Source organism: Lutibacter sp. HS1-25, assembly GCF_004121075.1.
GTDB lineage: Bacteria > Bacteroidota > Bacteroidia > Flavobacteriales > Flavobacteriaceae > Lutibacter.
Map to the genome: position 1 here is coordinate 1 of NZ_RHLN01000014.1, position 57,671 is coordinate 57,671.

General features: G+C 30.9%; 53 protein-coding genes (1 of these 53 running past the window's edge). 19 read left to right on the forward strand and 34 right to left on the reverse strand.

What is annotated here, in order from left to right; genetic code table 11:
• The coding region (locus EC396_RS06840) for a transposase (protein ID WP_205757924.1) at positions 1–492 on the forward strand (492 nt) is incomplete at its 5' end.
• Between the two features lie 125 nt (positions 493–617).
• Here the strand turns inward: EC396_RS06840 and cysK are convergent.
• From cysK to EC396_RS06860, 4 genes are all read right to left on the reverse strand, one after another.
• Entirely contained in the window at positions 618–1,532 is a 915-nt protein-coding gene (gene cysK, locus EC396_RS06845; protein WP_129365965.1) for a cysteine synthase A, read from the reverse strand.
• Positions 1,533–1,581: 49 nt separating this feature from the next.
• Positions 1,582–2,298 (reverse strand): VIT family protein, encoded by a 717-nt coding sequence (locus EC396_RS06850; protein ID WP_129365966.1) that lies wholly within the window; start codon positions 2,296–2,298, stop codon positions 1,582–1,584.
• Between the two features lie 177 nt (positions 2,299–2,475).
• Complete coding sequence (locus EC396_RS06855; protein WP_129365967.1) at positions 2,476–3,378, reverse strand: SUMF1/EgtB/PvdO family nonheme iron enzyme; 903 nt, start codon at positions 3,376–3,378, stop codon at positions 2,476–2,478.
• Positions 3,379–3,390: 12 nt separating this feature from the next.
• The gene (locus tag EC396_RS06860; RefSeq protein WP_129365968.1) at positions 3,391–4,032 is read right to left on the reverse strand and encodes a protein-L-isoaspartate(D-aspartate) O-methyltransferase; all 642 of its coding nucleotides are present in this window, start codon (positions 4,030–4,032) and stop codon (positions 3,391–3,393) included.
• Between the two features lie 85 nt (positions 4,033–4,117).
• On the opposite strand from EC396_RS06860, the gene EC396_RS06865 reads away from it, so the two are divergent.
• From EC396_RS06865 to EC396_RS06875, 3 genes are read left to right on the forward strand one after another with little or no spacing between them, the layout of a single operon-like run.
• The gene (locus EC396_RS06865; protein ID WP_129365969.1) at positions 4,118–5,077 is read left to right on the forward strand and encodes a Gfo/Idh/MocA family protein; all 960 of its coding nucleotides are present in this window, start codon (positions 4,118–4,120) and stop codon (positions 5,075–5,077) included.
• 15 nt (positions 5,078–5,092) lie between these two features.
• Positions 5,093–5,728, forward strand: coding sequence for a sterol desaturase family protein (locus EC396_RS06870; protein WP_129365970.1), 636 nt, complete (start codon positions 5,093–5,095; stop codon positions 5,726–5,728).
• A gap of 18 nt (positions 5,729–5,746) precedes the next feature.
• Entirely contained in the window at positions 5,747–6,634 is an 888-nt protein-coding gene (locus EC396_RS06875) for a 3-hydroxyacyl-CoA dehydrogenase family protein (RefSeq protein ID WP_129365971.1), read from the forward strand.
• A gap of 72 nt (positions 6,635–6,706) precedes the next feature.
• Here EC396_RS06875 and EC396_RS06880 read toward each other — a convergent pair whose 3' ends face one another.
• From EC396_RS06880 to recG, 10 genes are all read right to left on the reverse strand, one after another.
• A complete protein-coding gene (locus EC396_RS06880; RefSeq protein ID WP_129365972.1) occupies positions 6,707–10,186 on the reverse strand; it encodes a hypothetical protein in 3,480 nt (1,159 codons plus the stop codon).
• Between the two features lie 516 nt (positions 10,187–10,702).
• Positions 10,703–12,172, reverse strand: a complete 1,470-nt coding sequence (gene guaB / locus EC396_RS06885; protein ID WP_129365973.1) for an IMP dehydrogenase — start codon at positions 12,170–12,172, stop codon at positions 10,703–10,705.
• A 62-nt stretch (positions 12,173–12,234) separates the two neighbouring features.
• Positions 12,235–12,729, reverse strand: coding sequence for a hypothetical protein (locus EC396_RS06890; RefSeq protein WP_129365974.1), 495 nt, complete (start codon positions 12,727–12,729; stop codon positions 12,235–12,237).
• Positions 12,729–13,250 carry an FMN-binding protein gene (locus tag EC396_RS06895; protein ID WP_129365975.1) on the reverse strand — a complete coding sequence of 174 codons (522 nt, stop codon included), beginning with the start codon at positions 13,248–13,250 and terminating at the stop codon, positions 12,729–12,731. Before EC396_RS06895 ends, EC396_RS06890 begins: the two co-directional genes overlap by 1 nt.
• Before the next feature lie 81 nt (positions 13,251–13,331).
• On the reverse strand, positions 13,332–14,525 hold the full coding sequence (locus EC396_RS06900; protein WP_205757925.1) for a hypothetical protein: 1,194 nt from the start codon (positions 14,523–14,525) through the stop codon (positions 13,332–13,334).
• A gap of 167 nt (positions 14,526–14,692) precedes the next feature.
• A complete protein-coding gene (locus tag EC396_RS06905) occupies positions 14,693–15,556 on the reverse strand; it encodes a hydroxymethylglutaryl-CoA lyase (RefSeq protein WP_129365976.1) in 864 nt (287 codons plus the stop codon).
• A gap of 22 nt (positions 15,557–15,578) precedes the next feature.
• Positions 15,579–16,190: a LysE family translocator gene (locus EC396_RS06910; protein ID WP_129365977.1), complete on the reverse strand. Its 612-nt coding sequence runs from the start codon at positions 16,188–16,190 to the stop codon at positions 15,579–15,581.
• Between the two features lie 157 nt (positions 16,191–16,347).
• Entirely contained in the window at positions 16,348–17,379 is a 1,032-nt protein-coding gene (locus tag EC396_RS06915) for a quinone-dependent dihydroorotate dehydrogenase (protein WP_129365978.1), read from the reverse strand.
• A gap of 76 nt (positions 17,380–17,455) precedes the next feature.
• Positions 17,456–19,882, reverse strand: a complete 2,427-nt coding sequence (pheT, locus tag EC396_RS06920) for a phenylalanine--tRNA ligase subunit beta (RefSeq protein ID WP_129365979.1) — start codon at positions 19,880–19,882, stop codon at positions 17,456–17,458.
• A 325-nt stretch (positions 19,883–20,207) separates the two neighbouring features.
• Positions 20,208–22,313 carry an ATP-dependent DNA helicase RecG gene (recG, locus tag EC396_RS06925; protein ID WP_129365980.1) on the reverse strand — a complete coding sequence of 702 codons (2,106 nt, stop codon included), beginning with the start codon at positions 22,311–22,313 and terminating at the stop codon, positions 20,208–20,210.
• A 100-nt stretch (positions 22,314–22,413) separates the two neighbouring features.
• On the opposite strand from recG, the gene EC396_RS06930 reads away from it, so the two are divergent.
• Positions 22,414–23,622, forward strand: coding sequence for an RsmB/NOP family class I SAM-dependent RNA methyltransferase (locus EC396_RS06930; protein ID WP_129365981.1), 1,209 nt, complete (start codon positions 22,414–22,416; stop codon positions 23,620–23,622).
• A gap of 102 nt (positions 23,623–23,724) precedes the next feature.
• Positions 23,725–25,800: an endonuclease gene (locus EC396_RS06935; protein WP_129365982.1), complete on the forward strand. Its 2,076-nt coding sequence runs from the start codon at positions 23,725–23,727 to the stop codon at positions 25,798–25,800.
• A 68-nt stretch (positions 25,801–25,868) separates the two neighbouring features.
• Here EC396_RS06935 and EC396_RS06940 read toward each other — a convergent pair whose 3' ends face one another.
• The 14 genes from EC396_RS06940 to EC396_RS07005 all read right to left on the reverse strand — a co-directional run bounded on the left by EC396_RS06940 (position 25,869) and on the right by EC396_RS07005 (position 38,852).
• On the reverse strand, positions 25,869–26,543 hold the full coding sequence (locus EC396_RS06940) for a DUF2461 domain-containing protein (protein ID WP_129365983.1): 675 nt from the start codon (positions 26,541–26,543) through the stop codon (positions 25,869–25,871).
• A gap of 202 nt (positions 26,544–26,745) precedes the next feature.
• Positions 26,746–27,345, reverse strand: a complete 600-nt coding sequence (gene hisIE / locus EC396_RS06945) for a bifunctional phosphoribosyl-AMP cyclohydrolase/phosphoribosyl-ATP diphosphatase HisIE (protein ID WP_129365984.1) — start codon at positions 27,343–27,345, stop codon at positions 26,746–26,748.
• 80 nt (positions 27,346–27,425) lie between these two features.
• Positions 27,426–28,181 carry an imidazole glycerol phosphate synthase subunit HisF gene (gene hisF / locus EC396_RS06950; protein ID WP_129365985.1) on the reverse strand — a complete coding sequence of 252 codons (756 nt, stop codon included), beginning with the start codon at positions 28,179–28,181 and terminating at the stop codon, positions 27,426–27,428.
• 78 nt (positions 28,182–28,259) lie between these two features.
• Positions 28,260–29,009, reverse strand: coding sequence for a 1-(5-phosphoribosyl)-5-[(5-phosphoribosylamino)methylideneamino]imidazole-4-carboxamide isomerase (gene hisA / locus EC396_RS06955; protein WP_129365986.1), 750 nt, complete (start codon positions 29,007–29,009; stop codon positions 28,260–28,262).
• Positions 29,010–29,107: 98 nt separating this feature from the next.
• Positions 29,108–29,317, reverse strand: coding sequence for a four helix bundle protein (locus EC396_RS06960; protein ID WP_129365987.1), 210 nt, complete (start codon positions 29,315–29,317; stop codon positions 29,108–29,110).
• On the reverse strand, positions 29,311–29,904 hold the full coding sequence (gene hisH / locus EC396_RS06965) for an imidazole glycerol phosphate synthase subunit HisH (RefSeq protein WP_129365988.1): 594 nt from the start codon (positions 29,902–29,904) through the stop codon (positions 29,311–29,313). The genes EC396_RS06960 and hisH overlap by 7 nt, the downstream gene beginning before the upstream one ends.
• 77 nt (positions 29,905–29,981) lie before the next feature.
• Positions 29,982–31,115 carry a bifunctional histidinol-phosphatase/imidazoleglycerol-phosphate dehydratase HisB gene (gene hisB / locus EC396_RS06970; protein WP_129365989.1) on the reverse strand — a complete coding sequence of 378 codons (1,134 nt, stop codon included), beginning with the start codon at positions 31,113–31,115 and terminating at the stop codon, positions 29,982–29,984.
• The gene (gene hisC, locus EC396_RS06975; RefSeq protein WP_129365990.1) at positions 31,115–32,155 is read right to left on the reverse strand and encodes a histidinol-phosphate transaminase; all 1,041 of its coding nucleotides are present in this window, start codon (positions 32,153–32,155) and stop codon (positions 31,115–31,117) included. Before hisC ends, hisB begins: the two co-directional genes overlap by 1 nt.
• A gap of 83 nt (positions 32,156–32,238) precedes the next feature.
• The gene (gene hisD, locus EC396_RS06980; protein WP_129365991.1) at positions 32,239–33,522 is read right to left on the reverse strand and encodes a histidinol dehydrogenase; all 1,284 of its coding nucleotides are present in this window, start codon (positions 33,520–33,522) and stop codon (positions 32,239–32,241) included.
• Between the two features lie 196 nt (positions 33,523–33,718).
• Positions 33,719–34,576 (reverse strand): ATP phosphoribosyltransferase, encoded by an 858-nt coding sequence (gene hisG, locus EC396_RS06985; protein WP_129365992.1) that lies wholly within the window; start codon positions 34,574–34,576, stop codon positions 33,719–33,721.
• Positions 34,577–34,869: 293 nt separating this feature from the next.
• Positions 34,870–36,102, reverse strand: coding sequence for a hypothetical protein (locus EC396_RS06990; protein ID WP_129365993.1), 1,233 nt, complete (start codon positions 36,100–36,102; stop codon positions 34,870–34,872).
• A 252-nt stretch (positions 36,103–36,354) separates the two neighbouring features.
• Complete coding sequence (gene cysC / locus EC396_RS06995; protein WP_129365994.1) at positions 36,355–36,945, reverse strand: adenylyl-sulfate kinase; 591 nt, start codon at positions 36,943–36,945, stop codon at positions 36,355–36,357.
• Positions 36,942–37,736: a 3'(2'),5'-bisphosphate nucleotidase CysQ gene (gene cysQ, locus EC396_RS07000; protein WP_129365995.1), complete on the reverse strand. Its 795-nt coding sequence runs from the start codon at positions 37,734–37,736 to the stop codon at positions 36,942–36,944. Before cysQ ends, cysC begins: the two co-directional genes overlap by 4 nt.
• Before the next feature lie 51 nt (positions 37,737–37,787).
• Positions 37,788–38,852 carry an NAD-dependent epimerase/dehydratase family protein gene (locus tag EC396_RS07005; protein ID WP_129365996.1) on the reverse strand — a complete coding sequence of 355 codons (1,065 nt, stop codon included), beginning with the start codon at positions 38,850–38,852 and terminating at the stop codon, positions 37,788–37,790.
• A gap of 207 nt (positions 38,853–39,059) precedes the next feature.
• Here EC396_RS07005 and ftcD point away from each other — a divergent pair, with 207 nt between their 5' ends.
• Positions 39,060–40,748, forward strand: a complete 1,689-nt coding sequence (gene ftcD, locus EC396_RS07010; RefSeq protein WP_129365997.1) for a glutamate formimidoyltransferase — start codon at positions 39,060–39,062, stop codon at positions 40,746–40,748.
• Positions 40,749–40,813: 65 nt separating this feature from the next.
• Here ftcD and EC396_RS07015 read toward each other — a convergent pair whose 3' ends face one another.
• Positions 40,814–41,455 (reverse strand): porin family protein, encoded by a 642-nt coding sequence (locus EC396_RS07015; RefSeq protein WP_129365998.1) that lies wholly within the window; start codon positions 41,453–41,455, stop codon positions 40,814–40,816.
• A gap of 82 nt (positions 41,456–41,537) precedes the next feature.
• On the opposite strand from EC396_RS07015, the gene xerD reads away from it, so the two are divergent.
• A complete protein-coding gene (gene xerD, locus EC396_RS07020) occupies positions 41,538–42,434 on the forward strand; it encodes a site-specific tyrosine recombinase XerD (RefSeq protein ID WP_129365999.1) in 897 nt (298 codons plus the stop codon).
• A 130-nt stretch (positions 42,435–42,564) separates the two neighbouring features.
• Here xerD and rocD read toward each other — a convergent pair whose 3' ends face one another.
• A complete protein-coding gene (gene rocD / locus EC396_RS07025; protein WP_129366000.1) occupies positions 42,565–43,806 on the reverse strand; it encodes an ornithine--oxo-acid transaminase in 1,242 nt (413 codons plus the stop codon).
• Positions 43,807–44,033: 227 nt separating this feature from the next.
• Between rocD and EC396_RS07030 the strand changes: the two genes are divergently transcribed.
• The 11 genes from EC396_RS07030 to EC396_RS07070 all read left to right on the forward strand — a co-directional run bounded on the left by EC396_RS07030 (position 44,034) and on the right by EC396_RS07070 (position 51,010).
• Entirely contained in the window at positions 44,034–44,459 is a 426-nt protein-coding gene (locus EC396_RS07030; protein WP_129366001.1) for a c-type cytochrome, read from the forward strand.
• A gap of 72 nt (positions 44,460–44,531) precedes the next feature.
• Positions 44,532–45,941, forward strand: coding sequence for a 23S rRNA (uracil(1939)-C(5))-methyltransferase RlmD (rlmD, locus tag EC396_RS07035; protein ID WP_129366002.1), 1,410 nt, complete (start codon positions 44,532–44,534; stop codon positions 45,939–45,941).
• Positions 45,942–45,946: 5 nt separating this feature from the next.
• Positions 45,947–46,399 carry a DUF6452 family protein gene (locus tag EC396_RS07040; RefSeq protein ID WP_129366003.1) on the forward strand — a complete coding sequence of 151 codons (453 nt, stop codon included), beginning with the start codon at positions 45,947–45,949 and terminating at the stop codon, positions 46,397–46,399.
• Entirely contained in the window at positions 46,365–47,054 is a 690-nt protein-coding gene (locus tag EC396_RS07045) for a DUF6048 family protein (RefSeq protein ID WP_129366004.1), read from the forward strand. Before EC396_RS07040 ends, EC396_RS07045 begins: the two co-directional genes overlap by 35 nt.
• A 161-nt stretch (positions 47,055–47,215) precedes the next feature.
• Entirely contained in the window at positions 47,216–47,392 is a 177-nt protein-coding gene (locus tag EC396_RS17840; protein WP_164975218.1) for a hypothetical protein, read from the forward strand.
• A complete protein-coding gene (locus EC396_RS07050) occupies positions 47,385–47,735 on the forward strand; it encodes a translation initiation factor (protein WP_129366005.1) in 351 nt (116 codons plus the stop codon). Before EC396_RS17840 ends, EC396_RS07050 begins: the two co-directional genes overlap by 8 nt.
• Positions 47,736–47,737: 2 nt before the next feature.
• Positions 47,738–48,610, forward strand: coding sequence for a nucleoside phosphorylase (locus EC396_RS07055; protein WP_129366006.1), 873 nt, complete (start codon positions 47,738–47,740; stop codon positions 48,608–48,610).
• A 49-nt stretch (positions 48,611–48,659) separates the two neighbouring features.
• Positions 48,660–48,815 carry a hypothetical protein gene (locus tag EC396_RS17845; RefSeq protein ID WP_164975219.1) on the forward strand — a complete coding sequence of 52 codons (156 nt, stop codon included), beginning with the start codon at positions 48,660–48,662 and terminating at the stop codon, positions 48,813–48,815.
• Positions 48,816–49,013: 198 nt separating this feature from the next.
• A complete protein-coding gene (locus tag EC396_RS07060) occupies positions 49,014–50,069 on the forward strand; it encodes a sugar-transfer associated ATP-grasp domain-containing protein (RefSeq protein WP_129366007.1) in 1,056 nt (351 codons plus the stop codon).
• 8 nt (positions 50,070–50,077) lie between these two features.
• Entirely contained in the window at positions 50,078–50,749 is a 672-nt protein-coding gene (locus tag EC396_RS07065) for a DUF1361 domain-containing protein (RefSeq protein ID WP_129366008.1), read from the forward strand.
• 42 nt (positions 50,750–50,791) lie between these two features.
• Positions 50,792–51,010: a DUF2007 domain-containing protein gene (locus EC396_RS07070; protein ID WP_129366009.1), complete on the forward strand. Its 219-nt coding sequence runs from the start codon at positions 50,792–50,794 to the stop codon at positions 51,008–51,010.
• 93 nt (positions 51,011–51,103) lie between these two features.
• Here EC396_RS07070 and EC396_RS07075 read toward each other — a convergent pair whose 3' ends face one another.
• From EC396_RS07075 to EC396_RS07090, 4 genes are all read right to left on the reverse strand, one after another.
• Positions 51,104–51,937 carry a prohibitin family protein gene (locus EC396_RS07075; protein WP_129366010.1) on the reverse strand — a complete coding sequence of 278 codons (834 nt, stop codon included), beginning with the start codon at positions 51,935–51,937 and terminating at the stop codon, positions 51,104–51,106.
• Between the two features lie 79 nt (positions 51,938–52,016).
• Complete coding sequence (locus tag EC396_RS07080) at positions 52,017–53,171, reverse strand: efflux RND transporter periplasmic adaptor subunit (RefSeq protein ID WP_129366011.1); 1,155 nt, start codon at positions 53,169–53,171, stop codon at positions 52,017–52,019.
• A 2-nt stretch (positions 53,172–53,173) separates the two neighbouring features.
• On the reverse strand, positions 53,174–57,499 hold the full coding sequence (locus tag EC396_RS07085) for a CusA/CzcA family heavy metal efflux RND transporter (RefSeq protein ID WP_129366012.1): 4,326 nt from the start codon (positions 57,497–57,499) through the stop codon (positions 53,174–53,176).
• 81 nt (positions 57,500–57,580) lie between these two features.
• A protein-coding gene (locus EC396_RS07090; RefSeq protein WP_129366013.1) for a hypothetical protein crosses the window boundary here: on the reverse strand, positions 57,581–57,671 show its final stretch. Its footprint extends 290 nt past the window's final position; 91 of the gene's 381 nt are visible here — the last part of the coding sequence; the start codon falls outside the window, past its right edge — the gene reads right to left on this strand; the stop codon is at positions 57,581–57,583.

Here is a 57,671-nt window from a genome sequence, read left to right on the forward strand (position 1 = left end):
TACAACACTTTTGATAAAGAACAAGGTATTTTAAAGTCAAAGCGAAAAAAGAAAAACGAGGACTTCAACAGGGATAAACTATATTACAACCAAGAGCAAGACCACTATATCTGTCCAATGGGTCAAACTATGAAAAAAATAGGTGAGCGAAAGAGAAAAACCAAATCAGGTTATGCACAAACCAGTAGTATATATAGCGCACAAAACTGTCAAGATTGTCAATTGCGAGGCGCTTGTTTTAAGGCAAAAGGAAATAGAATTGTAGAGCGGAATCACAAACTAGAGGCATACAAGGAAAAAGCAAGAAGGAATTTGCTTAGCGAAATAGGTGAACTAAAACGCAAACAGCGTACTGCCGATGTAGAACCTGTTTTTGCACACATAAAATCCAATCGAAATTTTAAACGATTTACCCATAAAGGAATAGAAAAAGCTGAATTAGAGTTCGGATTACACGCATTAGCGCATAATATAAGAAAGAAATGCGCCTAATAAATGGCAACTTCTTGCCAAAAATTAAAACCTCCTAAAATTATCGGTAGAAATTAAAAATAAAAAAAACCGCCCCAATTTAATTTTGAGACGGCTTCTTTTATTTTTAAATTATATATACTAAACTAGTTAGTTAAAAGCCCTTCAACAGAAAGATAACGCTCACCAGTATCATAATTAATTGTCAATATTGTCTCTTTAGCATTTAAAGTCTGTAATTGTTTTCTAACTGCTGCCAAAGAAGCTCCTGTAGAAATACCAACTAAAATCCCTTCAATTTTAGCTAAATTTTGAACTTCCTTAAACGCTTCTTCCTTTGTTATTTTAATAACACCATCTATAGAATTTCTATTAAAAACTTCTGGAAAAAATCCAGGTCCAATACCTTGTAAAGGATGCGGCCCAGGTTCACCACCTGAGATTATTGGAGAATCATTAGGCTCAACTGCAATTACCTTTAAATTCGAGAATTTTTCCTTTAAAACTTCTGAAATACCTGTAATATGACCGCCTGTACCAACACCTGTAATTAAATAATCAAAACCTTCAGGAAAATCTGCTGCAATTTCTAAAGCAGTTGTTTTGCGATGTATCTCTGGATTTGCCTGATTTGTAAATTGTGAAGGCATCCACGCATTTTTATTATTTGCAACCATTTCATTTGCTTTGGCAATGGTACCTTTTAAACCCAATTCTTTAGGGGTTAGCACAAGATTAGCACCGTAAGCTGCCATTAAAGCCCTTCTTTCAACAGACATAGATTCTGGCATTACCAATGTTAGCTTGTAATTTTTTATTGCAGCAACCATTGCCAATCCAACACCTGTATTACCAGAAGTAGGCTCAATAATTTCAGTATCTTTGGTTAAAATGTTTCTTTTTTCAGCATCTTCAATCATTGCCAATGCAATTCTATCTTTAATACTTCCACCTGGATTTGCTTTTTCAAGTTTCATCCAAACATTTGCATCTGGAAATAATTTAGACAATCGAACAACAGGTGTATTACCTATGCTTTCTAAAATGTTATTAATTTTCATTTTTTTTAATTTATGTAGTATTATTTATTTTTAAATATTGTTTATGATTTTATACAACATTGACATTGAAAAAATAACCAACAAGTGCTGTGAGCCCCATTGCAACAGTTCCCCAAAAAGTAATTCTAATTATAGCTTTTGCTATACTAGAACCTCCTGTTTTAGCTGCTAATGCCCCTAAAATAATTAGAAAAAATATTGCAAAACCGTAAAGTGAATATTCCATACTCTTTAAAGGCAGAAATAATGTCACTAAAAACGGAAGTAATCCTCCAATTGTAAAGGCTGCACCAGAGGCAAAAGCCGCTTGCATTGGATTGGCTTGATTAATTTCATTAATTCCCAATTCATCTCTAATATGTGCACCTAATGCGTCGTGTTCTGTTAATTCTTTAGCCACCATTAAGGCAGTTTCCTTTTTAAGACCTCTTTTTTCATAAATTTGAGCAAGTCTTTGTAATTCAATTTCTGGCATATCTTCCAGCTCTTGCTTTTCGCGATCAATATCTGCTTTTTCTACATCTGTTTGAGAACTTACAGAAACATATTCTCCCGCGGCCATTGACAAAGCTCCTGCAACTAAACCTGCTAATGTAGCTAAAATCACAGGTGCACGCATATCGCTAGCAGCAGCAACTCCAATTGCAATACTCGCAGTTGATAAAATTCCATCATTAGCACCAAGAACTGAAGCCCTAAGCCAATTACTTCTGTTTATGTAATGAATATCTAAATAATTATCTAATTCATCTATTTTTTTGGTCATCTATTTATATTTCTTTAATTAAAGCGACTGCTACTTATAAAGTTTCTAAATTACAAATTATTTTTATCTGGTCATAAAATTAAATTTCACATTGCTATTTTATCTAACTCTAAATGTAAAATGCTCTTTAAATTACTAAATTTAAAGAGCATTTTTTTAATTATACAATATCTTAAACTACTTAGCACACCTAAACCCCATATTAAATAAAGATGTTTCAACAGAATTTTGACTTCTAAAAGTCGTTGTAAAACTATTTTCTCCAGCTTGGTCAAACATAAAAGAACCTCCACGCGTAGTACGTATTTTTGAATCTTGTACCTCCTCAGCATTATTAACAGGATATTGTTTAAAGCTATTTTCACACCATTGCCAAACATTACCTCCCATATCTGTTAAACCAGCAGCTGTTTCACCAAAAGCACCAACAGGCGATGTGTACAAATAACCATCTAATATTTCTTTACTTTTAATTTCACCCTGCCATACATTGGCCATATACTTTCCATTTACTTGCAATTCATTTCCCCAGGCATATTTATCATTCGTATTATTTCCACCTTTTGCTGCAAATTCCCACTCAAATTCTGTTGGCAATCGTTTACCTACCCAAGTTGCATACGCTTTGGCATCATTCCAGCTTACATGTGTTACCGGATGATCCCCTATAGCTTTTGCCTTATCACGCCCTAACGGATATTCCCAATTAGCACCTTTTAGCAAAGTCCAATTATTGGTTTCAAACAAATAAACACCCGAATCACCAAAATTGTCTGCTTCGGTCTTATATCCCGTGTTTTTTATAAAATTGCTAAATTCATCAACCGTTACCAGATTTTTATCAATATAAAATGGTCCAATTTTCATTTCAAATACAGGTTTTTCATTTTCTTCACCATTATCAGATCCAATTAAAATTGTACCTCCTTCAAAATAAACCATATTTGTGGTATCACTTTTAACAGTTACAATTTCTGTTGGCTTTTTAGCTGTAATAATAACTGCATTATTGGGTTGTTTATTTTCTTTACAAGCTGTGAAAACAACTACACAAAAAATCGCAATTTTTAAAAATTTCATAAAATATATTTTTTAATTCCTCTCTTTAAGCATTGGTACAAATTTAAATTTACCCAATTCTTGTTTTTCAAAATCTATTTCAGATGTTCTTACAAATAAATTCATAGTTTGAACCTCATCACCAACCGGAATAACAAGTCTGCCTCCTATTTTAAGTTGCGCCAATAAAGGCTTCGGAACAAATGGCGCCCCTGCAGTAACAATAATACTATCAAAAGGAGCTTCTTCTGGTAAGCCTATATAACCATCGCCAAAAACCATTTTTTTTGGTTTATAGCCCAATTTTGGTAAAAATAATTTTGTTTTTTTAAACAACTCTTGCTGACGCTCAATTGTATAAACTTTTGCGCCAACTTCAATTAAAACTGCAGTTTGATAACCCGAACCCGTACCAATTTCAAGTACCTTATGCCCAGGTTCTACCTGTAAAACTTCTGTTTGAAAAGCAACTGTATAAGGTTGAGAAATAGTTTGTTCTGCTGCAATAGGAAACGCTTTATCCTGATAAGCAAAATCTGCAAAACTTGAGTCCATAAACAAATGTCTTGGTACTTTTGCAATGGCATTTAATACACTTTTATTGGTAATTCCTTTTTCTGAAATTATCTTTACCAACTGATTTCTAAGTCCTTGATGTTTGAGTGTGTCTTTCACTAAAAATTTAAATTTGAATTGCTAAAAATAGGAATAAATGCCTAAAGATTGCTACTTTTGTTTTACTAAAATTAAAAATATAATTATGCTAAAAGTAGGAGTTTTAGGTGCTGGACATCTTGGTAAAATTCATTTAAGATTATTAAAACAATCCGAAAAGTATGATTTGGTAGGTTTTTTTGATCCAATAAAAGAAAATGCTGTAAAAGTTGAAAAAGAATTTGGTTATAAATCTTTTGATACTATTGAAGCTTTAATTGATGCCGTGGATGTTGTTGATATTGTTACTCCTACCCTGTCTCATTTTGATTGTGCCAAACAAGCTATTGAAAAAGGAAAACATATATTTATTGAAAAACCCATTACAAATACAATTGAAGAAGCTCAAACTTTGGTTGAACTGATTAAAAAACACAACGTTAAGGGTCAGGTAGGTCATGTAGAGCGATTTAACCCTGCTTTTACTGCTGTAAAAGATTCTATTCACAATCCAATGTTTATTGAAACTCATCGTTTGGCCGAATTTAACCCAAGAGGAACAGATGTTCCTGTTGTACTGGATTTAATGATTCATGACATTGATGTAATTTTAAGTGTGGTAAAATCAAAAGTAAAAAATATCAAATCTAGCGGGGTATCTGTAATTAGTGACACGCCAGATATTGCAAACGCTCGCATTGAATTTGAAAATGGTTGTGTTGCCAATTTAACTGCAAGTCGTATTTCATTAAAAAACATGCGTAAATCTCGATTTTTTCAAAAAGATGCTTACATAGCTGTTGATTTTTTTGAAAAAGCTACTGAAGTTGTTAAAATGAAAGATGCGCCTGAAGTACCTGGTGATTTTGATATGATTTTACAAAATGCTGAAGGTATTAAAAAACAAATTTATTTTGAAAATCCAACTATTGAAGCCAACAATGCTATTTTAGATGAATTAGAAACTTTTGCTGATGCAATAAATAACAATACAACCCCGGTTGTTACATTACAACAAGGAACAGAAGCGCTAATTGTAGCGCACGAAATTATCAATAATTTTTAATTTTATTTTAATGAAATGAAACCAAAAGTTACAACTGAACATAACAAAGGAAATGCTACGATTTTTAAAAATCCATTTTTAGAAAGTCTAACTAAAACAACTTTGATATCTAATGTTATAATTTACGGAACGGTAGTTACACTACTTATTTACAACGCGTTATATATTAAAAAAATTGAATATCCAACTTTTTTAGCATTGTTTATTTTTGCTTTATTTTTTTGGACATTTGCAGAGTATATTTTACATCGTTTTGTTTTTCATTGGATAAATGACAGTAAAGCAGTACAACGCTTTCATTTTATTATGCACGGATCACACCATTTATATCCAAAAGATACAGAGCGTTTACTAATGCCTCCTGTACCCGGAATTTTAATGGCTAGTATTTTATTTTGTGTTTTTTATGTGTTTTTTTACGTTATGGGTTATCCAAATTATACCTGGGGATTTTTTCCTGGATTTTTCTTAGGATACCTTTTATATTCATTTTTACACAGAGCTACACATGTTGTAAAACCACCTAAAAAATTAAAATTTTTGTGGAAACACCATAGTTTACATCATTATAAATATCCAAATAAAGCATTTGGAGTCTCAAATACTTTATGGGATCGTGTTTTTGGAACAATGCCTCCAAAAAATCAATAAACTTAAAAATAATCTAATATGAAAAATGTAGCAGTAATTGGAGCAGGTACAATGGGAAACGGAATTGCGCATGTTTTTGCCCAAAACAATTTCAATGTTCATTTAATAGATATTTCTCAAGATGCCATTGACAAAGGTTTAAAAACCATTACAAATAATTTAGACAGACTTGTAGCTAAAGAAAAAATAAGTGAAAGTGTTAAATCTCAAACATTAGCAAATATTTTAACTTTTACTGAAATAGCTAAAGGTGTAAAAAATTGTGATTTAATTGTTGAAGCTGCTACCGAAAATATAGATTTAAAATTAAAAATTTTTAAGGAATTAGATAAAGAAGCGCCCCAAAAAGCCATTTTAGCATCTAATACCTCATCAATCTCAATTACAAAAATTGCAGCAGTAACATCAAGACCTGAAAATGTTATAGGAATGCATTTTATGAATCCTGTACCAATTATGCAATTGGTTGAAATTATTAAAGGCTATAACACTTCTGAAGAGGTTACAAATAGCATTGTTAAACTTTCTGAAAAATTAGGCAAAGTACCAGTTACTGTAAATGACTATCCTGGCTTTGTGGCAAACCGTATTTTAATGCCTATGCTAAATGAAGCTATTGAAACATTGTACAATGGCGTAGCTGGTGTTTATGAAATAGATACCGTAATGAAATTGGGAATGGCACATCCTATGGGGCCATTACAATTAGCTGACTTTATTGGGTTAGATGTTTGTTTATCTATTTTAAATGTGTTGTATGATGGTTTTAAAAATCCGAAATATGCCCCTTGTCCTTTGTTGGTTAATATGGTTCAGGCAGGTAAATTAGGCGTAAAATCTGGTGAAGGTTTTTATGATTATGCAACAAGTAAAAAAGCTGAAAAAATTGCAAAACAGTTTAGTTAGTTTTTAAAAACTAGTTATAAAAAAAGCGTCTAAAGTTATTTTAGACGCTTTTTTTATTGAATTAATTTACTCCTATTTTCTAAATAGTGGATCTGCTCCAATTGTACCCACCAAACTATCAATATATTTTTCAGAACTTACTTCTTCTAACAATTCTTTTACACGTTGTAAACGACTTTTTAAATTCATTTCAGCAACTATTAAAATATTATCAGCATTTGAAATAAAATCTTCTAAATATTTTATTTGATTATTAAAATAACTTATATCCTTTTGTTGTTTTAACAACAACCTTTCTTTATACCAATCGCTATTAATTACATAATCCCTTTCAAAATAAGCTCTTAATTCTGGGTCATTCATTTCTTTACCTTCGTAATGACCGTAAGCCATCATATGCAATAATATTTTTAATGGCGGAATTGCACCTTCAACACTTCCGTCTTCAAAATAACGCAAAGCCACTTTTTGCTGAGCTTCAACAATATTTGCAATACCATCAACATAATCTTCAATACCTTGCAATTCTGGTTTTAACATTTTTTCGTTAAAAACAGCATCTGGTTCATCAAATAAACGGTTCAAACATCTTAAAGAAAATGTACTTGTTATGCGGTAACCCAATCTACTTGCCAACACTTTTTTACCTTCGTATTCAAAGTCTTCAATTTTTTCTAAAGAACCATTTGCAATTAAAGCTTTTGGATCACGATCTTCAGGTACCAAACGTGCCCAAATTTCAGGAATTAACAAACTAATATCGTGATCAACTTTATTTTCAGCACCAACATAACCTGCAGCTGTACTAAACGCCTGAGATTCGGTTAAAATATGCGATAACAAGGCATTGTTTAAATCGGTTGTAGGTATCAACATATTAAAAGGTCCTTTTGTTAAGGCTCCTTCAGATCCGGCACCTGTTGTAGAAGGAGATTTACCTGTAAGACTACAAATAAAATCCATAAACAATTCTGGTGTTTCCTGATAATGAATTGGACTATAAACTGCCAACGGACGAATACCTGCTTCTTTATCTACTGGGTTGTTTCTTCTACCTGGTAAAACGGCATTTACTACATTAATTACTGGGTCTTCAGATTTTATTTTTCTGAATAAACGCACACCAACTTCACTTAAATAACTCAATTCAGTTTCGTTGATAAAAATATTTGGCTCTAAATAACGAGGGTTTTTGGTTGGTTCTCCATCAACAATTCTGGTGTGTGATGGCAACGCAAAATACGCTTCACTATTTGGACTATTTACAATGCTTATAATTAAATCTTTAACTGGTTGTGTATATTTATCAAAATTAATGGTGTCTTCAAAAATTTCAATGGCATCTTTCTTTTTCAACAATTCGTAATTTGTTAAAAATCTATTGTCAGATACTATATCAAGTTCGGCACCTTTATCATATCCTCTTATAATTGCCTCATCTGGTCTTTGAAATAAATGAGATTCACAATTGGCTACAACTTTTAAACTCTTATTTGTAAATTCAGGATTTAAATTTTTGAAATTATTTCTTGGCAAAGTAATCGATGCTGAAATATCATCTTCAATTTGAATTTTTTCACTTGGCGAAAAATCTGATCTTAGTTTATTAAGCAACCAAAGTCCTTTTTGATTAAATCCTATACGAACATAACTACCAACAACAGGCGTATTATTGTATAACAATCCTGTACCATTTTGACCATTAATAATGTCTACCGACATATATTCTTTCCAGTTTAAATCAACGTGATCCTGGCGGTATAATCTTTTTACAAATAATACAAGAGATCTAATATGTACCGGAATATTTCTTAAAAACTCATTAAACTCATCATTATTTTTATCAGATGGCGTTAATAATTTTACTGCAGACCCTAATGTTCTTCCTTTACTTAAAAATGATCTTGATGGTTTTAAACTTGGATCGTAATTTTTCCATCTTGTAGAGTAATTATACTCAATAATTTCATCGGCTTTTTTAAAATCTTCATCAATATCTACAATGTTAAATGCACTATAGGTAATGGCATTTTGCATAGATTTAGAAATTTCAGACTTTCCTCCACCAGAAACGGTACAAGGTTTATGACAAAAAACACCTTCAGGAGACGTGTTTACAATTCTCCACAAAGCTACGGTATTGTGTTTTTCTAATTTAAACTTATTACCTGTTGGATGAACATAAACTTTAAGAGGAGATAAAATTAATTTTTGTTCCTCGTTGTTATGCATCCAAGTAATTGAATTTGTATTTGTGTTAATAAACGCATTTTCAGGTACGTAAATTATATTTGGATATTTTTTATCAACAGCATAATTGGCTGGTTTTACTTCAATTCTATCGCCCAATAACGATTTAACTTCTTCAAAATTAAAATTGTTATTGTATTTTAAAGAAAATGCAGCACCATCAACAATATCACCCATAACACCTCTTGGAAATGCAATAGCACCACCTGCGTGTTCTTCTTCAACCAAACCAAATAAATTGGCCGAATAACTAATCTGTGTTTTTATTTCTTTTTTAGAATATCCATAGTAATTATCTGCAATAATAGTTACTACCACACCTCTATCATCTCTACATGTAACTTTAAAAGCACCACCATCATTGTACAACTCATTTTCATCTTTCCAGCACATTTCATCAATTTTCTGACGCTCAGTAGCATCATTAAAATGAGGTAAACCTACTTGCTTTTTAGTCAAAGTTTTTAAATGTGGTGCTAAAATAATACAACCAGTATGACCCGTCCAATGTTCTGGATCAAGCGCAGCATCATTTTGGGCTAAATTAGGATCTCCTGCGTTTCCAAAAATTGCTTCAACAAAATCAAGATTACTTACCAAACTACCTGGAGCAAAAAAACGTACTTCCAAGCTTTTTTTAGCAACAACACCTTTAACCTCTGGACAAACCATTGGACGCATTAAAAACGAAACCATAACTTTGGCTTTGTCTGGCTGGTTTGAAGTAAATGGCAGCGTATTTAATTCATCTGAAGGATTAAACGCGGCGTTTAAAAAATGAGCAAATGCAATTTTTGGAACTTCTTTTTTATCTAACGGAACAGGTAAATCTCCTTCAACAATATGAAAAGTACCTTTGGTTGTTCTTTTATCGTTAATAGGGTTGTTTAATATTCCTTGTTTAATTCTATAGGAAGTAATGTCTTCACTAATAAAAACATTTCCATTTGGCGGCAAACTCACCTCTCTTGCATGACCTTTTTGAGTTAAAACAAGTGTATCATTTGGCAATGCATAAGATTTCTCAAATTTTACATCTTTAAGATAATCATTTATAAAATTTTGAATTCTACCATCTACTGGAGAATAATGATGTGAAAGCAATCTGGATTTTTCTCTGAAGCTTTTAATCAATCCATTTGTTAAAGCCTGAAATTTAGGATTACAAAATTTATGTTCAGCATTTTCACTATCCTTATAAATTGGCTGACCTAATGAAGCTAATTGTAGGTTAATATATTGAACAATTTCTTTTCTATTTTGTTTAACATCTTCTGAATTTGCATTAATTTCTTTAATCATTTTTAAAAATTTATATCGATAAGATTTTTACATTAAAAATTAGCTATTTTGCTTTGTATCCTAACCAAATTATAGCCCAGTGCTATTAATTAGACAATTCAGTCTTAAATTCGCAAAACACCACAAAAATCAATAAAAATAACGACTTAAAAAAGTAAAAACTCATAATTTGGTTAACCAAATAACTACAAGGGTTTCTTAAAAAACATAAATTCTAATTTCGCTTTATTAAGACTTAAAAATCGACCCTTAAATGTTAAATTTTAAAAAAACAGCTATAAAAATAAAAATTTAACAACATCTTAATTTGGGCGTAACCTTACAGGTCGGGCTTTTCGCTATATCTTTTTTACAATTTCACTGCGTTACATTGTAAAAAAGGATGCCGCTGCAATCCCTTACGCATCTTTAGTTTAGACATCTAATCAATGTATAAAACAATAAACGTATATTTTTAAACAAAAAAAACCGAAAAATTAATTTTCCGGCTTTTTCATATCTTATTAATTCCAAATATTATCTAGAATAATTTGGAGCTTCTTTAGTAATGGTAACATCGTGCGGATGACTTTCTCGCATACCAGCAGATGTGATTTTAACAAATTGAGCTTTCTTTTGAGTTTCAATATCTTTTGCGCCACAATAACCCATACCAGCTCTTAAACCACCAATAAATTGATGCATAGTTTCGTTTAATTCACCTTTATAAGGTACACGACCAACAATACCTTCAGGTACTAATTTTTTAATATCATCTTCAACATCTTGAAAATAACGATCTTTTGAACCATGCTTCATAGCTTCAACAGACCCCATTCCACGATACGATTTAAATTTTCTTCCTTCAAAAATAATGGTTTCACCTGGAGACTCTTTAGTTCCTGCCAATAAAGATCCTAACATAACGGTATCTGCACCTGCAGCAATGGCTTTTGGTATATCACCCGTATAACGAATTCCACCATCTGCAATTACAGGAACACCAGTACCTTTAATAGCTTCAGCAACCTCTAAAATAGCAGATAATTGAGGAAAACCAACACCAGCAACTACACGCGTAGTACAAATTGAACCAGGGCCAATACCTACTTTAACCGCATCAGCACCAGCTTCAACTAAATATTTTGCAGCCTCACCAGTTGCAATATTTCCAACTATAATATCAGTATTTGGAAATTTGCTTTTCACTTTCTTTAAAACAGCAACCACTCCTTTTGTGTGTCCGTGTGCTGTATCAATTATTAAAGCATCTACGCCCGCACTAATTAATGCTTCAGCTCTTTCTACAGCATCACCTGTAACACCAAGTGCAGCAGCAACACGCAAACGACCGTATTGATCTTTATTTGCATTTGGATTTTCGCTTACTTTAATAATATCTCTAAATGTAATTAAACCTACCAATTTATAATCAGCATCAACTACAGGTAATTTTTCAATTTTATTTTCTTGTAAAATAAGTTCAGCTTGTTTTAATGATGTTCCTTTAGCAACAGTCACCAAATTTTCTGAAGTCATAATTTCAGAAATTTTACGACTATTATCACTTTCAAAACGCAAATCTCTGTTGGTTACAATACCAATTAAAACACCATTTGAATCAACAACCGGAATACCACCAATACCATATTCTTGCATTAAAGCTTTGGCTTCTAAAACCGACTGATCTTTTGTAATTGTTACAGGCTCTATAATCATTCCAGACTCAGAACGTTTCACTTTTCTAACCTCTGTAGCTTGTTGCTCAATAGTCATGTTTTTATGTAAAACACCAATTCCACCTTCACGAGCCATAGCAATTGCCATATCAGACTCAGTAACTGTATCCATAGCAGCGGAAACAATTGGAACGTTTAAAGTAATATTTTTTGAAAATTTTGTTTGAATACTAACCTCGCGAGGTAATATCTCTGAATATGCAGGAATTAGTAAAACGTCATCGTAGGTTAAACCTTCGCCTACAAACTTTGAAGTGTGTGAAATCATAGTGCAATCAACTTAATAATTAATTGCGTGCAAATTTACATTTTTTAATTGAATAAACACTATTAATTCTTATTTGAAACCAAAATTTGATATACTATTGACAATGTGGCTATTAAAAAACTTAAAGTCATAAATGTACCTGAAATCATGATAACATATTTAAACCATGTAATGCCAGACCACATTAAATAAATACCTCCAAAGGTAAAAACTATTGATAAAAAAGGTTCTACCATTAAAAAATACTTTAATTTTTTATTGATAGAAGTTGTTGTTAGGATTAGTGATAATAAAAAGAAAATAACCGATAAAGATAGGATATGACCGTGTACAAGTGTTAAAATTTCACGTTCGTTTTTTTTGAATTTCATAATTTCAGCATCCTCATCATCTTCATTTCCTAAATAATGAGTTTCAACACCTTTTGCATTCATTGATGTTGTATTGTTTACAAAACTAATTCCGCCATAAAAACCAATACTTAATACTGAAATAAAAACCAAAATCAGTAATTTTAATTCTTTTGGAAATTGATGAATAAGTCCGTGTAGTTGCATTATAATTGATTTTTAGTATTTAAAATATCGACCGTTTTTAATAGTTTATTCACTTCATTAGTCATCGATTTTACAGAAATTGTTGCTCCTGAAATTCCAACAATATCATTTTGATAAACCAGTGTTTTATTTGATGGTGTACCGCTAAATTGCTTCAACCATCGTTTACTCCCTACTTCACCACCGTGATCTTCTCTATAAACCAATACAGTAACTTTAGAAACTATTAAATCTGCGTCAAATATCACCAAAAAATCAAAATAATCAGCTTTACCATAGGCTTTACCAAGATAATAATATCCAAGTACTTTATTATTATCTATAATTTTAAATAAATTTTCATTGGTTATTTTTAAAGGCAAGCTTTCATTCATTTCAGAAGAAACCTTGATATTTTTTATTGAATAGCTCTCTATATTAAAAGTACTTTTAATTTCTTTTTTAATAAGCTCATCAATTCTATTTACCAAAGTAAAACCTGAGGTAATTAAAATAACTAAAATGAATATTATTTTTTTCATACACTTGCAAATATAAAAAAGAGACTCCAATAAATAATTGGCTATTAAAATTTGTTTTGGAGCCTCTTTAAAATTTATTTTTTAGAACCAAACACCAACACCGGCATTGAATTGTTTTTTAGTATCACTATCAACAACAGCATTGCTAAACAATTGGTAATCTACTTTAAACACAACTCCATTGGCTACTTTATAATCCAAACCAAAAGTTACATCATCTCTATCATACGCTTTATTTTTAGCTAAATCTCCAGCAGTTGAAGCATGTGTATTGTATTTTTCGTAACGTAAAAATGGCGTTAATTGCTGCTCTGCATTCAACGGGAAATTGTAAGCAACTTCTCCATAAGCACCATTCATTTGCGAACCAAGATCTTTGTTGTTAAATACATTATAAGCATTTGTATTAGACAAATCAGTATAAATATATTGTCCTCTCAATTCTAAATTTTTATACACATAACGTGCATCTAAACCTAACATAGAAACCCCTACAGTACTTTCTTCTATGCTAGTATCATCAGTTTGTGTTTTTCCAAAATAACCTGCCAAACCAAGTCTTAAACCTCTAACCCCATAATAATCAAATTTTGCAGAAAAATTAGCCGATGTAATTAAAGACTCCGCTCCTTTTTGACGACCTTTACGCAAACCATCTATACCTCTTAAAACTCCAGATCCATCTTTGTAAGATACAAATCCATTAAAAATATAAGCCTGGTATTTTAATGAAGCACTGTTAATATTTCCTGAAACCCCAATACCCAATTCTCTCCAAGTTGTTGGCACAATATAGCTATCAACATTTGGACGCTCAACACCATGATATGTTGTTGGCTCGTGAAATTCATTGATAATTCCCATTGGAACCAACATTAAACCAGCCAATACATTTACAGATGGTGCTACTTTATATGAAACAAATGCTTGTTCTACATAAATTTCTTCAACATGCTCTAATTCAATTTCAGTTAAAAAACTTACTTTATCACTAAATTTATAAGCAAATAGCAACACCAATCTATGTACATCTAATTTTCCTGGTGTTGAACCATCTGGCTCATTGTAATCTATTTGACCGTAACCGCCCAATGTTATTCCTTTATCAATTGGAGTATTTAATAAGCGTTGACCAGAATTAAAATAACTGCTCCCATCTCTTTGTTGAGATTGAAATTGCTTTACTGAATCTTGTAATTGTACGTTTGAATTCTGTTGTGAATGTCCTAAAAAACCAACCAATAGTAAGGTTAGTATAAATCCTATTTTTTTCATTTTTAATTAATTGTTTGTTATTCTTATTTAGACTTATTATAAATAGAGTGCAAACATATGTAACTTTTGTCACATTTTAAAGTCTTATTTAGATTATTTCTAAATAAGATGATAAATATCAGGAAGTTTAAAAAACAATAATAGTTAAACTATTGATTTTGTATATTTTAAATTAAATTGAAAATTTTTAAAGCTTCATTGTAGGCACTTTCAAAGCTCATTGCCTGAATATTTGTTGAAGCCTTTTGCTGATTAAAATAAGTAATTAATTTTTCGGTAGGCATATTACCTGTCAATTCTTCTTTTGCCATTGGGCAACCTCCAAAACCTTTTATAGCACCATCAAAACGATTGCAGCCTGCTTTATATGCAGCATCAACTTTTTCGAACCAAGTATTTGGTGTTGTGTGTAAATGGGCTCCAAACTCTATGTTTGGATATAAGGGAATTAAATTTGAAAATAAATAAGATATTATTTCAGGTGTTGAGCTACCAATGGTATCAGACAAAGACAATATTTTTACGCCCATTTTTGAAAGTTGCGCTGTCCATTCTGCAACTATATCAACATTCCAAGGATTTCCGTATGGATTTCCAAAACCCATTGATAAATAAGCAACAACTTCTTTATTTGATTTGACAGCAATATTTAAAATCTCATCTAAAATTAAAATTGATTCTGAAATGGTTTTACCCGTATTACGCATTTGAAAGTTTTCAGAAATAGAAAAAGGATAGCCCAAATAATTGATTTCTTCAAATTGTGAAGCTTCATCAGCACCACGAACATTGGCAACAATAGCCAATAATTTACTTTCCGTTTTACTTAAATCTAACTTAGCCAAAACTTTTGCAGTGTCTTGCATTTGCGGAATTGCCTTTGGAGAAACAAAACTTCCAAAATCAATGGTATCAAAACCTACTCTAAGTAAGGCATTTATGTATTGTGCTTTTGCTTTGGTAGGAATAAAATGCGACTTAACACCTTGCATGGCATCTCGCGGACATTCAATTATTTTTACTTGTTTCATACAAATCAAATATACAATACAATTATGAAAAAAGTATAAAAATTGCAATACCAACAAATACAACAATTTTAAACCATTTTATGTTGGTATTAAACTTTGGATGGGTTTTTAAATACTTAGCAAAATAGCCTGCAAGCATTGATACTGTAACAAATACAAGTAAGGCTTGCAACATAAACAAACCGCCCAAAACATAAAATTGAACTACCGTGTTTTGCGTATTACTATATAAAAAACCTGGGAAAAAAGCTAAAAAGAAAATCGTAACCTTCGGATTTAAAACATTCATTATAAATCCCTGTTTAAATAATTTAAATAAATTTTCCTTTTTCACAGGTGTATTCAACAAAACTTCATCGGTAGATTTATAAGTTATAAAAGCCAAATAAATTAAATACAACGCTCCAAATAATTGAATGGTAAAAAAAATATTTTCAGATTGTTTAATTATTGCTGAAACTCCAAATGCAACTAAAGTAGTATGAATTAAGATTCCTGAAACCAAGCCTAACGAAGTAACAATACCAAATTTTTTACCATTGCTAATGCTCTGAACCAATACATAAATTATATCTGGACCAGGTAAAATGGTTAATAATAATGAAGCTCCAATAAATGAGATTAAGGTTTCCAATTTGGTTGTTGGTTGTTTGTTGTTAGCTTCGACTTCGGTCCTCTGACTTTAGACTTATTAACTTTAGACTTTAGACTTTAGACTTGCGATTTTAGGATTATTTAAGGCTTCGACTACGCTCAGCCACCAGTAATCTTCGGCTTCCCGACTTTAGACTTTAAGACTTAACAATTGCCTTATTAATTTTTTTCACCAATGAAGGACCTTCATATATAAATCCGGTATAAATTTGAACCAAATCTGCTCCAGCATTTAATTTTTCTAAGGCATCTTCAGCGGCATGTATACCTCCAACTCCAATAATTGGAAAAGCTTTGTTTGAAGTTTTTGACAAATATTTTATCACATTGGTACTTCTATCTTTAATTGGTTTTCCGCTTAAACCTCCATTTCCTATAGCTTCTAATTGTTCTTTTGAAGCTATTAAACCTTCTCTGTTAACCGATGTATTTGAAGCAATAACACCATCAATCTTGGTTTCTGCAACAATTTCAATTACTTCATCTAATTGCACATTGTTTAAATCGGGTGCAATTTTTAATAGTATTGGTTTTTGAACTGAAAACTTATTATTGGCTTGTTGCACCTTGGTAATTAACTCAACTAAATAATCTTTATCAGTTAATTTTGCGTGACTGCTAACATTTGGACAGCTAACATTTAACACAAAATAATCTACATATGGGTGAAGCGCATTAAAACATTCCAAATAATCTTCGGTATAACCCTCAGGCATTGTAGCTGTATTTTTTCCAATATTTCCTCCAATAATAATTTTTCCTTTGTTGGTTTTTAAATTTTCAATTGCAGCTTCAATACCATTGTTATTAAAACCCATTCGGTTAATTAAACCATTGTCTGCTTTTAATCTAAAAATTCGTTTTTTAGGATTTCCTTCTTGTGCTTTTGGCGTTACCGTACCAATTTCAATAAAACCAAAACCAAAGTCGGCCAATTCATTAAATAAAACTGCGTTTTTATCAAAACCAGCAGCCAAACCAACAGGATTTTTAAAAGTAAGTCCGAAAAGTTTACGTTCTAATTTTGGGTTATTTACTTGAAAAAGACCTCTAAAAATAGCTGAAACACCAGGTATTTTAGCAAGAAATCTAATCAATGAAAATGTAAAATGGTGAATTTTTTCAGGATCGAAAAGAAAAAACAGAGGGCGAATTATAATTTTATACATAAAGTTATGTTTGTGCAAAATTAAAAAAAAGCCCTTAGAAAATAATCTAAAGGCTTAATTATTAAAAACTTTTTATTTAACGTAAAGTTGCTCCAACATTTTTTTCAAATGTTTGTTGCAATTTTTGCATTATTTTATCTATTTGAACATCGTTCAAGGTTTTGTTTTCATCTTGTAATAAAAAGCTAACCGCATACGATTTTTTACCATTTTCTAATTTATCACCTTCATAAACATCAAACAAATCAACATCTTTTAATAAGTTTTTTTCTGCCTGAAAAGCCAAATTATAAATTTCGTTAAAAGTAACTTGCTCATCTAACAACAAGGCGAAATCACGTTTTACAGAAGGAAATTTAGGTAATTCAGCAATTTTTATTTGTGATTTACCGCCTACTTTTAAAACATTTTCCCAATTAAAATCGGCAAACAACACTTCTTGTTTAATACCAAATTCTTTTAAAATTGAACGTTTTACAACACCCAAATCAACCAATTTAATTTTGCCCAAACTCAATGTAATTCCTTCAGAAAAAACATCATTTTTAGTTGGAGTTGTTTTTACATTTTGAATTCCCAATCGGTTTAACAAACTAACAACCGTTCCTTTTAAATAAAAGAAATCCGACGATTTTTGAGCAACATTCCAATTGTGTTTTGTTCTGTTTCCTGAAACAAATAAAGTTAAATGTTTTTGTTCGCTATAACCACTTTCAAATTTGTGATATGTTTTCCCAAATTCAAAAAGTTTTAAAGAACCGTTTTTTCTATTGATATTATAAATAACAGACTCTAAACCACTAAACAACAATGATTGGCGCATGACACCTAGATCGTTGCTTAAAGGATTTAACATGGCTACATTTTGATCTTCATTTAACATTTCAGACAAAGAAACATAATCTGATTTTGTCAATGAATTTGCCATAGTTTCATAAAAACCTTGAGAAACTAATTGGTTAGCAGCTACATTTTCAACCTTTACTATATCAAATTCTGAAAAAGAAATTGATGTGTTTAATTTATGAGAAAATTCAACATTGTTATAACCATAAACTCTTAAAATTTCTTCAATTACATCAGCCTCACGAGTTACATCAACACGGTAAGAAGGAATGGTTAATCCTATTCCACTTTCTGTAACATTGTTAACTTTAATATCTAATGATGCTAAAATATTTTTAACAGTTTCTCTTGGAATTTCAGAACCAATTAAACGATCCATTTTTTGAAACGATAAAAACACTTGAAAATCCTCAATTTTTGATGGATATAAATCTGTAATTTCTGAAGTTACTTTTCCACCTGCTACTTCTAAAATTAAATTTGCAGCACGTTTTAAAGCATACTCTGTAATATTTGGATCTATTCCTCTTTCAAATCTAAAAGAAGCATCTGTATTTAAAGCATGACGTTTTGCTGTTTTTCTTACAGCAACAGGATTAAAATAAGCACTTTCTAAAAATATTGAAGTTGTATTGGCTGAAACACCTGAGTCTATTCCTCCAAAAACACCTGCAATACACATTGGATCTTCATTGCCATTACAAATCATCAAATCTTCTTCGTGTAAACTACGTTCAACACCGTCTAAAGTTGTGAATTTTGTACCAGCTGGTAATGTTTTAACAATAACTTTATTTCCTTTTACTTTTGAAGCGTCAAAAGCATGTAAAGGTTGCCCTAATTCATGTAAAACATAATTAGTAACATCAACTACATTATTAATAGGACTTAAACCTATTGCTTTTAACCTGTTTTGTAACCAAGAAGGAGACTCTTTAACTGTTATATTTGAAATGGTTAAACCTGCATATCTAGGTGCTTTTTCAGCATCTTCAACAACAACATCAAACTTTAATGTTCTTTCATCAACATGAAAATCGCTAACTGAAGGTGAAATCAATTCTAAAGACACATTGTTTTGAATTAAACCAGCTCTTAAATCACGTGCAGTACCTAAGTGGCTCATTGCATCGGCTCTGTTTGGTGTTAAACCAATTTCAAAAACTTCATCTTTTTCAATATTAAAAACTTTTGAAACTGCGGTTCCGGCAACTAATTCATCATCTAAAATCATGATACCATCATGATTTGTTCCCAAACCAAGTTCGTCTTCGGCACAAATCATTCCAAAACTTTCTTCACCTCTAATTTTGCCTTTTTTAATAACAAAACTATTTCCCTTATCATCATATAAAGTTGTACCAATAGTAGCTACAGGCACTGTTTGTCCAACAGCAACATTTGGCGCACCACAAACAATTTGTAAAATTTCAGTAGATCCAATATCAACTGTTGTAATCTTTAACTTATCTGCATTTGGATGCTGAACGCAAGTTAAAACTTTACCAACAACAATTCCTTTTAAGCTTCCTTTAATAGACTCTACAGTTTCAATTCCTTCAACTTCTAGTCCTAAATCGGTCAGTAATTCTCCAATTTTTTCAGCTTCCCAATCAACCTTTAAAAATTGTTTCAACCAATTGTATGATATTTTCATGTAGTTTTTATTTTAACAAGGTGCAAATATAAACAATACAACTTAAATGCTACCTAAGTTTAAACCTAAAAATTAGTCAACTCTAATGTTTAATAGTGAAATTAAATTCTTGTTTTTTATATTTTTTTTATAGTTTTTTTAACATCTATATCGTTTTCGAAATTGTATAATTGTAAAACGAAAAAAGAAATAAAAAAACTTAAATTAAGTTTTAAAAAAATAGATTTTTTTTGATTGATTGTTATTCACTGGTTTTTGTGAAGTAAAATAAAAGTTGTTTTTTGTTCTTTACAACTTTTTATTTTACTTCATTTAAACCTTTTTTTTAGCTTATATTTTGCCAAATAGTACTTTTTTTACTTATCTCTAGGTAAGCGGTTTTTATATATCTATTTTCTGGCAAACTTAACGACGGATCTTTTGTTAATAATTCAATTGCTAATATTCTGGCAGTTTTTAATATAACATTGTCTTTAATAATATCTGCAATTTTTAAATTTAACACGCCACTTTGCTGTGTACCCATTAAATTACCTGGACCGCGTAATTTCAAATCCACTTCTGCAATATAAAAACCATCGCTAGATTTTACCATGGTTTCCAATCTAATTTTAGCATCGGCAGATAATTTAAAACTGGTCATTAAAATACAATAACTTTGCTCAGCGCCACGACCTACTCTACCTCGTAATTGATGTAATTGCGACAAGCCAAAACGCTCAGCACTTTCAATGACCATAACGCTGGCATTGGGTATGTTTACACCAACCTCAATAACGGTAGTTGCCACCATTATTTGAGTTTCGTTTTTAATAAAACGTTGCATTTCGTACTCTTTATCTTCAGCCTTCATTTTACCATGTACAATACTAATTTGATATTTTGGTACAGGAAATTCACGTGAAATACTTTCGTAACCATCCATCAAATCTTTATAATCCATTGCTTCAGACTCGTTGATTAACGGATAAACAATATAAACTTGTCTACCTTTAGCAATTTCATCTTTCAAAAATTTAAAAACAGACAAACGGTTAGAGTCGTATCTGTGCGCAGTAGCAATTTCTTTTCTTCCTGGCGGCAATTCATCAATTACAGAAATATCCAAATCGCCATAAGCGCTCATTGCCAAAGTACGTGGTATAGGTGTTGCTGTCATTACCAAAATATGTGGCGGTAAATCGTTTTTATGCCACATTTTAGATCGTTGTTCAACACCAAATCTATGTTGTTCATCAATAATAGCAATGCCTAGATTTTTAAACTGAACTTTATCTTCAATCAAAGCATGTGTGCCAATTAAAATATGTAATTCACCCGATTCTAATTGCTGATGAATCAATTTTCGTTCTTTGGTTTTTACTGAACCTGTTAGCAATTTCACATTCAAATCCATTCCTACCAACAACTCTTTAATGGCATTAAAATGTTGTGTTGCCAAAATTTCGGTTGGCGCCATTAATGAAGCCTGAAAGCCATTATCTAAAGCTATCAAAATAGTTAACAATGCAACAATGGTTTTACCAGAACCCACATCACCTTGCAACAAACGGTTCATTTGGGCATTAGAACCAATGTCTTTTCTAATTTCTTTTAAAACCCTTTTTTGCGCATTTGTAAGATCAAATGGTAAATTATTTTTATAAAAATAATTGAAATAAGCACCTACTTTTTCAAAATTATAACCTTTGATTTTAGATTTTCTGATTAATTTTTTTCGAATTAATTGCAGCTGAATAAAAAATAATTCTTCAAATTTTAAGCGATTATGGGCTTTGGTTAACAAATCATGACTTTGCGGAAAATGAATATTTAGCAAGGCTTCACTTTTAGAGAGCAAGTGAAACTTTTGAATAATTTCATCCGATAAGGTTTCCGTAAATCTTCCTTCAACTTCTTCAAAAAGTGTTTGAATCATTTTTGAAACAACCCTGTTTGTAATGCCTTTATTGGTTAATTTTTCGGTTGAAGGATAAACAGGTTGCATTGCTGTTCGAAGATTTTTTTTATAATCAACAAGCAATTCCATTTCGGGATGCGGCATAGAAAACAAACCGTTGAAATAGGTCAATTTTCCAAAAATAACATACGGTGTGTTTACCTTTAATGTGTCTTTAATCCATTTTGCACCACGAAACCAAATCAATTCCATACTACCAGTCTCGTCAATAAAAGTAGCTACTAACCGACTCCCTTTTTTTTGGGCAACCGTTTTAATATGGGTAATTTTTCCAATAATTTGAATTTCAGCCGTATTTTGTTGCAACTGATTAATTTTAAAAAACTGGGTTCTGTCTATATATCTGTTCGGAAAAAAATGCAACAAATCATTGAACGTGAAAATCCCCAATTCAGATTTCAACAAATCTGCTCTGCTAGGTCCTACGCCTTTTAAATATGATATAGAAGTGTTTAAAGTTGCTACCGACATTGACAAAATACAAAGTACGAAGGTAATAATTCAAAGAGCAATAAACAATTACATTTTTAAATGAACAAAATGCGTATCTTTGCCACCACAATTTTTTAATATGAGATTACACAGAAACCTAGTATTTACAGTTATTGACTCCATAAAACTTGTTTTTAATGAAGGGGAATATGCCGATAAAGTCGTTCAAAAAGCATTAAAACGTGATGCCCGTTGGGGAGCAAGAGACCGTAAATTTGTTGCCGAAACAATTTATGAAATGGTACGTTGGAAACGTTTGTACAACGAAATTGCTGGAACTAAATATCATTACACTACTGAAAATGTTTGGAAAAACTTTGCTGTTTTCGCCATTTTAAAAGGTTATAAATTACCAGATTGGAACCAATTACAAGATGTTCCTGAAAGACGAATTAAAGGTAAATTTGACGAATTACAAAGTCAACGTGTTTTTAAAGAATCTATTCCAGATTGGTTAGATGAATTGGGTGTAAAAGAATTAGGTGAAAAGCATTGGAGTAAAGAAATTGAGGCTTTAAATATGCAAGCTGAAGTTATTTTAAGAACCAACACACTTAGAACCAATAAAGTGTCATTAAAAAACAAATTGGCTGAAGAAGGCATTGAAACTACTTTTATTGAAGGTTATCCAGATGCATTGCGCTTAATTGAACGTGCAAATGTATTTACTACGGCTTGTTTTAAAGATGGTTTGTTTGAAGTGCAAGATGCTTCATCTCAATTAGTTGCAGCCTATTTAGACGTTCAACCAGGTATGCGTGTTATTGATACATGTGCTGGTGCTGGTGGAAAAACATTACACTTGGCAGCTTTAATGGAAAACAAAGGTCAGATTATTGCTACAGATATTTACGAAAGTAAATTGAAAAAATTAAAAATCAGAACTCGTAGAGCTGGTGTTTTTAATGTTACAACCAAAGAAATTGATTCTTTAAAAGTAATTAAAAAAATGAAAGGAACTGCAGATCGCGTTTTAATTGATGCGCCTTGTAGTGGTATTGGTGTTTTAAGAAGAAATCCTGATAGCAAGTGGAAATTACAACCTGAATTTGTTGAAAATATAATTAAAACACAGGCCGAAATTTTAGAAAACTACTCGCAATTGGTTAAAGTTGGTGGAAAAATGGTCTATGCAACTTGTTCTATTTTACCTTCGGAAAACGAAAAACAAGTAAAACATTTCTTAAAAAACAACGAAAATTGGATAATTACTAAAGACCATAAAGTATCTCCTTTTAAAACAGGTTACGACGGTTTTTATATGGCTTTACTTGAAAGAAAAAGTTAAATTAACCTAGATTTAATACAAGTCAGTTCTAATTAATGTTAAATTAATACTTAAAACTAGTTTTTTCATAAATTCGTGCTTTAAAAATTTAAACACATTTTTATGAAAAAACTTTTACTTTTATGTTACTTAATTTCATTAACAACTTACGGTCAAATTCCGAGTGGTTATTATGATAGTGCAACAGGAACAGGCTATACCCTAAAATCACAATTAAATTCCATCATTTCAAATGGTCATATAGACAATGGCTATACAGCATTATATACAGGTTACCAAACCACAGATAATGATAGCTATTATGAAAATGATGGTACTGTTTTAGACATGTATTCTGAAAATCCTTTAGGAAATGATCCTTACAACTACAATCATGGCTCAAATAATTGTGGTAATTACAGTTCTGAAAGTGATTGTTACAATAGAGAACATTTATTTCCTCAAGGTATTTTTGGAAGTGCTTCACCTATGAAAAACGACATTCATCATGTGGTTCCTTCAGATGGTAAAGTAAACGGACAAAGAAATAATTACCCTTTTGGAGAAGTTACAAACCCAACTTGGACTTCTTTAAATGGCTCTAAATTAGGAGCTAATTCAACTCTAGGATATAACGGTACTGTATTTGAGCCAATTGATGAATTTAAAGGAGATATAGCTCGTTGTTTGTTATATTTTGCAACTCGTTATGAAACTCAAATTGATAGTTGGTCGCACGATATGATTAATGGTACTAAAGATCAAGTTTACGAAGATTGGTTTATTACTTTATTGGTAAAATGGCATACTAACGACCCTGTTAGCACACGTGAAATTGACCGAAATAATGCTGCGTACGCTTACCAAGGAAATAGAAACCCATATATAGATCATCCTGAATATGTAAATGTTATTTGGAGTGCTTTTACAACAACTCCAGATACCGAAAAACCTTCAACTCCAACAAATTTAGTTGCTTCAAACATTACAAATACCACTGTAGACTTAGCTTGGACTGCTTCAACCGACAATATCGGTGTTACAAAATATGAAATTTTTGTTGATGGTAATTTATACACAACCTCAACAACAAACACAAAAACAGTAACTGGTTTAACTAAAAATACAGCATACAATTTTACTGTTTACGCTAAAGATGCAGCTGGAAATATTTCAACAGTAAGCAATACAGAAACGGCTACAACTGATAATTTTATTGATACAGAGAAACCTTCAACAATTACTGATTTAATTGCTTCAAATATATCAAGCTCATCTGTTGATTTAACTTGGACAACATCAACAGATAATGTAGAAGTAACTTTTTATGAAGTTTTTAAAAATGGCTTATTTTTAGAATCTATTAATACAAATTCTTATACAGCTACTAATTTAACACCTGAAACTACTTATACCTTTACGGTTTATGCAAAAGACGCTGCTAATAATACTTCAGTTGTTAGTAATACAGAAACAACTACAACTTTAGCTGCTAGTTCATTTTGTGGCACTGAAACTTTTACCAATGCAACTAACACCCCTACAGGTAGTTATGGAGATGGGTCATTTATTGGGGATAACGCTATAACCTGGACTTACACACATGCTAGAGCTAATGATGGGTTTGTAATAGATGGAACGGGTATTATGTTAAGAAGACAAACAAGCAACAGTAAAGTTGTATCTTCTACAATTTCTGGTGGAATTGGAGATTTTACGTGTAGTTTAAAGAAAGCTTTTACAGGTGGTGGAGACAGACAGGTTGAATTATTAATTAATGATATTTCAAAAGGAACATCAATTGCTTGGGACAATACAGATACGCAAACTTTTACCGTTAGCGGAATAAATATCTCTGGAAATGTGAAAATTGAAATTAGAAATATTACCGAAAAACAATTAATTGTAGATGATATTACTTGGACTTGTTACAACACACTTTCAAATGAAGATTTAGAACAAAATCTATTCAATGTTTATCCTAATCCTTCAAAAAACAATACTATAACCATAAGTTTATCTAATAACAATATAACTTCTATACAATTATATGCTATTACTGGTCAGCTTATAAAAAGTATAAAAAATCCCTCATCAAAAGATCATAAAGTGATGATTGATTACATTCCAACTGGGGTTTATCTATTAAAAGTAAAAAGCAATGAAGCTGTTGCTACAAAAAGAATTATTATAGAATAGTATATTTTTAGCTATTTTAAATAAGTAAAGGCTGTATAAAAAGTAAACTTTTTATACAGCCTCTTATTTTATGCTATAATTGAAACACCATTTAAATCGGTTGTTAGCACATCACTCATATAATCAAAATAAGGACGCATTGCTTTGTATGAATTTGTAACTTCTTCTAAAAAATTAGGACTTAAGATTTCCTCATCCGTAAAATTACGAATTACAATAAATTGTTTCATTCGTATCAAATCCATATCAGGATGTTCTTTATCAAAGCCACGTGGTGCAGTTTTTAAAGCATCACCTTTTAAAGTTCCAAAATACTTTACAAATGTTGGATTGGTGATTATTTGTCGTATTTCAGAAGCATCCATTTCAAATTCTTTTCTAATTCGCAATAAATCTTCTTTATTTGGTTCCCAAAAACCACCAGCTAAAAAACTTTCTCCTGGTCTAATTCGCAAATAATAACCGCCCCTTAACTTATTGGTAGCTCTTGAAAAACTTCCTGCAAAATGAGGTTTGTAAGGTGTTTTGTCTAAAGAAAAACGCACATCACGATAAATGCGAAACAATTTAAATTGATCAATATCATCATGCAACTTTAACTGTTCTAAAATGGCATTGTAAAACTCTTTGGCCTTCTTTTGCTCTTTTTGAAATTCGGTTTTATGATCGTTAAACCAATCTCGATTGTTATTTTCTTTTAAAGAAGAAAGGAAATCGAGTGTGGTTTTTGATATTGAAGCCATGTTGAATGTTAGATTTTAAAGTTTAGAAATTAGAAGTTAAATATACGATATTAATTAAAATTAGTAACTAGCTTTCAAATTATACATTTTCTATCAATTATGGCTTCGACTTCGCTCAGCCACCATTAAACGTCCGATTTTAAACTTTAGAAGTTAGAAATACAATATTAGAAGTTAATTCTAAAAATTCGTAATTCGTAATTTATTTATGTCTTCCTTGCAAAACAGCTACAATATCTTTTAAAGTATAACCTTTAGCTTGTAGTAAAATTAAGTAATGAAACAACAAATCTGCTCCTTCATTTAAAAATAACGCTTCATTATCATCTTTTGCTTCAATAACAATTTCAACAGCCTCTTCACCTACTTTTTGAGCAATTTTATTGATACCTGCTTCAAACAAAGAAGCTACATAACTCTTTTTTGAATTGGCATCTTCTCTCCTACTTTTTATTACATCTTCTAATTCTGATAAAAATCCAAAAGACTGCTCGTTTGTTTCTTCCCAACAAGTATCTGTTCCTTTGTGGCAAGTTGGTCCAACAGGATTTACTTTAATCAACAAAGTATCTTGATCACAATCGTTTTTTATAGAAACCAAATTTAAAAAGTTTCCACTTTCTTCACCTTTGGTCCACAATCTGTTTTTTGTTCGACTATAAAAAGTCACTTTACCCGTTTCAATAGTTTTGGCATAAGCTTCTTGATTCATATACCCAAGCATTAACACTTTTTTTGTTATTGCATCTTGAATAATTGCCGGTACTAAACCATCGTTGTTTTTATTAAAATCTATATTCATAATTGTATGTTTTATGGTGATTGAGCTTAGTCGAAATCACAATTTATAGTTGTTTCTGATTTGCTCAACTACCAGTAAAATTATAATCTTACCGGAATATTATTCCTTTTTAATTCGTTTTTTAAATCTATAATTTCAATTTCTTTAAAATGAAAAACACTTGCTGCCAAAGCTGCATCGGCTTTTCCTTCAATAAAAGTATCGGTAAAATGTTGCATATTTCCTGCGCCACCCGAAGCAATTATTGGTATATTAACCAACTCACTTAAATAAGCCAAGGCTTTATTTGCAAATCCGTTTTTTGTACCATCGTGATCCATTGAGGTAAATAAAATTTCACCTGCCCCACGTTGTTCAACTTCTTTTGCCCAATCAAATAATTTGATATCTGTTGGCACTTTTCCACCAACCAAATGCACCATCCATTCTCCATTAATCTGTTTGGCATCAATAGCAACAACCACACACTGACTTCCAAATTTTGCGGCCAAATCGTTGATTAATTGCGGATTTTTTACTGCGGAAGAATTGATTGAAACTTTATCAGCTCCAGAATTTAGTAAAATTTCAACATCCTCAACTGATGAAATTCCACCACCAACAGTAAATGGAATATTCACCTTTTCAGCCACGTGCATCACCAGTTCAGCCAACGTTTTTCTGCGTTGTTCAGTTGCTGTAATATCTAAAAACACCAATTCATCGGCACCTTCATTTGCATAAATTTCAGCCAATTCAACAGGATCACCAGCATCGCGTAAATCTACAAAATTCACCCCTTTTACAGTTCTTCCGTTTTTAATATCAAGGCAAGGTATTATTCTTTTTGTTAACATTTTTTAAAGTTTGATATTAAATATTAAATATTAGAAGTATTCATTTTAGAATGCTTTTTTACTTCTAATATCGTATATCTAACCTTGTAATATAAATTGTTCTATTTGTTTCATACTAATTTTATGCTCGTAAATTGCTTTACCAACAATGGTTCCTTCGCAACCCATTTCAGCCAAACGCGGTAATTCATCGTATGTTGAAATTCCTCCTGAGGCAATTAGCTTAATCTTCTCGACTGCGCTCGAACTAACAAAATTGGTTTGATCTAATATTTTTTGATACAAAGCAAAAGACGGACCTTGTAACATACCATCTTTTGCAATATCGGTACAAATTACGTAGCGCACACCTTCTCTCATATAATTTTGAATAAATGGTATCAATTCCTCTTTACTTTCTTCTAACCAACCACTTACAGCAACTTTTTCGTCCATTGCATCGGCACCTAAAATAATTTTATTTGCTCCAAATTTTTGCAACCAACTTTTAAATGTATCAGGATTTTTAACAGCGATACTTCCACCAGTAATTTGATTTGCACCACTTTCAAAAGCAATACGCAAATCGTCATCAGATTTTAATCCACCACCAAAATCAATACTTAAATTTGTGTTTGAAGCGATACTTTCCAATACTTTATGATTTACAATATGACTTGCTTTTGCACCATCTAAATCTACCAAATGTAAATGTTTTACACCGTGTGCTTCAAACATTTTAGCTACCTCTAACGGATTTTCGTTATAAATTTTTTGTGTTGCGTAATCGCCTTTTGAAAGACGTACACATTTTCCGTTGATGATATCTATTGCTGGAATTATTCTCATTTTTTAATATATGATTTACGATATTAGATTTACGATATTTGATATAAGAAGTTTAAACTTTTAATATCAAATATTTAACTTCTAATATTCCTCTTCTTTTATTTACTATTTCTTCTTGCTGTATTTATTGAAGCTACTGTAATAGCCAACAGCTCATTTCCTTCTTTTTTTAACTGTTGAATTTCATCTAAATTATCAGTCATTATTTCTTCAAAAATTTCTAACCAATAAACACTTTCATCAATTTCTTCTTCAACTATTTTCAATTTATTGATAAAATCGGCTGTTGAACTTCTAATATCTAATATTGAACTTCTAACTTTAAAAAATTCTCAAGAATTTTAGCTCCTGCTTTGCTGCTTTTTTCGGGGTGAAATTGTACACCGTAAAAGTTTTTTTCTTGTAAAGCTGAGGCGTATGTAATTCCGTATTGGGTTGTTGCAATAGCTTCATTGTTTAACGAAACATAGTAACTATGCACCAAATACATATATTCTTTCTCGTTAATGCCTTCAAAAATAGCTGATTTCAAGTTTTCAATTTGATTCCACCCAATTTGAGGTACTTTTTCAGTAGCATCAAATTTTAACACGTCACAATCAAAAATACCCAAACCTTTTGTATCACCTTCTTCACAATACCTGCACATCAATTGCATTCCTAAACAAATTCCTAAAACAGGTTGTTTTAATGTTGGAATTACTTTGTCTAATCCGGTTGCTTTTAGCATTTCCATAGCACTGCTTGCTTCACCCACACCTGGAAAAATTACTTTATCGGCATTTCTAATTTCTTCTTCATCGTGCGATAAAACTGCTTCATAACCCAAACGCTGAATCGCAAATTTGATAGATTGAATATTTCCTGCACCGTAATTTATGATAACTATTTTCAATTTTTTAATTTTAAAAGTTAGATATTAGAAGTTAAAAGTTTAACTAACTTCATACTTCTAATATTTAATATTTCACCTTATAAAAGTCCTTTTGTACTTGGTAAAATCATTTTTTCAGGATCGCGTTTTACAGCAACCTTTATGGCCTTTGCAAATGCTTTAAAAATACCTTCAATTTTATGGTGTTCATTGGTGCCTTCAGCCTTAATATTAAGGTTACAACGTGCACCATCAGTAAACGATTTAAACAAATGATAAAACATTTCAGTTGGCATTTCACCAATTTTTTCTCGTTTAAAATCTGCATCCCAAACCAACCAGTTTCTACCACCAAAATCAATAGCTACTTGCGCTAAACAATCGTCCATTGGCAAACAAAAACCATAGCGTTCTATTCCTAATTTATTTCCTAAAGCCTTTGAAAATACTTCGCCCAAAGCAATCATAGTATCTTCAATAGTATGATGTTCATCTACTTCTAAATCGCCCTGAACCTGAATTGTTAAGTCCATACTTCCGTGACGCGCAATTTGATCTAGCATATGGTCAAAAAATGCAATTCCTGTTGAAATGTCGCTTTTACCAGTACCATCTAAATTTAATTTGATGTAAATTTTTGTTTCGTTGGTATTACGCGTTAATTCAGCAGTACGGTTTTTTAATTTTAAAAACTCGTAAATTTCTTGCCAATCGTTGCTTTCTAGTGCAATAAATGAATCCAAATCATTTCTTTTTACTGAAATTTCATTGATACCTAAATGGGTATTGTCATTTATAAAAATAGCTTTTGCATCTAAATTTTTTGCCAATTCAACATCGGTCAAACGATCTCCAATTACAAAAGAATTTTTCAAATCATATGCTTCTGTAAAATATTTGGTTAACAAACCTGTTTTTGGTTTTCGGGTATTGGCATTTTCGTGTGGAAAAGTTTTGTCAATAAACACATCTTGAAACACAACGCCTTCATTTTCAAAAGTATTCATAATAAAATTATGAACAGGCCAAAAAGTATCTTCAGGATACACATCAGTTCCTAAACCATCTTGATTGGTAATCATAGCCAATTCAAAATCCAATTCTTTGGCAATTTTACTTAAATAAGTAAATACTTTTGGATAAAAAACCAATTTTTCAAACGAGTCAATTTGCTCATCAGCTGGTTCTTTAATCATCGTTCCGTCACGGTCAATAAATAGTACTTTCTTCATTATTTTGCAATATCTCTTAATGCCTTAATTAACACTTTATTTTCATTTTTAGTACCTACTGTTAACCTCAACGTGTTTTCGCACAACGGTTGCGTGGTTCTATTTCTAATCACAATTCCTTTTTCTAACAGCTGATTGTATCTTTTAACAGCATCATCAACCTTTACCAAAATAAAATTTGCATCAGTTGGGTAAATTTTTTCGATATAAGAAACGGTGTTTAATCTTAACAATAACTTTTTACGTTCTTCTAATAAAATATCAATTTCTTCCTGAACTTTTTGCTGAGTTAACAAACGTCTTACAGCCTTTTGCTGTGTTAATTCGTTTACGTTATAAGGCGGTTTTATTTTGTTTAAAATTGAAATAATTTCTGTTGAAGCATAACAAATACCCAACCTTATACCTGCTAAACCATAAGCTTTAGATAAAGTTTGAGTGATTATTAAATTAGGAAATTCATTCAACCTTTTTAACCAACTTTTTTTAGATGAAAAATCGATATAAGCCTCATCTATTACTACCAAACCTGGAAATGAACTAAGTAAAACCTCTACAGCTTCATTTGAAAACGAATTCCCCGTTGGATTGTTTGGAGAGCATAAAAACAAAATTTTTGAATTTTCGTCTATTGCCTTTAAAATTTGAGCAATATTTGGTTCAAAACAAGGCGTTAATTGTACTGTTCTTTCTTCAACATTATTGATATTTGCCAACACATTATACATCCCGTAGGTTGGCGGTAATGTAATTACATTGTCTTGTTTTGGTTCACAAAAAGCCCTAAAAATCAAATCCAACACCTCATCACTTCCATTACCTAATAAAATTTGATCTACAGGAACACTTTTTAATTTAGATAATTCTATTTTAACATTTGTTTGTTGAGGATCTGGATACCTATTTACACCATTTATAAATGGATTTTCATTGGCATCTAAAAAAATCATATCTTTTTTAAACTCCTTATACTCATCTCTTGCCGATGAATAAGGTTTTAATTTTTTGATATTATCTCTAACTAATTTTTCAATTTTCATATTTTCATTTGTTATAGCAAGCAAACTTTATATTTTGTGTAACAACTAAATTGCTATTTAGCTTTTGCTTATTAAAATGACATTTATTTTAAACTATTTAAACGCAAAGTTACAGCATTTTTATGAGCATCTAACCCTTCTTCACCTGCCAATACTTCAATTGTTTTCCCTATATTTTGAATTCCTTTTTCTGAAATTTTTTGAAATGAAATCGCTTTTAAAAACGAATCTAAATTAACCCCAGAATATGCTTTTGTATAGCCATTTGTTGGCAATGTATGATTGGTGCCCGATGCATAATCACCTGCACTTTCAGGTGTATAATCACCTATAAAAACCGAACCCGCATTTTCAATACCATCAACATAAAAATCGTTTGTTTGAGTACAAACAATAAAATGCTCAGGACCGTACTCGTTAATCATGTTTAAAGCAATTTCTTTACTTTCAACATAAATTAATTTTGAATTTTCTATGGCTTTAATTGCTATTTCTTTTCTTGATAAAGCTTGTAATTGAGATTCTATTTCTTGCTCAACCTCAATTATTTTTTCTTTTGAAGTTGAAACTAATATCACCTGACTATCGGTTCCGTGTTCAGCCTGACTCAATAAATCGGAAGCTACAAAACTCGCATTGGCACTATCATCCGCAACTACCAATAACTCACTTGGACCTGCAGGCATATCAATAGCCACTCCAAATTTGGTTGCCAATTGTTTTGCAACAGTTACAAACTGGTTGCCTGGTCCAAATATTTTATAAACCTGCGGAATACTTTCCGTTCCAAAAGTCATTGCTGCAATAGCCTGAATACCACCTACTTTTAAAATTTTAGTAACACCACATTGTTGTGCAGCATAAATAATTGCTGGGTGAATTTTACCTTGTTTATTTGGTGGTGATGCCAATAAAATTTCTTTACAACCTGCAATATTAGCAGGTGTTGCCAACATTAACACCGTTGAAAAAAGTGGTGCCGTTCCTCCTGGAATATACAAACCAACTTTTTGAATTGGTCTTTTTTCTTGCCAACAAGCAACACCTTCAGTAGTTTCAATAGCTACTTTTGCTGTTTTTTGAGCTGCGTGAAATGCTGTTATATTTGTTTTTGCAACACAAATAGCCTCTTTCAGTTCATCAGAAACCAATTGTTCTGCTTCTATTATTTCTTCAGCTGAAACAAATAAATCTTCCAATTCAACTTTATCAAACATCGTAGTATATTGCCTTACAGCTTTATCTCCGTTTTGTTTAACATCGTTAAAAATTGCAATTACCTTTTCTTCAATAGCTTCAACAGTTTGAGTTGATCTTTCTAACAACTTTAACCATTCACTTTTTGGCGGATTTATTACTTTTTTCATTTTTTTTATTTATTTCCTATCCCCAACCCTTTCCAAACGAAAGGGAGTTGTTTTTATAGTTTCGACTTCGGTCTTTCAAATTAGCTTTAACAACTATAATGGTTTCGACTACGCTCAACCACCAATTTACTTCGGTCTTCGGTCTTCCGACTTTCAGACTTTTCACCTTTTATCCCCTTAGGAGGCTAGGGGGATTTTATAATACCATTTTTTCAATAGGCACAACCAACAAACCTTCAGCACCATTTTCTTTTAGCTGGTCTACAACTTCCCAAAAAGAGTCTTTATCAACAACGGTGTGTATAGAGCTCCAACCTGCTTCTGCCAAAGGCACTACAGTAGGACTTCTCATTCCTGGCAATATTTTTATAATGCTTTCAACTTTGTCGTTTGGCGCATTCATCAAAACATATTTTGATTTTCTTCCCTTTAAAACAGATTGAATTCTAAATAGTAATTTATTTAGTATTTGTTGATTTTCTTCAGAAATGTTTGGTGAAACAGCTAAAACAGCTTCACTAGTTAACATTTTTTCAACTTCTTTTAAATTGTTTTTAAACAAAGTACTACCACTCGAAACAATATCACAAATAGCATCGGCCAAACCAATACTTGGCGCAATTTCAACAGAACCATTGATTAGGTGAATATCTGGCGTAACATCAAACTTTTTAAAATAAGCTTTTACAGTATTTGGATAAGATGTTGCAATACGCATACCATCTAAATCTTTAATTCCTTTGTATTTTACACCTTTTGGAACAGCTATTGAAACTCTACATTTTGAAAAACCTAAACGCTCAGCAATAATGATATCATCTCCTTTTTCAATCAATACATTTTCGCCAATAATAGCAATATCAACTACGCCATCTCTTAAATACTGAGGAATATCTCCGTTTCGTAAATACAAAACTTCCATAGGAAAGTTACTTGCTGAAGCTTTTAATTGGTCTTTTCCATTGTCGATTGAAATACCACATTCTTTTAATAACTGAAGAGAATCTTCATTCAATCTACCTGCTTTTTGAACTGCAATTTTAATTTTGTTCATTCTTTTTGTTTTTATGTTTGAGTATTCAACATTTTTTAAGGTATATAAATAACAAACCCGCTTGAATTACTCAAACGGGTTTATAAATATATTTTGAATTTATTCAATACATTTTTAGCTCGCTTGATTGCCAGTATAAAAATGATGATGATGTAATTGAATAAAATTCATTGTTTTTATTATTTTAAAGCACAAATATAAATAAATGTTGAAAACATGTAAAGATTAAAATTAAAAAATTTACACATATTATTAAATCGTTAATTAATTAACATTAAAAATTATTATTTTTTTTAAAAAGCATACATAAAACCAAAACTTAAACGCATCGCATCTCTATTTTGATAATCATCTATAAATTGATTATTTACACTTCCGTCAAAAGAAAGTTTTTTATTTCCATAGTCTACTTCTACTCCAATAGTCATTCTTTCTATAGGATCATACATTAAATTTACAATTCCGTAATAGTGATAGTTTTCAACATTACCATTAATTAAAAATTCTGAAAAATCATTACTTTCTGAAAAAATTATACGATTTACATTGTCTAATTTAAAATTTGTATACCCTAACACAAAAGTGCTATGTATTTTTGGTGTATAAAATAATTCATACGATGCCCACCCTCCAAAAGCAGGAGTTGCATTTAATTGATTGTTAATATTTGGATAACCATCATAACCATACCCCTGAACACTTGTAATATATGCTGAAACACCTTTCCCTCCTGTTAATTGAAATTGAAAATTATTCAAATTATGTAAATAAATACCTGACAATGAAAATCCATACCCAATAAAATTATTTTGATGATCGTCATATATATAGTTCACATTTCTTAAAATTGACGAAAACCTAAGATGTCCCCAATTGTTTTCATATTTTAAAGCAGCACTAAAATCGGGTGTTGTTTGATAGGCTTCTTCAAGCAATGGTTCAATTTCTCCATATTTTTCATAATCTATAATGGGTGCATTAAAAGACAATACATATTTCCAATTTTTATTTCTAAACGAATTAAAATAACTCAACTGAGGTGCTCTTACCCAAATTCCAGAAGGTGGACCTTCCCATTCCATAATATTTGGCCAAAGTTCATCATCACCATATTGAACCCAAGATTGTCCAATTAACCAATGGTCAGTGGCCACATAAGCTTTTCTTAATCTCATTTTACCATTTCCTCCCCAAAAATCAAATTCAACAACACCATTTACTTGCTTTCCTTTTTTGGTCATAACCAAAGACTCAAACTTTATTTGAGTTTGGTATAAATCTACCTTAAAACTCCCCGAATCATCGGTTCCAAAAACGTTGATATTGCCTACATTAAAAGTTTCACTGTCTTGCAAACCTCCAAAAAAATCAAAATAACCGTTCATTTTTAAACTTACGCCTATACTTCCTTTTACTTTAGATTGCCCATTTATACTGTCTTTTGAAGCATAATTTATAAACTTTTCTTGTGAAAAACTTATCGCACAAAAAATAAAACCCATAAAAATTGTAAGTGTTTTTTTCATTTTATATCAATTTATATGAATCAATATTACAAAATATCCAGATTTATTTATATTATTAAACCTATAAATAATTTAAGCATTCTTAATATTTTTAAATTTACTTATGCATAATTTAAAACACTTAAAGATTAAATGTTAAAAACTACTTAATAAGTGCTTTAATTCTATAAAAACTAAATTATCTATTTCTAATATACACTCTACTAAGTCAAGCTATTTTTAAAATCACATTAACACAGTCTAAACTTACTGCTATAATTTACCTTTAATAACTGCCATAATTTTGTCTACAGCTGCTTGTGGCGAATCTAATGGTGTTTTTATTTCTACAGTAGGATTTATTGGTGCTTCGTAAGCAGAGCTAATTCCTGTGAAGTTTTTAATTTCTCCTCTTCTGGCCTTTTTATACAAGCCTTTTACGTCTCGTTGTTCACAAATTTCTAAAGCAGTATTTACATAAACTTCAACATAATTATCGGCGCCAACAATTTCTTTTATTTCTTCGCGTGTTTTAATATAAGGCGAAATAAATGCTGCTATTACAACAACTCCTGCATCTATAAAAAGTTTTGCAACTTCAGCCGTTCTACGTAAATTTTCATTTCTATCTTCTTTTGAAAAAGCCAAATTTTTATTTAAACCCCTACGTAAATTATCACCATCTAATGAATAAGTATGAATATTTAGTTGGTGTAAACGCTTTTCCAATAAATTGGCAATGGTAGATTTTCCTGAACCCGACAAACCAGTAAACCACACCAAAAATGAATGATGTTTGTTTATTTTTTCACGATCTTGCCTGTTAATTGTGTATTCCTGCTTAACTATGTTGTTTGTGCTCATTTTTCAACTATAAAAAAAGGGTTCAACAAATTTTCTTTATTGTAATATAACTCATTTTCTTTTGTATCCTGCCAAACTTTCAATCCAACTGCATTGCAAATTGCGTGACCAGCAGCTGTATCCCACTCCATTGTTGGCGCAAATCTTGGATATACTGTTGCTTCACCTTCAGCAACCAAACAAAATTTTAACGAACTACCTTTTGAAACAATTTCAACCTGCTTACCTTGATTCTCTATACTTTGAATGAATGCTTCCGTTTCAGCACTTTTATGTGATCGACTTCCAACAACCTTGATTATTTGCTGATTAATATCCAAAGGTTTTATTTCATCTTTTGAAGAAAACAATCCTTCAACTGTAAATTTATGAGCATTTAAAACAGTTTTATAAGCCTTTAAATCATCAACTATTCCGTAATATAAAGTTTTGGTTACAGGTACATAAATAACACCTAAAACAGGCTTGTTATTTTTAATCAATGCAATATTTACTGTAAATTCTCCATTTCGTTTTACAAATTCTTTGGTACCATCTAATGGATCAACCATCCAACAAATGTCCCATTTTTTACGTTCCGAAAAATCTGTTTGCTTGTTTTCTTCACTAATAATTGGAATAGCCGTTTTTATTAAAAATGAATTGATAACCTTATTGGCATTTTGATCTGCCATAGTTAAAGGCGAATTGTCTGATTTTATTTCTACTTTAAAATCTTCAGCATAGATTTTCATGATTTCTAAACCTGCCTCTATTGCTGCTTCAATTGCAATTTTTAATAATTTTCTCATGTGTTTTGGTACACTTTTCAGGTAATAAATCTGTTATATTGAAAAATTTTATTACTTATTTTTCAAACTTTCCAACTCTAAATATTTAGTTACAAAAGCTTTCACCCCTTCTTCTAAATTAGTAGTTGGTTTAAAATTTATATACTCAAATAAACTTTCTACATTGGCATAAGTAGATTGTACATCACCAGGCTGCATTGGTTTAAAAATTACTTTACCTTTTTTACCCAAAGCTTTTTCAACAGCCTTTACAAAATCCATTAGTGCAACAGGACTATTATTTCCTATGTTAAATATTTGATATGCTTTTGAACTTTTTGAAGGTGTTGGTTTTTTAGGATTGAAATCTGGATTGTTTTCTTTAGGAGCTAAAGGAATCAATCTTTTTATACTTTCAACAATATCAGCTACATACGTAAAATCTCGACTCATATCTCCGTTGTTAAAAACCTCAAATTCTCTGTCATTAACCATGGCTTCTGTAAATAAATGCAATGCCATATCTGGTCGTCCCCAAGGACCATAAACTGTAAAGAAACGCAATCCGGTACACGGAATTTGATATAAATTAGCATAAGAATGCGCCATCATTTCATTGGCTTTTTTACTTGCTGCATAAATTGCCAACGGATGATCTGTACAATTATCTTCCTGAAAAGGAATTTCTTCACTTAAACCATAAACCGAACTTGACGATGCAAAAATCAAATGCTCTACAGGATACGCTCTACAACTTTCTAAAATATTTAAAAAACCTGTAATATTACTGTCAACATACGAATGCGGATTTTTTAATGAATACCTTACACCTGCTTGTGCTGCCAAATTAACAACATAATTAAATTGTTGTGTTTTAAATAGTTCTTTTATATTTTCAAGATCTGTTAAATCTAATTTCACAAACGAAATTTGATCTATTACAAGCAACTTATTGTATTCTATTTCAGCAGTATCAAAACCCAAATCTGTTAATCTTGCCAACTTTAAATTAGGATCGTAATAATTGTTTATATTGTCTAAACCTACTACATCATAACCAGATTGAACCAATAATTTTGTAAGATGATGACCTATAAATCCAGCCATTCCTGTAACCAATACCTTTTTATTTTTCATTGTATTTATTTTATTACTTCGGAAACTTTTACCAAGATGTTTATTTAAAAAAAATCTTTATTTAAGTTTTTATTTTATAACTTTTTCTCTTTCAACAAAAATAGAATTAATAACCAAAATTAGGTAACATATCCTTTATTTATTTTGAAATAGTATCATTTTAAGTGGATAAAACTATTTAAATTTGAATATTAAATTATTATTAAAATGAATAAACAATTGATAGAATGCGTTCCAAATATTAGTGAAGGACGCGATACTGCTAAAATAAATGCCATTGCCGCTGTTGTAGAGACTGTTGATGGGGTTAGATTATTAGAAATTGATCCAGGTAAAGCAACAAACAGAACTGTAATTACTTTTGTTGGTGAACCAAATCAAGTTATTGAAGCTGCTTTTCTATTGATTAAAAAAGCTTCGGAGTTGATTGATATGCGCAAACACAAAGGCGAACATCCTCGTTTTGGCGCCACCGATGTTTGTCCGTTGATTCCTATTTCAGGAATTACCTTAGATGAAACCGCTGTTTATGCACATAAATTGGGCGAACGTGTGGGAAAAGAATTAGAAATTTCGGGTTATTTTTATGAAAATGCAGCTACAGAACCAAAACGAAAAAATTTAGCTAGTTGTCGTGCTGGTGAATACGAAGGCTTGAAAGAAAAAGTTGCAAAACCAGATTGGAAACCAGATTTTGGACCTACTGAATACAACGAACAAATGGCAAAATCGGGCTGTACAGCCATATCTGCACGAGATTTTTTAATTGCATATAACATTAATTTAAATACCACTTCAACCCGAAGAGCAAATGCCATAGCTTTTGATATTCGTGAAGCTGGAAGGGTTCAATATGAAAATGGTGTTTCAGGAAAAATTGCACTGGATAAAAATGGAGAACCAATTCGCATACCCGGAAAATTAAAAGCCGTAAAAGGTATTGGTTGGTATATTGAAGAGTATGGAATTGCACAAATTTCGTACAATTTAACAAATATCAATATTACACCATTACACATTGCATTTGACGAAACTGTAAAAGCAGCTACCGAACGAGGTTTGCGTGTAACTGGTTCAGAGTTAATAGGTTTAATTCCTTTAAAAGCAATGTTAGCTGCTAGTGATTATTTTTTAACAAAACAAAATAGGTCTTTAGGAATTTCAGAAGAAGAAAAAATTAAAATCGCTGTAAAATCTTTAGGGTTAGACGATTTAAAACCTTTTAACCCTCAAGAAAAAATAATTGAATATTTACTTAAAGACAACTCTAAAAAATTGGTTGATTTAACCATCAGTAATTTTGCCGAAGAAACTGCTGGAGAGTCTATGGCTCCAGGTGGAGGTTCAATTGCTGCTTATGTTGGTGCGCTTGGTGTTTCGCTTGGTACGATGGTTGCAAACTTATCGGCTCACAAAGCTGGTTGGGACGAAAAATGGGAATATTACTCAAATTGGGCGGTAAAAGGACAAGCATATAAAAATAAATTATTGTATTTGGTTGATGAAGATACCAATGCTTTTAACAAAATTATTGAAGGTTTTAGAATGCCTAAAACAACTTCTGAAGAAATTGAAAATCGCAAATTAGCTATAGAAAATGCCACTAAATATGCAACTGAAATTCCTTTTGAAGTGATGGAAACAGCTTTTAATTCTATTGAAGTTATGCAGGCTATGTTAAAAGAAGGCTTGCAAAGTTCTTTGTCTGATGCTGCTGTTGGTGTATTGTGCGCCAAAACAGCGGTTGTAGGTGCTTATTTTAATGTTAGAATCAATGCAAAAGATATAAAAGACCGTGTTTTTGCCAACGATATTTTAAAACGTGCTCAAATAATTTACGAAAAAACAATGAAAGCTGAACAAGAGGTTATTGCCTTAGTAGACAGTAAAATGTAATTGAGAATTGAGCATAAAAAAACCGTCTAAAAATTTATTTCTAGACGGTTTTTTTATGGTAAATATTAATTAAAATAGTATCCAATTGTTAATTGAAAAACACTATTACTTTTTCCATAATCGTAATACCAGTATCCTGGTGGTGGACTTTTAACATACCCTTTCCAAACGTTTGTTAATCCACCAATATAACGTGCATTCACATTAAAACCATTGTCAAATTTATATCCTAAACCAACTATAAAATCAAAAGATGCAGTTGTTAAGTTGTCTTTTAAATTAACAAACTCTTTTTCTGAACCATCGGCAGTTTTGGCTGATAATAAAAAACCTACTTGAGGACCAATTTCAAAAGAAGCGCCTTCACTATAATAATATTTAAAAACAAGAGGAATATTTAAATAGTCAAATTTATAATTGTCTTCAGCCAACGTAATAAAATTACCATTTGAATCCCTAAATGTTCCACCATTGTAATGAAATCCTTGACCTGAATACATAATTTCTGGCTGTACTGATGTTACAGGTGATGTTTCAATTTCAGCAACTAAACCTACATTAAAAGAAGTTCTGTAACGAATTCCGTTGATATTGTCTCCCATTATTGAAGGAAAATTCACACCTCCCTTAATACCAAAAGAAGCTTGAGCTTTTACACCTGTAGTACCAAGCAAAGCAATAAACACAATTGCAATAATTTTTTTCATAATAAATATTTTTGATTTAAATTTTTAAACAAATATATCATTTTTATTTTGGGAGATAAACTATAAAATGTAATTTCAACAAATGAAATGGAACTCGGCGCTTAACGACTATCAGCTATTTTTAAAAATAGAAAAAGGGTTGGCAAAAAACTCAATAGACAGCTATTCTTTAGATGTAAAAAAATTGATTTCTTTTTTAGAAGAAAATGAAATCAAGGTATCTCCTATTACAATTACTTTAGAAAACATTCAAGAGTTTATTTATCACGTTTCCAAAGATTTAAATGCGCGTTCACAAGCACGTTTAATTTCTGGACTTCGTAATTTTTTTGATTATTTAATTTTTGAAGATTACCGCAAAGACAATCCGACAGAATTGTTAGAATCACCAAAAATTGGACGAAAATTACCCGATACATTGGCTATTGAAGAAATAGATAAAATTATAAACACCATAGACTTATGCACTCCACACGGAGAACGCAACAGAACTATTTTAGAAACTTTGTATAGTTGTGGCCTGCGCGTTTCTGAATTGATAGACTTACAAATTTCTGATTTGTTTTTTGATGAAGGCTTTATACGAGTTATTGGAAAAGGAAACAAACAACGATTTGTACCTATTAATACACATACTCAAAAGTACATTAATTTATACCTTCAACACAACAGACGCCTTATAAAAGCTCAAAAAGGTTTTGAAGATACTGTTTTTTTAAACAGACGAGGTAAAAAGTTAACCCGTGTTATGATTTTTACCATTATTAAAGATCTAACCATTGAAGCTGGTATTGATAAAAAAATTAGTCCGCATACATTTAGACATTCTTTTGCAACTCATTTACTAGAACGCGGCGCCGATTTAAGAGCAATACAACAAATGCTTGGTCACGAAAGCATTACAACAACCGAAATTTACATGCACGTAGATAAAAGCTTTTTAAAACAGGTAATGCAAAATTTTCATCCAAGAAAATAATTTACAAAAACAAAAAAACCATCTAAAAAAGTTTTAAAATACGTCATTCTTAATTTATTTCAGGTTGACGACAGTTTTTTTTTAGACAGCTTTTTTTGAAATTTTTTAATCATTAAACTCTCAGTAAAAACTAAGATTTAAATGCTAAAATTGTTTTTTTAATAATTGAAACACAATCCAATAATTGTTCTTCATTCATAACCAAAGGTGGCGCAAAACGAATAATATTTCCGTGTGTTGGTTTTGCTAACAATCCGTTATCACGCAGTTTTAAACAAATATCCCAAGCAGTTGAGCTATCTTCAGTATCATTAATTACAATGGCATTTAACAAACCTTTACCCCTAACTAATTTAATTAAAGTATTGGTTTCAATAAATTTTTGAAGTTCACTTCTAAAAAGTTGACCTAATTTTTCAGCGTTTTCAGCCAATTGTTCGTCTTTTACAACTTCTAACGCCGCAATTGCAACGGCACAAGCCAAAGGATTACCTCCAAAAGTAGAACCATGTTGACCAGGTTTTATAACATTCATAATTTCACTACTCGAAAAAACTGCAGAAACAGGGTAAACTCCACCACTCATTGCTTTTCCTAAAATTAAAATATCTGGCTGAACATTTTCGTGGTTTACTGCCAATAATTTTCCGGTTCTGGCAACTCCCGTTTGAACTTCATCTGCAATAAATAATACACCGTATTTTTCACACAATGCTTTTGCTTTAGACAAATAACCTTCAGATGGAACATAAACTCCTGCTTCACCTTGTATAGGTTCAACTAAAAAACCTGCAATATTTTTACGCGATTTTAAAGTAGTTTCTAATGCTTCAAGATTGTTGTATTCAATTTTTATAAAACCTGCTGTAAAAGGACCAAAGTTTTTACGCGCATCTTCATCATTAGAAAATGAAATAATGGTAGTTGTTCTTCCGTGAAAATTATTTTTACAAACAATAATTTCTGCCTCATTTTCAGGAATTCCCTTTTTTTCATAAGCGTATTTTCTACATAATTTTATTGCCGTTTCTACAGCTTCAGCCCCAGTATTCATTGGCAATACTTTTTCAAAACCAAAATATGTAGTAACATATTGCTCGTATTTTCCAAGCACATCATTATAAAAAGCGCGAGATGTTAGTGTTAATTTAGCAGCCTGTTTAGTTAAAGCATTTATAATTTTAGGGTGACAATGCCCTTGATTAACAGCTGAATATGCCGATAAAAAGTCGTAATAACGTTTACCCTCAACATCCCAAACGTACACACCTTCACCCCTACTTAAAACCACTGGCAGCGGATGGTAATTATGAGCTCCGTATTTATCTTCTAAATCAATTGCTTGTTGTGATGCATTTTTTTCTGAAACCATCGTAATAAAAAAGTTTAAAATTGAAAAATATCAATTCCTGCTTTTGGAGAGAAATCATCCTATTTAATTGGCAAATTACAAAATATTCAACATAAAATAGAATGTTCAAAACAAATTAATTAACAATTAGAATTTCCATAAAAAACAACTAAAAAAATTGTGATTAATATTACATAAAACAATATATTTTTAACTAAATTTGTTAACGTATTTAAAAATATTAAAAAATGAAAAAAACCGTATTTATTGTTGCAATGGCTGCTCTTTTTTTAACTAGTTGTGGTGAAAAAAAGCAAGAAAAAGAAGTTGAAGTAATTGAAACTCCAGAAGTAGAAACTGTTGAGGAAACTGTTAGTGCTGCTGTAATTGTTGGAGATCTTGAATTAGGAAAAAAATTATTTACCGATAAAACTTGTGCTACTTGTCACCAAGCAGATGCTAAACTTATTGGTCCTTCTATAAAAGATATTAATAAAGTGTATACTGAGCAAAATGCTGATATTGTTACATTTTTAACTGGTAACTCAGCTCCTATTGTAGATACTGACCCAGGTATGGTTGCTATTATGAAAGCAAATTTAGATGGTTTTGTAAAAGACTTATCTGCTGAAGAATTGGCTTCTATAGCATTGTACATGCAAAGCATCAAATAATTTTATATTAAAGAAATTTAAAAGCATCTCTTTCGAGATGCTTTTTTTATGCCAATTTGTTACATTTGCACCATGGCAAGAAGAAAAACACCAATTATATTTGAGAACATTGAAGTTTTAGATGCTGGGGCACGTGGAAAAACCATTGCTAAAGCACCAGACGGACGTGTAATATTTTTATCAAATACTGTTCCTGGCGATATTGTAGATATACGTACCGGAAAGCAAAAAAAAGCTTACTTTGAGGGTACTGCTATAAAATTTCATAAACTATCAACCAAAAGAACCGAACCCGTTTGTCAGCATTTTGAACATTGCGGTGGTTGTAAGTGGCAAAATATGGCTTACGAACATCAGATAGCCTATAAAGAAAAAGAAGTTACCAATAATTTAAAGCGAATTGGCCATTTAGATTTACCTGAAATTACACCAATTTTGGGTTGCGAAAACATATATTATTATCGTAATAAAATGGAATATTCGTTTTCTAACAGTCGTTGGTTAACTTTAGATGAAATCAATTCTAAAGAAGAAGTTGACAACAAAAATGCCTGTGGTTTTCATATTTCAGGAATGTGGGATAAAATTTTAGACATTGAAAAATGTCATCTACAAGAAGAACCTTCAAACCAAATTCGCAACTTTATCAAAAAATACGGTATTGAAAACGAATTGGATTTTTTCAACCCAAGAGAACAATCGGGATTGTTGCGTACCATTATGCTTCGAATTGCATCAACAGGTGAAATTATGGTTGTTATTCAGTTTTTTAAAGAAGAAACCGCAAAAAGAGAAGGTTTATTAAATGCCCTTTCTGAAGAATTTCCTCAAATTACTTCACTTCAATATGTAATTAACGGTAAAGGTAACGATACCATTTACGATCAGGACATCCTGCTTTTTAAAGGTAGAGATCATATTTTTGAAGAAATGGAAGGCTTAAAATTTAAAATTGGTCCAAAATCATTTTACCAAACAAACTCTGTTCAAGCATACGAATTGTATAAAATTACAAGAGATTTTGCCAATCTTTCTGGAGATGAAGTTGTTTACGATTTTTATACAGGAACAGGAACCATTGCACAATTTGTTGCAAAAAATGCAAAAAAAGTAATTGGAGTTGAATCTGTTCCAGATGCCATTGCCGATGCAAAATTAAATGCCGAATTTAACAATATTAAAAATGTTGAATTTTATGCAGGTGATATGAAAGATGTTTTTAATGATGCTTTTATTAAAAAACACGGTCAGCCAGATGTTATAATTACAGACCCTCCTCGTGATGGAATGCACAAAAATGTGGTTGCTAAAATTTTGGAAATTTCGCCAAAAAGAATTGTATATGTAAGTTGCAATTCTGCTACACAAGCACGTGATTTAGAATTGATGAAAGCGCAATACAATATTGTAAAAACACAGGCTGTAGATATGTTTCCGCAAACTTTTCATGTAGAAAACGTGGTACTTTTAGAATTAAAATAACAAAAATGAAAAAGTATATTCTACTAATTTTAACTGCAATAATAGCGCTAAGTAGTTGCGAACAAGATAATATTTGTGTTGAAGCCACTACGCCAAACCTAAGTATTCGGTTTTACGATTATACAAACCCAACTAGCTTAAAAGATGTAACAGAATTAACCGTTTGGGCCGCTGGAAAAGATTCGTTATACATAAAAAATACAACCGACTCAATTTCAATGCCTTTAGATGTCAATAAAAATTTCACCTATTATATTTTAGCGACTGAAAAAAATATTGATACTATAAAATTCTCTTACAATAGAAATGATATTTATGTAAGTCGCTCATGTGGTTACAAAACTATATTTGAAGAATTTACAGCTGAAATAAACACCAGCACTTGGATAAAACAAATTGAAATAATTAATACCATTATAAATAATGATACAGCTGCGCAAGTTAACATTTATCATTAGTATCTTATTTACTTTTGGTACTGTAAATGCTCAACAGGAAAAAGATACCACCCATGTAGAACAAGTCTATGGAATTAGATTTGGAGCAGATATTAGTGTGCCTATTATTTCTTTTATTAAAGAAGGTTATAGTGGTTATGAAATTGTTGCTGACGCACGTGTTTATAAAAATATTTATGCAGCCGTTGAATTTGGACATAATGATGCAACAACTGTTGAAGATTTTATGAATTTTACCACAAAAGGAGATTACTTTAAAATTGGGGCAAACTACAATGCCTACGAAAACTGGGAAGGTATGACCAACGAAATTTACGTTGGTTTTAGATACGGATTTAGCAAATTTAGCCAAACGTTAAACAGCTACACCCCAAATGTTTACGGAACTTACCTTACACCCGAAATTATTGAAGTAAATGAGCTTCATCCAGATTTAAATGCACATTGGCTAGAGTTTATTTTAGGTATTAGAGCCGAAACTTTTAAAAACTTTTATATGGGTTTTAGTGTAGGTTTTAAAGCAATGTTAAGTACTAAAGAGCCTGAAAATTTCCAAAATTTATATGTTCCTGGGTTTTACAAAGTTTCGTTAAACAATCTTGGTTTTGGCTTTAATTACACTTTAACTTATCTTATTCCATACGCTAGAAAGTAATTATTTTTTGTACTTTTAGTCAAATTTAATTTCAGTTTCATGGTATTAATTCTAAATATGGATTTAGTTGATTTCATTTCAAAAAAAATCTAAAAGTTAAAATTACATTTAAACTGTAACTAATTTAAAAACAAACATTTAAACGCATTAGACTTGTTAAAATGATTTCTAAAAAAGTAATATCCTTGTTTACCTTTGGTGTGTTTTTGCTAATTGCAGGCGCAATTTCAAAACTTTTTAATGCTGCTCAGGCCAATATAATTATGGCTACAGGGTTATTATTTGAGTTATTGGCAGGTTTGCTATTTATTTGGAATAAAATTAAAAGTAATGAGTAAAAAAAAATTAAGTAGTTTAGAAGATTTAGGTGGATTTGTATTTTCAACAAATAATAGTTTTGAGTTTGAAAATGAAGAAAGTGAAGAAACCTTAGTTCCTAACAAACAATATTTAGAAGCACATTTTTCAAACAAAGGAAGAGGTGGTAAAACAGTCACTATTATTTCAGGATTTGTAGGCAAAGAAGACGATTTAAAATCTTTGGGGAAATTATTAAAAACAAAATGTGGTGTTGGTGGAAGTGTGAAGGATAATGAAATTGTGATTCAAGGAAATTATCGGGATAAAATAATGGAAATTCTTAAAAAAGAAGGATATAACGTAAAACGTGTAGGAGGATAATTATGAAAAAAATAGCAGCTTCAGAATTAATTTTAAATCCAGATGGTAGTGTTTATCATTTAAATTTAAAACCCGAAAATATTGCAACAAATATCATTTTTGTTGGCGATCAAAATAGAGTATCTAAAATTACAGCTCATTTTGATGAAATTGAATTTGAAACTCAAAAAAGAGAATTTAAAACTGCTACCGGTAGTTATAAAGGTACTAGAATAAGTGTGATTTCAACAGGAATTGGACCCGACAATATTGATATTGTTATGAACGAGCTCGACGCTTTGTTTAATATTGATCTTGAAACTCGTACTATAAAACCAAAACATACGGCCTTAAATATTGTAAGAATTGGAACTTCAGGATCTTTACAAAATGATATTCCGGTTGATAGTTTTGTTTTAGCAAAATACGGTTTGGGCTTTGATGGTGTATTGCATTCCTACGATTGCGAACACATTTTAGATGCTGATTTTGAAAATGCTTTTATCAAACACACCCAATGGAATAGCCGAAAAGCAAGACCTTACATTGTTAAAAACAGTGCAGTTTTAGAAAAAAAATTATCAAGTAATCAGGTTTTTTTAGGCGTAACTGCAACTGCTGTTGGTTTTTATGGACCTCAGGGACGCGTGCTTCGTTTAGCGCTTGAAGATCCTCAGCTAAATAACAAAATTGACAGCTTTGAATATAATGGACTTAGAATTACAAATCTGGAAATGGAAACATCAGCCATTTACGGTTTATCTAAATTATTAGGACACCATGCCTGTTCTATGAATGCGATTATTGCCAATCGTGCAAATGGTACTTTTAGTAAAGATCCTTATAAACCTGTAAATGATCTTATTGTTTACACCTTAAATAAATTAAGCGAATAAAAAATAAATTGTATATTTCAGCGTTAAAATTATAATAAATACCATCAGAATGAAAAAAACTGCTTTATATATCATAGGAATTACTTTAATAAGTTTAACTTTAATTAATTGTGGGTCTACCAAAAAAGGGTGTGGATTAAGTAGTGATGCAACTAAAATTGAACAAGTACCTACAGCACAAGCTTCATTGATTGCTGAAAAGTAATATTAAATAACATATTATAACAAAATTAAAAAACCGCTTAAAAACGGTTTTTTTTTGCAATTAATCATGTAATTTTGAATTCACCCCTACAGTACTAATTTCGTAATTCGTTGTTTAATTAATTCAAACAGCCATTACCATAAAAACATTTTTACTTTGTAAATATGCCTTCAAAAAAAACTAGAAAAAGAAACACTTATGAATGAAAAATTTATTTCAACTGCAAAAAAAATAAAAAATAAAATTTCGAGTTTAAGATTTGATCTTTACCACAAATACAGTGCAATAGATAGTTTAAAAGATGTTGTAGCAATTAAAGGAAAAACAGATCCTAAATTAATTAAGCTATCTAATGAATATGCTATTGATGTTTTAGGCTGGAAAGGCTATGCTCCCTGGCTTATTGTTTACAGCGCTTTTGCAGAAACTTTTAAAGAAGGTTGGATACCTGACAACTATTACGGTAAAATTGTTATTCCAAAAATTCAAGGCGATTACGGAAAGTTATCTTTCTTAAAATCTATCACATATAAAATTTTTGATACTGATGTATTTCCTGATATCGGTTACTTTGCCAATGGATTATTTTATAAAAATAACTTTGAAATTATTCAATCTATCGAAATTGTCGACTTTTTATTTAAAAAATCAAATAAAATTGTTTTTAAACTAGACCATTCAATGCAAGGTTTAGGGGTTTACTTTTTTGAAAAAGATTCATTTGACATTCATAAAATTAGCTCTTTAGGAAATGGTGTATTTCAAGAATTTATAGAACAACATGCTATTTTTAATGAGTTTATGCCTTCATCGGTAGCCACTATTAGAATAACAACCGTAATTGACAATCAGGGAGAACCTTCAGTAAGAGCTTGTTTTTTACGTCTTGGTCAAAAAAATGATACACACGTAAATAGCGTTTCGGATCTTGGAATTCCAATAGACCTTAAAACTGGTGAATTTGATGCGTTTGGATATGACAATTACTGGGGGCCAATGATTAAACACCCTGATACTCAAGTATTATTTGCCAATAAAATAATTCCGCAATTTGATAAATGTCTATCAACTGCATTAGAACTTCAAAAATCTATGCCTTTGGTTAGATGTATTGGCTGGGATATGATTGTAGACAAAAATGAAAAAATAAAGGTCATGGAATGGAATGGTTATGATACTGATATCAAGTTTTCTGAAGCTACACAAGGCCCTTGTTTTAAAGACTTAGGTTGGGAAAATTTGTGGAAAAAATAAATCGAGTGATGATAGAATTATTAAAAAAAACAAATCGATTTTACGAAACATTAAGTTTGGGTTTATTAACCTTTTTATGTTTTTCATTTTCAGTATTTAGACTCTATTTTTCTGAAGATCCTGAAGTTATACCTCGTTTAAACTGGAATTTATTTTTAGCTTTTATTCCTTGGTTTTTGACAAGTTTTTTAATGATCAATTCAAAATATAAAAAGAATAAAATTGTTATAGGAACCTTGCTGTTTTTTTGGCTGTTGTTTTTTCCAAATGCACCTTATATTCTTACAGATTTGATTCATTTAGAAGGCAAACAAAGTGTACAATTATGGTTTGATTTAATTTTGATTTTATCCTTTGCCTGGACTGGTTTGTTATTTGGGATACTGAGTTTAATGGATATCGAAAAATTATTAAACCAAGTAATGTCTAAAAAACGAGTCAATTTTATCATTGTTATCCTATTATTTATTGGCAGTTTTGGTGTTTATTTAGGTCGTTTTTTACGTTGGAATAGTTGGGATATTATAAGCAATCCTTTTGGTTTGATTTCTGATATTGGTCTCAGAATTATCAATCCGTTTGAGTTTGCAAAAACTTGGGGAATGACTATTTTTATGGGACTTTTTCTAAATATGGTTTATTGGTCTTTAAAAATTATTCAACATAAAAATAATAACTAATTATTTTAAGAAGTGTTATTTTTATCTAAAACCAATTAAATTATGAGTTTAATTACCATAAAGACATCGCATTTTGAAACAGAACTTATCATACTTCGTAGTCGATTAGAATCTGAAGGTATCAAATGCTATTTAAAAAATGAATTTACAACCCAAATTATGAATCATATGGCAACTTTTGAAGTAGAGCTTCAAGTGTCTGATTTGGATGTTGAGAAAGCCAAAAAAATATTGTCAGCTATTGAAAATAGCTCAATTTAATTCCTATTTCAAATACATTTAGCTAAGAAAAAACAATAAAAAAACCCGTTTAAAAAGATTCTTTAAACTGGTTTTTTAATTAAATATTGAATATTATTGATTTCCTAAAATTATTGGTAAACCATCTTTACCACTTCCAATAACAATTACTTTACTGTTTGGAGAATTAGACAACTGCATTGTAGCTTCTATTCCTTTATCTTGTAAAATTTTATCGGTTAAAGAAGCACTTAAAATTTTATTTGCATCAGCTTTACCTTGTGCCTCAATAATTTGTTTTTCAGCTTCTTTGGCTGCAGTTACCAATCTAAATTCGTATTCTAACGATTCTTGCTCTTGTTTTAATTTACTTTCAATAGCGGTTTTAATGGTAGTTGGTAATGCAACATCTCTAACTAAAATCGAATTTAATTGAATAAATTGTGGTTCTACAATTTTTTTAGTTTCTTCATAAATTTCTGCCTGAATAGCATCTCTTTTTGTAGAATATAATTGCTCTGGCGTATAACGTCCAACTACACTTCTGGTTGCCGATCTTACTGCTGGAACAATAACACTGTTTAAATAATCTGTTCCTCTTGTTTGATGTAATAATCCAACTGTTACAGCTGTAGGCTGATATAATACAGAAGCATCTAATTTAATTTCAAGACCATTTGAAGAAAGTACAGACATATCCTTTTCTAATAATTCCTGTTGTCTTACGTTATAAACATATACTTTATTCCAAGGAGCCACAATGTGAAAACCTTCACCTAAAGGAGCTTCTTTTGTTACTACACCGCCATCAAAAGTTTTGTAAAGTACACCTACTTCACCTGAACCAATTGTAACTGCAGATTTAAATAAAAATATAATTACTATAAAACCTACTATTATTATAGGAATCAATGTTTTTGGAAATTGTAATTGTGCGTTATTGTTCATTTTTGTATTTAATTTGTTAATTTATTCAAAAATACGAAACTATGTGCATTAAAATTACTTTTAGCTGTTTTTATTGATGCTATTCATCACTACCCGCTTCAACAGGAATAAAAGCTCCTTTTATTAAAATATCTTTATCTTTTAAAGTGGCTTCGGCATCTAAAATCTCAGTCCATTCTTCATCTTTTAAACCTATTTTAACCAACATTTTCTCAAAATAATAATTTTTTTCATCACTTTTATTTAACACCAAAATATAATATTGACCATTTTCTTCCAAAGCAGCTTGAGAAGGTATTGCTATTTTTTCAATTTCATCAGTCACAATTTCGGCTTCAACAAACATACCCACCAAAAACGATTCATTTTCTTGTTCTAAATGTCCGTGAACTTTTACTGTTCTGTTTGTTTCATCAATTGCTTTACCTATTAAATGCACTTCACCGGTAAACGTTTCAGCAGAATTTTCGGGTAAATTAAATATTATTTTCTGCCCTTCTTTTACTTTTAAAACATCCTTTTCAAAGATAACCAACTCAATATGTTTGTGTTCATCATTAATAATTTCAAGCAATACATCGCTTTCATTCATAAATTTCCCAACACTGGTATTTACTTTACTTATTGTACCATTAATAGGCGCATAAATAGCAATGGTACTGCTAAACTTGCCATCTTTAACTGTTGAAGGATTGATATTTAACATTCGTAATTTATGTTCCAATCCATTGTATTTAGCCAAAGCTGTTTTATAGTCACTTTCTGCTTTTAGATAATTTTTTTCTGAAGTAATTTTTTCATCAAATAAGGTTTTCTGACGCGTATATTCACTTTTTAGATAATTTAAAGATACTTGAATTTCTAAAAAGTTTTGCTGAATTTCAATAAAATCTGGGTTTTCTAAAGTTAAAAGCAATTGTCCTTTATCAACTTTATCGCCAATAAGTAAATTTGAAACCTTTACATAACCACCAATAACATTACTTACCATTGCTTTATTACTTGGAGGCACATCTATAAAACCATTGGTTTTTATACCTTTTGTAAAATTATGCGCACTTATTTTTCCCAATTCCATATGCATATATTTAAATTGTTCTGCTGAAATGGTGATTGAATTAGAAACTACTTCATTAATTTCTTTATTTTCGTTTGATTTTTTTGATGAATCACAAGCTGTAAAAACAGTTGCAATTAATGTAAAAAACAAGATTTTAAATATATATTTTTTCATTTTTATAAGTTTAAATAATTGATATCCAATACTATTTGATTGTGTAAGTTTAAATTTGTTAAATAATCGATATTGATTTTGTTAGCAGTTTCTATGCTTTGTATGTATTGAAAAAAATCTATTTCACCATTTTTATAACTTTGCGTGGCAGTTTTTAAAATTTCTAAAGACAATTTTTTTCCACTTTCATTATAATAAGATAGCTCTGCCTTACTTCGCTCTAATTTTTGCAATAAATTATAATACACAGTCTGTAATTCAATATCAATAGCCAATGCAGTTTCTTGCGCAATATCCTCTTCAATTTTAGCTGCTGAAATTTTTGATGAATTTCCGAAGAAAAACAAAGGAACACTTATACCCGCCTGAAAACTATTGACCGAATTATTTAAATTTAAATTTCTGCTGTTGAAATAATTAAAATCTAAATCGGGTAACAACTGCTGATTTTCAACTCCTTTTTTTGCCTTTAACAATTGACTATTTTCTGCATAATACTGGTTTATTAAATGTGAACTTAACTCAACTTCCTGAACATCAAGCTTGTTTAATTTTTGATCCAAAACAACAAACTTTTCTTCACTTTGAATTAAAGTGTAAAAATCTTGATAAGCAATATTGATATCGTTTTTAAGCTGACTCAATTGTGTTGCATACTCTTTGTATTTAGATTGAGCAGTAATCATTTCTAAATAATTTGTTTCGCCCAATTCAAATTTTCTTTTACTGGCATTTGAAAAATTTTGATATAAACTATCTATTAATTTTATATAATTCAGTTTTTCATTTAAATAAACAACATGGTAATAAGCTTTAGAAATATCTTTTATCAGGTTGTTTTTAGAAATTTCAAAAGCAATTCCCTCCATATTGGTTTTAATAATGTTCGTTTTTTTACGAGCAAAATAAACCGAAGGAAACTCAATACTTTGCGAAACACCAAAAGTTTTATAAGGTTCACCGCCAAAGGTTAAATTTGTTTTATCGTCTAAATAATAAACTTGGGTTTTATTGATATTAAAAGCACTGTTTTTTAATTTATCGCTTTTTTCAACCTCTAACTTCGCTATATTTAATTGTTTATTATTTTCAATACCCATTTTAATAGCTTCATTTAAGTCAATAAATTTTGCTTGAGAAAAACCAACAACAGGCATTAAAAACAGCAATAATATCAAGGTTTTTGGACTTCCTTTTCTACTCAGTTTTATTTTTTTTGTTTCAAACAAAGCATACAAAACTGGTAAAACAACTAAGGTTAAAACTGTTGCTGTAATTAAACCTCCAATTACAACCGTGGCCAAAGGCCTTTGAACTTCAGCACCTGCATTGGTTGATATTGCCATTGGCAAAAATCCCAAAGCCGCAGCAGCAGCCGTTAGTATCACTGGTCGTAAACGCTCTTTAGTACCTTTTAAAATTCGTTCGTAAACATTATCCATACCATGTGCTTTTAATTCTTTTAAATGTTCAATTAATACAATACCATTTAATACCGCAATACCAAATAAGGCAATAAAACCAACCCCTGCTGAAATACTAAAAGGCAAACCTCTTAACCATAAAAACAATACACCACCCACTGCTGATAAAGGAATTGCTGAAAAAATCATCACCGCATCTTTTATAGAGTTAAAAGCAAAATGAAGCATGATAAAAATTAAAAACAATGCAATAGGAACAGCCAATTTTAAACGGGCTTTGGCACTGTTTAAATTTTCAAACTGTCCGCCATATGAAACCGTATAACCAACAGGTAATTTAACACTGCTATTAATAATTTTTTGTACATCTTCAACAACAGATTGCATATCTCTGTTTCTAACATTGATACCTATCACAATACGTCTTTTAGTTTGATCTCTTGAGATTTTTGCAGGACCTTTGGTATAGGCAATATTGGCGACTTCGTTTAAAGGAACTTTTGTACCAATTGGAGTATCTACATACAGATTTTTAAGGTTTTCAATATTTTTTCTATAATCAGCATCTAACCTAACAACCAAATCAAATCTGCGTTCACCTTCAAACACATTTCCAATAGTTTGTCCGGCAAAAGCCATTTGCACAACCTGATTCAAATCTTGAATATTTAATCCGTAACGCGCTACTTTTTCACGATTGTAAGTAACTGTCATTTGTGGCAAACCATCAATTTTTTCGACAATAATATCTGAAGCCCCTTCAACATTTGAAATTTTTCCTTTAATTTCATCGGCCAATGCAGCTAAAACACCTAAATCTTCACCAAAAATTTTCACAGCAACATCTGCCCTTACACCTGTAATAAGCTCGTTAAAACGCATTTCAATTGGTTGGGTAAATTCATAATCAATTCCAGGAATAATGGCTAATTTTTCTTTGAATTTATCGGCCAATTCATCTTTTGAATCAGCAGAAACCCATTCAGATTTTGGTTTCAATTTTATAATAATATCACTTTCTTCCATAGACATAGGGTCTGTAGGAACTTCAGCGGCACCAATTCTTGAAACTACTTGGTCTACTTCGGGAAAATTTGCCAATAAAATTTGTTCAATTTGCGTAGTTATTTCAACAGTTTTACTTAATGAAGTTCCTGTTTTTAATACAGGTTGAATCACAAAATCACCTTCATCTAAAGTTGGAATAAACTCACCACCCATTCTGCTAAACAAAATTACTGTTGAAACCAATAAAACCATAGCTGCTGTTATCACGAATTTTTTATGATACAAAGCCCATTTAATTGTAGGTTCGTATAACTTATAAAAGAAATTCATAAGTCGTTTAGAAACATTGTTTTTAGTTTGTTTTTCGGGTTTTAAAAAGATAGAAGAAATTACCGGAACGTAGGTAAAACACAAAAACATGGCGCCAATTAAAGCAAAACTAAATGCCATAGCCATTGGTTTAAACATTTTACCCTCAACACCACTTAGCGAAAGAATTGGAATAAAAACGATTAAAATAATTAACTGTCCAAAAATTGCAGAAGTCATCATTTTAGAACTACTTTGATATGTAATTTTATCAATATTTTCTTGCCTTTCTTGTGAAGATAACAACATCAATTCATTTCTATTATTGGTAATTTTATAGGCAATATATTCTACAATAATTACAGCTCCATCAATTATAATCCCAAAGTCAATAGCACCTAAACTCATTAAATTGGCGTCAATACCAAAAATGTACATCATAGACAATGTAAAAAGTAAAGACAAAGGAATAACGGATGCCACTACCAAACCAGATCGCAAACTGCCCAATAATAAAATAACCACAAAAATTACAATAATAATACCTATAATTAAGTTTTCAGAAATTGTAAATGTTGTTTTTTCAATCAGTTCACTACGTTCTAAAAAACCGTTGATAAAAACACCTTCTGGCAATGTTTTTTGAATTTCGGCTACACGCTGTTTAACAGCTTCAATAACTTTGTTTGAATCGCCATCTTTTAACATCATTACCTGCCCTAAAACCTTCTCACCTTCTCCATTACCTGTAATTGCACCAAAACGGTTGGCATACCCGTATTTTACTTCGGCAACATCTTTAATTAAAACAGGAACACCTTCAACATTTTTAATTACAATGTTTTGAATATCTTCAACAGATTTTATCAAACCTCCACCACGAACAAAAAAACTTTCACTGGTTTTTTCAATATATCCGCCACCAGAAACACTGTTGTTTTTTTCCAAAGCGTCTAAAATTTGAACTGAAGCAATGCTCATAGATTTTAACTTTTCAGGATTTAAAGCAACTTCATATTGCTTTAAAAATCCACCCCATGTATTTACTTCTACAACACCTGGTATGCCTGAAAGTTGTCTTTTAACAACCCAATCCTGAATTGTTCTTAGCTCCATAGGCGTGTATTTGTCTTTATACCCAGGCTTTGTGTCTAGAATATATTGATAAATTTCACCCAAACCCGTAGTAATTGGCCCCATTTCAGGTGCTCCAAAACCATCTGGTATTTTTTCGGCAGCCGATTTAATTTTTTCAGCAATAAGTTGCCTTGGTAAATACGTACCCAAATTATCATCAAAAACAATGGTTACAACCGATAGTCCAAATTTTGAAACCGATCGTATTTCTTGTACACCTGGTAAATTAGCCATTTCTAATTCTACCGGATAGGTAATAAATTGCTCAACATCTTGGGTTGATAAGTTTCTGGAAGTTGTTATTACCTGAACCTGATTATTTGTAATATCTGGCACAGCGCCAATTGGAATTTGAGTAATAGAAAACAGACCAAACCCAACAATGGCAGTAGTAATTAAGATAACAATAAGCTTGTTATCAATGCTTAGTTTAATAATTTTTGTTAACATAATTGATTTAATTAGCAATAATAGGATACTGATAACCAATATTTTGGTTATCTAATTTATTAATAAAAAAATAGAACTATGTTACTTTTGTGGTGGTTGAAAAAAACGAGTCGTATAACTGTTTATAAATGTTTTTAGGTAGTGAAAATTTCTATCTTCAAATATTTTTGTT

Bases quoted from the DNA above. Each gene is read 5' to 3' on its own strand.
- cysK (WP_129365965.1), bottom strand. From the start codon at position 1,532: ATGAAAATTAATAACATTTTAGAAAGCATAGGTAATACACCTGTTGTT.
- EC396_RS06850 (WP_129365966.1), bottom strand. From the start codon at position 2,298: ATGACCAAAAAAATAGATGAATTAGATAATTATTTAGATATTCATTAC.
- EC396_RS06855 (WP_129365967.1), bottom strand. From the start codon at position 3,378: ATGAAATTTTTAAAAATTGCGATTTTTTGTGTAGTTGTTTTCACAGCT.
- EC396_RS06865 (WP_129365969.1), top strand. From the start codon at position 4,118: ATGCTAAAAGTAGGAGTTTTAGGTGCTGGACATCTTGGTAAAATTCAT.
- EC396_RS06870 (WP_129365970.1), top strand. From the start codon at position 5,093: ATGAAACCAAAAGTTACAACTGAACATAACAAAGGAAATGCTACGATT.
- EC396_RS06875 (WP_129365971.1), top strand. From the start codon at position 5,747: ATGAAAAATGTAGCAGTAATTGGAGCAGGTACAATGGGAAACGGAATT.
- EC396_RS06880 (WP_129365972.1), bottom strand. From the start codon at position 10,186: ATGATTAAAGAAATTAATGCAAATTCAGAAGATGTTAAACAAAATAGA.
- guaB (WP_129365973.1), bottom strand. From the start codon at position 12,172: ATGATTTCACACACTTCAAAGTTTGTAGGCGAAGGTTTAACCTACGAT.
- EC396_RS06890 (WP_129365974.1), bottom strand. From the start codon at position 12,729: ATGCAACTACACGGACTTATTCATCAATTTCCAAAAGAATTAAAATTA.
- EC396_RS06895 (WP_129365975.1), bottom strand. From the start codon at position 13,250: ATGAAAAAAATAATATTCATTTTAGTTATTTTAATTACCTCAGGTTTT.
- EC396_RS06900 (WP_205757925.1), bottom strand. From the start codon at position 14,525: ATGAAAAAAATAGGATTTATACTAACCTTACTATTGGTTGGTTTTTTA.
- EC396_RS06905 (WP_129365976.1), bottom strand. From the start codon at position 15,556: ATGAAACAAGTAAAAATAATTGAATGTCCGCGAGATGCCATGCAAGGT.
- EC396_RS06915 (WP_129365978.1), bottom strand. From the start codon at position 17,379: ATGTATAAAATTATAATTCGCCCTCTGTTTTTTCTTTTCGATCCTGAA.
- pheT (WP_129365979.1), bottom strand. From the start codon at position 19,882: ATGAAAATATCATACAATTGGTTGAAACAATTTTTAAAGGTTGATTGG.
- recG (WP_129365980.1), bottom strand. From the start codon at position 22,313: ATGTCGGTAGCAACTTTAAACACTTCTATATCATATTTAAAAGGCGTA.
- EC396_RS06930 (WP_129365981.1), top strand. From the start codon at position 22,414: ATGAGATTACACAGAAACCTAGTATTTACAGTTATTGACTCCATAAAA.
- EC396_RS06935 (WP_129365982.1), top strand. From the start codon at position 23,725: ATGAAAAAACTTTTACTTTTATGTTACTTAATTTCATTAACAACTTAC.
- EC396_RS06940 (WP_129365983.1), bottom strand. From the start codon at position 26,543: ATGGCTTCAATATCAAAAACCACACTCGATTTCCTTTCTTCTTTAAAA.
- hisIE (WP_129365984.1), bottom strand. From the start codon at position 27,345: ATGAATATAGATTTTAATAAAAACAACGATGGTTTAGTACCGGCAATT.
- hisF (WP_129365985.1), bottom strand. From the start codon at position 28,181: ATGTTAACAAAAAGAATAATACCTTGCCTTGATATTAAAAACGGAAGA.
- hisA (WP_129365986.1), bottom strand. From the start codon at position 29,009: ATGAGAATAATTCCAGCAATAGATATCATCAACGGAAAATGTGTACGT.
- hisB (WP_129365989.1), bottom strand. From the start codon at position 31,115: ATGAAGAAAGTACTATTTATTGACCGTGACGGAACGATGATTAAAGAA.
- hisC (WP_129365990.1), bottom strand. From the start codon at position 32,155: ATGAAAATTGAAAAATTAGTTAGAGATAATATCAAAAAATTAAAACCT.
- hisD (WP_129365991.1), bottom strand. From the start codon at position 33,522: ATGAAAAAAGTAATAAATCCGCCAAAAAGTGAATGGTTAAAGTTGTTA.
- hisG (WP_129365992.1), bottom strand. From the start codon at position 34,576: ATGAACAAAATTAAAATTGCAGTTCAAAAAGCAGGTAGATTGAATGAA.
- EC396_RS06990 (WP_129365993.1), bottom strand. From the start codon at position 36,102: ATGAAAAAAACACTTACAATTTTTATGGGTTTTATTTTTTGTGCGATA.
- cysC (WP_129365994.1), bottom strand. From the start codon at position 36,945: ATGAGCACAAACAACATAGTTAAGCAGGAATACACAATTAACAGGCAA.
- cysQ (WP_129365995.1), bottom strand. From the start codon at position 37,736: ATGAGAAAATTATTAAAAATTGCAATTGAAGCAGCAATAGAGGCAGGT.
- EC396_RS07005 (WP_129365996.1), bottom strand. From the start codon at position 38,852: ATGAAAAATAAAAAGGTATTGGTTACAGGAATGGCTGGATTTATAGGT.
- ftcD (WP_129365997.1), top strand. From the start codon at position 39,060: ATGAATAAACAATTGATAGAATGCGTTCCAAATATTAGTGAAGGACGC.
- EC396_RS07015 (WP_129365998.1), bottom strand. From the start codon at position 41,455: ATGAAAAAAATTATTGCAATTGTGTTTATTGCTTTGCTTGGTACTACA.
- xerD (WP_129365999.1), top strand. From the start codon at position 41,538: ATGAAATGGAACTCGGCGCTTAACGACTATCAGCTATTTTTAAAAATA.
- rocD (WP_129366000.1), bottom strand. From the start codon at position 43,806: ATGGTTTCAGAAAAAAATGCATCACAACAAGCAATTGATTTAGAAGAT.
- EC396_RS07030 (WP_129366001.1), top strand. From the start codon at position 44,034: ATGAAAAAAACCGTATTTATTGTTGCAATGGCTGCTCTTTTTTTAACT.
- rlmD (WP_129366002.1), top strand. From the start codon at position 44,532: ATGGCAAGAAGAAAAACACCAATTATATTTGAGAACATTGAAGTTTTA.
- EC396_RS07040 (WP_129366003.1), top strand. From the start codon at position 45,947: ATGAAAAAGTATATTCTACTAATTTTAACTGCAATAATAGCGCTAAGT.
- EC396_RS07045 (WP_129366004.1), top strand. From the start codon at position 46,365: ATGATACAGCTGCGCAAGTTAACATTTATCATTAGTATCTTATTTACT.
- EC396_RS17840 (WP_164975218.1), top strand. From the start codon at position 47,216: ATGATTTCTAAAAAAGTAATATCCTTGTTTACCTTTGGTGTGTTTTTG.
- EC396_RS07050 (WP_129366005.1), top strand. From the start codon at position 47,385: ATGAGTAAAAAAAAATTAAGTAGTTTAGAAGATTTAGGTGGATTTGTA.
- EC396_RS07055 (WP_129366006.1), top strand. From the start codon at position 47,738: ATGAAAAAAATAGCAGCTTCAGAATTAATTTTAAATCCAGATGGTAGT.
- EC396_RS17845 (WP_164975219.1), top strand. From the start codon at position 48,660: ATGAAAAAAACTGCTTTATATATCATAGGAATTACTTTAATAAGTTTA.
- EC396_RS07060 (WP_129366007.1), top strand. From the start codon at position 49,014: ATGAATGAAAAATTTATTTCAACTGCAAAAAAAATAAAAAATAAAATT.
- EC396_RS07065 (WP_129366008.1), top strand. From the start codon at position 50,078: ATGATAGAATTATTAAAAAAAACAAATCGATTTTACGAAACATTAAGT.
- EC396_RS07070 (WP_129366009.1), top strand. From the start codon at position 50,792: ATGAGTTTAATTACCATAAAGACATCGCATTTTGAAACAGAACTTATC.
- EC396_RS07075 (WP_129366010.1), bottom strand. From the start codon at position 51,937: ATGAACAATAACGCACAATTACAATTTCCAAAAACATTGATTCCTATA.
- EC396_RS07080 (WP_129366011.1), bottom strand. From the start codon at position 53,171: ATGAAAAAATATATATTTAAAATCTTGTTTTTTACATTAATTGCAACT.
- EC396_RS07085 (WP_129366012.1), bottom strand. From the start codon at position 57,499: ATGTTAACAAAAATTATTAAACTAAGCATTGATAACAAGCTTATTGTT.